The sequence below is a fragment of the Sphingobium sp. RS1 genome, assembly GCF_056156825.1.
Map to the genome: position 1 here is coordinate 115,344 of NZ_JBLZXE010000005.1, position 50,295 is coordinate 165,638.

The window sequence follows — 50,295 nt, forward strand, 5'->3', positions numbered from 1 at the left end:
GCGGGTTCGGCACGCCGCCGCACTCTCTGCGGCCCGGCTATGAATATGCCTATAACGGCGTCACGATCACCGATCCGCAACAGGCGGGCGTGCGTCTGGGGCGCGGCACCTATTTCTGGGATGGCGCCGCGGGGTGCTGGTTCTGGGCTGATCCGCAAAATGATGTGGTCTTCGTCTGCATGGTTCAACTGCTGACGGATGCCGATCGGCTGTCGTTGCAGTTCCGCAGCCGCGACGTGGTGGCCGACATCCTGGCCGCGATCGACCGGCACGACACCGCCCCGTCCTTATCCATCCATGGCGGGGGCAGGCAATGAGCGGTACTTCGACGGGCGGTCGCGCCCTGGAACTTATCACTCTGGGCCGTTCAGGCATCGACCTTTATGGCGAACAGGTCGGCGGGCGGCTGGAGGATATGGGTTCCTTTGCCAAATATGTCGGGGGCAGTCCCACCAACAGCGCCATCGGCGCAGCGCGGCTGGGGCTTCATACGGGCATTATCACGCGTGTCGGGTCCGACCATATGGGGCGCTTCATTATTGAGCAACTGGCGGCGGAGGGGGTCGATGTCACCGGTGTCATCAGCGATCCAGATCGGCTGACCGCGCTCGTCATCCTGGGCATTCGCGATGCGGATCGTTTCCCGCTCATCTTCTACCGTGAAAATTGCGCCGACATGGCGCTGTGCGAAGAGGATATCGATCCCGATTTCGTCGCCTCCGCCGGCGCGCTTTTGATCAACGGCACGCATCTTTCGCAGCCGGGCGTCCGCGCCGCCACATTGAAAGCGGTGCAGGCGATCAGGGCGGCTGGCGGCCGTGTCATCTTCGACATCGATTACCGCCCAGTGCTGTGGGGGCTGGCGTCGAAGGACAATGGGGAAGACCGTTTCGTTTCGAGCGATTGGGTGACGCAGGACTTGCAGGAAATCCTGCCCCTGTGCGACCTCATCGTCGGGACGGAGGAGGAAATCCACATTCTGGGCGGCACCACCGACACCATCGCGGCCCTGCGCGAAATCCGCGCGGGCAGCGACGCGCTGCTGGTGTGCAAGCGCGGATCGGACGGATGCGTCGCCTTGCCGGGCGCGATACCGGACCATCTGGACCAGGGCATTGTCGGCAAGGGCTTTCCCATCGAAGTGTTCAACGTTTTGGGCGCAGGGGACGCGTTCATGGCCGGGTTCCTGCGCGGCTGGCTGCGTGATGAAAGCATCGAGCAATGCTGCACCTATGGCAACGCCTGCGGTGCCATCGTCGTGTCGCGGCACGGCTGCGCCCCAGCCCAGCCGAGCTGGGAGGAACTGCGAGTGTTTCTTTCGCGCAGCGATTGGCCCGCGCGCCTGCGCGACAGCGCCGCGCTGGAACATACGCATTGGGCGACCAATCGCTTGGCGGAACATGGCGACCTGACCGTGCTGGCGATCGACCATCGCGCCCAGTTTGACGAACTTGTCGAGGAACTGGGCACCAACAACTTGCATCGCGTATCGCGGTTCAAGGAATTGGCGTTGCAAGCCATGGCTGAGGTTGCCGGTGGCGATGCCGGTTTCGGGCTACTCGCCGACGGCCGCTATGGACGGACCGCGCTGGAAATGGCTGCCGACACGACCTGTTGGATCGGTCGGCCGATCGAATTGCCCGGATCGCGACCCTTGCGGTTCGAAGGCGGGCGCGAAGCCGCCACGATCTTGGCCGACTGGCCGCTCGACCATGTGGTCAAATGTCTGGTTTTCTATCATCCCGATGATCCGGCGGAGCTTCGCGCCGATCAGGACCGGCAGATCCTCAACCTGTTCGAGGCATGTCGGCACAGGCGGCACGAATTATTGCTGGAGGTCATCGCCTCCAGGAGCGGCCCGGTCGAAACTGACACGGTGGCCAAGGTGATCGAGCATATATATGATCTGGGCGTGTATCCCGACTGGTGGAAGCTGGAGCCAGCGGTCGAACCGGCGACCTGGGCAGCCATCGAACGGGTAATCGCGGCGCGCGATCCCTACTGCCGCGGTATATTGCTGCTGGGGCTGGCATCGGAAGAGGACGCCTTACTGACCAGCTTTTCCGCCGCAGTTGAGCACCCGCTGGTCAAGGGTTTCGCTGTCGGCCGAACGATATGGGTGGAGCCCGCCATGCGCTGGTTCAAGGATGAGATCGACGATGAAGAGGCCGTCGCGCAGATGGCCGCGAGCTTCAACATGCTGGCACAGGCATGGCGCGACGCAAGGCGGACACAGGCGCTATGAGCGGAGAAACCGTCAGGCTGACCATGGCGCAGGCGCTCATTCGCTGGATGGCGGCGCAGCGCGTCGAGATCGGCGGGGTCGAGCAACCTTTTTTCGCTGGGGTCTGGGCGATCTTCGGCCATGGCAATGTCGCAGGCGTCGGGGAGGCGCTGGCGGAAATCGACGAAGCCCTTCCGACATATCGCGCCCATAATGAGCAGGGAATGGCGCATGCCGCCATCGCCTTCGCCAAGGCAAATCGCCGCCAGCGGGCAATGGCCTGCACGACGTCGATCGGGCCGGGCGCCACCAATATGGTGACCGCCGCCGCGCTCGCCCACGTCAACCGTTTGCCGGTGCTGTTCCTGCCCGGTGACGTCTACGCCAGCCGCCTGCCCGATCCTGTACTTCAGCAGATTGAGGATTTCGGCGATGGGACGGTCAGCGCCAGCGACTGTTTCCGCCCGGTCAGCCGCTATTTCGACCGCATTACCCGGCCCGAACAGATATTGGATGCCGCCCCGCGCGCCATGGCGGTGATGACTGACCCGGCCCGTTGCGGTCCCGTCACCCTGTCCCTGTGCCAGGATGTGCAGGCGGAGGCTTTCGATTGCCCGGTCAGCTTCCTGGAACCGCGCCTGTGGCGGCAGCGACGACCCCGCCCCGACGAAACGGAACTGAACGCGCTGGTACAGGCGGTGCGTGCCGCGCAGCGGCCACTGATCGTGACCGGCGGCGGTGTCCTCTATTCCCGCGCCGAAGATGCGTTAGCCGCGCTGGCGGAGACCACAGGCATTCCCGTTGCGGAAACGCAGGCGGGGAAGGGTGCGCTCATCGCCAGTCACGGCCAGTTGCTTGGCGCGATCGGCGTCACCGGGACCAGCGCCGCCAATCGCGCCGCGCTCGATGCGGACCTCATCATCGGCATCGGCACCCGGCTGCAGGATTTCACCACGGGGTCACGCACGCTGTTCCAGGGCGATCTGTTCCAGGTCAATGTCGCGCCGCATGACGCGCACAAGCACGGCGCGAAGAGCGTCGTGGGCGACGCGCGCGTCGTGATCGAGGCTCTGACCAATGCGCTGGCGGGCTGGCGCGTTCCACAGGCGTGGGAACGGGAGAATGGTGTCGCCATGGCGGACTGGAGCGAGGCGGGCGACGTGGCGATGGCTCCGTGCGACGGCCTTCCTTCCGACGCGGCGGTGATCGGCGCGGTGTTACGGAATGCGCCCGATGACGCCGTTGTTGTCTGCGCGGCCGGTGGCCTGCCCGGTGAACTGCACAAGCTATGGCGCGTGAAGAAGCCAGGCGGCTACCATGTCGAGTACGGCTTTTCCTGCATGGGATATGAGATTGCCGGCGGCCTGGGCGTGAAGATGGCAAATCCCACGCGGGAGACATTCGTCCTTGTCGGTGACGGCAGCTATCTGATGCTGAATTCAGAGCTGGCGACCTCGGTCATGTTGGGTTTCAAGCTCATCGTCGTGCTGCTCGACAATGGCGGCTATGGCTGCATCAATCGGTTGCAACAGGCGACAGGCGGGCGGCCTTTCAACAACCTGCTGGCCGATGCGCGGCAGGAAGCGCTCCCCACGGTCGATTTCGCCGCCCACGCCCGTAGTCTGGGCGCCTGTGCGGAAAAAGTGTCCGGCATCGCTTCGCTTGAAGAGGCGCTCGCCCGAGCCGCCTTATCATCGACCAGCTACGTCATCGTTCTCGATACCGATCCCGCGATAACTACCAAGTCGGGCGGGCATTGGTGGGACGTCGCGGTGCCGCAGGTGTCGGCCCGCGATGAAGTCGCTGCGGCCCTCATTCGATATGAAGATATGAAGAAGAGGCGGAAGCCATGACGATACGCTGGGGTGTAAGCCCGATTGCCTGGGCCAATGACGACATGCCCGAACTAGGCGGCGACATCACGCTGGATGAACTGCTGAGCGACGTCAGCCAGATCGGCTTTGAAGGGGTGGAGCTTGGCTGCAAGTTCCCGCGCGATCCTGCCACCTTGAAACCGATCATGGCCACCCACGGGCTGGATATCGTCGGCGGCTGGTATTCGTCGAACCTTCTCACGCGCGACGCCGATGCCGAAATCGCCGCCATGGCAGACCATCTCGCGTTGCTGGAGGCGATGGGATCGAGCGTCTTCATTCTCGCCGAAACGTCGAACGCGGTACATGGCGACCGGTCCTGTCCCCTCGATGTCCATCCCCGGATCGACGATCAGGCCTGGGAGCGCTTCGGCGCGCGGTTGAACGCGGTGGCGGCGCATGTAAACAGGCGCGGGCTGCGTTTTGCCTACCATCACCATCTCGGCACCGTTGTCGAGACTGCCGAAGAGTTGCGGCGCTTCTTCGATGTCACCGACGAGCATGTCGGTTTGACGCTCGACACCGGCCATGCCCTTTGCGGCGGTATCGATCCGCTGAAGATCATCGGTGAACGGCCCGAGCGCGTGAACCATGTCCATTGCAAGGATGTACGCCGTGGGCGGTACAACAGGCTGCGTGCTGGCGGCGCAAGCTTCCTCGACGGCGTGGTCGGTGGGATGTTCACTGCCCCTGGCGACGGCGCCTATGATTATGCGTCATTCCTGGGCGCGCTGGCCCGCATCGGCTACATCGGCTGGATCGTGGTTGAGGCAGAGCAGGATCCAGCGATCGCCAATCCCCGCGTGTACCAGCAGCTGGGCCTCGAGACACTCCGAAGCCTCGCCGCCGAGGTGGGGCTGGCGGCATGAGCCTCAAGGTCCGCAGCCACGATCCTGACGCGCACGGCGTGATGCTAGACGTCACACCGGAAAGCGCGGGCTGGCGTTATGTCGGATTCAAGGTGCTCCGTCTGGCGGCGGGGCAGGTCCATGAGGGTGGAGAGGCAGGCCGGGAAGCGTGCCTCGTCATCCTGTCCGGCGTGATTGATGTTAAGGCCGGCGAAGAGCGTTTCGCCGAGCTGGGCGGTCGGACAGACGTTTTTGCGGGACCCGCGACGTCGGTTTATGTTCCTGCCGGGACATCCTACCGCATTGAGGCCGCCAATGCCACGGAAGTGGCGATCTGCACTGCGCCCGGTGGCGGTGATCGGCGTCCGCGCGTCATCGCGCCCGAAGATGTGGGGCTGGAAACGCGCGGACATGGCACGAACCAGCGCTTCGTACGCAACATACTGGATGACAAGGCGGACGCGCACAGCCTGTTGGTGGTGGAAGTCATCACCCCTGGCGGACATTGGTCCAGCTATCCTCCCCACAAGCATGATCGCGATGCGTGGCCGGAAGAAACCTTCCTGGAGGAAACCTATTATCATCGCCTTTCGCCGCCGCAGGGTTTTGCCTTCCAACGCGTCTATACCGATGACCGGTCGATTGACGAGACGATGGCGGTGGAGGATGGCGATGTGGTCAAAGTGCCGCGCGGATACCACCCGGTCGGGGCGCCGCATGGCTATGATCTTTATTATCTGAACGTGATGGCCGGTCCCCGTCGCAACTGGGTGTTTGCCAATGATCCCGCACATGACTGGATCGCGCGCGGCATATCTGCAAACCCGGATATAGGAGAATAAGGCGTGCCCCTGAATCCAGTGCAGGAACTTCATGACCCTGAAGGACCTATCCCGACCGACCCGGTAAGGATGGGTGACTGTCGAATGAAGGTGGATTGCGCCCTCTGCGTCTGAAGCCTGTCCAGCCCCGTCCATGGGATGCTGCACCTTCTCCATGGCGGCGGCTGGGCAACGATGAGCGTCGAAATCGTCGCTCGACCCACTGAATATATCAAGACCTGCTCATGAAGAGCCGGAACAGCATCTAATCTTGCCGGGAGAAGCCGAAATGCGAAATATTCCCCACTTCATCGGCGGACGCGCGGTCAGTTCCGTATCCGCCCGCACCGGGGACGTATATGATCCTAACAATGGTAAGGTGCAGGCCCGCGTCGGCCTGGGCACGGCCGAAGAGCTGCAACAGGCCGTCGATGCAGCAGTGGCGGCGCAGCCGGCATGGGCGGCCGTAAATCCGCAGCGCCGGGCGCGTGTCATGTTTGACTTCAAGCGGCTGGTCGAACGCGACATGGACGATCTTGCCCATCTGCTGGCATCGGAACATGGCAAGGTCATCGCCGACGCCAGGGGTGATATCCAGCGGGGTCTCGACGTTGTGGAGTTTGCCTGCGGCATCCCGCATTTGTTGAAGGGCGACTATACCGAAGGCGCCGGTCCCGGCATCGACGTCTATTCCATGCGCCAGCCGATCGGCATCGGCGCGGGTATCACGCCCTTCAATTTTCCGGCCATGATCCCGCTGTGGATGAGCGCGGTGGCGATGGCGTGCGGTAACGCCTTCATCCTCAAGCCGTCAGAGCGTGACCCATCCACCTCCATCCGCCTGGCAGAGCTGCTGACGGAGGCGGGGCTGCCCGACGGCATTTTCCAGGTGGTTCAGGGCGACAAGGAAATGGTCGACGCCATTTTGGACCATCCGGCGATTTCGGCGGTCAGCTTCGTCGGCTCGTCGGACATCGCTCATTATGTCTATAATCGCGGCGTCGCGGCTGGAAAGCGCGTGCAGGCCATGGGCGGCGCGAAAAATCACGGCATCGTCATGCCCGACGCCGATCTGGACCAGACCGTCGCCGACCTGTGCGGTGCGGCCTTCGGATCTGCGGGCGAACGCTGCATGGCGCTGCCGGTGGTGGTGCCGGTCGGGCAGGATACGGCCGAACGGCTCAAGGCAAAGCTCATCCCCGCCATTGAGGCGCTGCGCGTCGGCGTCTCGACCGATGCGGATGCGCATTACGGCCCGGTGGTGACAGCCCAGCACAAGGCCCGCATCGAACAGTGGATACAGACCGGTGTCGAGGAAGGGGCCGAACTGGTCATCGACGGACGCGGCTTTTCCCTTCAGGGGTATGAAGACGGCTTTTTCGTCGGCCCGACGCTGTTCGACCATGTGACGTCCGACATGAGCGCTTATCGGGAAGAGATTTTCGGACCCGTGCTCCAGATGGTGCGCGCCGACAGTTTCGAGGATGCCCTCGCTCTGCCTTCAAAGCATCAATATGGCAACGGCGTCGCCATCTTCACCCGCAACGGTCAAGCCGCTCGCGAATTTGCCGCTCGGGTGAATGTCGGCATGGTCGGCATCAACGTACCCATACCGGTGCCGGTCGCCTATCACAGCTTCGGCGGTTGGAAGCGTTCGGGGTTCGGCGATCACAATCAGCATGGGGAAGAGGGCGTTCGGTTCTGGACAAAGGTGAAAACGGTGACCCAGCGCTGGCATGGCCCGTCGGCTTCTCCTGAGGGAACGGCTCTTTCGGACGCCTTCCTGATCCCGACCATGAAATGACGATCCTCGATCGGTTCCAACACCGGTCGGCATAACCCGACGAGGGCTTGATGACGCTTAGTGAATTCAGCCATGTTATCGGCGCATCGCATCCTCCCCTTCGGGAGGACACGATCGGAGAAGCGCTGGAACTCGCAGCGCAGCGCTGGCCCGATGACGACGCGCTCGTCGCGCGTCATGGCAATGTCCGCTATTCCTGGTCGGAACTGAAGGCGGTGACGGACGCCTTCGCGGCGGGGCTGCTGGCTTTGGGCATAGGGCGGGGCGACCGGGTGGGCATCTGGGCGCCCAATTGTGCCCAGTGGACCATTGCTCAGCTGGCGACCGCCCGCGCAGGCATGATATTAGTCAACATCAACCCCGCCTATCGCATAGGTGAGCTTGAATATACGCTGGCAAAGGTGGATGTGAAGGCGCTGATCTGCGCGGCATCGTTCAAGACCAGCGATTATGTTGCCATGGCAGAGGCGTTAGTTACCCGCTTTGGCGAAGGGCCGGGCGAGATCGTCTCGGATCGCCTCCCGGCGCTCCGCTATTTGATAAAGATCGATGGTGATCGGCGTCCGGGATGGCTTGATTTTGACGATGTCGCCGCGTCGCGGACACCGACATCAGAAGCGGAACTTGCAAGCGTCGCCGTGACGCTGCAGGCGAGCGATCCTATCAATATCCAGTTTACCAGCGGCACCACCGGATCGCCCAAGGGCGTAACCCTCTCGCACCGCAATGTCCTCAATAATGCATCCATGTGCGGTACAGCAATGGGTGCGGTCGCGGGTGATCGGATATGCATAGCCGTGCCGCTCTATCATTGTTTCGGCATGGTGATGAGCAACCTCATGAGCGTCGTCCATGGCGTCACCATGATCTACCCCTCGCCCGGCTTCGATCCGCTGGCGGTGCTGGAAACCGTCGAAGCGGAGCGCTGCACGATATTGCATGGCGTCCCGACGATGTTCATCGCCGAACTGGAGCATCCCGAATTTCCCCGCTTCGATTTGTCAACGCTGCGGACCGGACTGATGGCTGGGTCTCCCTGCCCTGAAGAATTGATGCGCAAGGTGATGACACGCATGCACATGCGCGACATCGGCATCGCCTACGGGATGACCGAAACCAGCCCGGTAAGCTTCCAGACGTCGCTGGACGATCCCATCGAAGTCCGCGTGGGCACGATCGGCCGCATCCAGCCCCATCTGGAGGCCAAGGTCGTCAATCCCGAAACCGGAACCACCGTCATGCGTGGTGAGCCAGGCGAATTGTGCATCCGCGGATATTCAGTGATGCTCGGCTATTGGGGGGACCTGGAAAAAACGGCGGAGGTGGTGCGCCACGGGTGGATGCACAGCGGCGACATCGCCATCATCGACGGCGAGGGATATGCGCGGATCGTCGGTCGAATCAAGGATATGATCATCCGCGGCGGGGAGAATATCTATCCTCGCGAACTGGAAGAGTTGATCTATCTCCATCCGTCCGTTCTGGACGTGCAGGTGGTCGGCGTCCCTGACGCCAAGTTTGGGGAAGAAGTGGTGGCCTGCGTCAAGCTGCGCCCCGGCGAACCGGAGGATGCGGATGCGATCATCGCCTTCTGCCGTGGCCGCGTCGCACATTATAAGGTGCCGCGCTACGTTTGCTTCATGGACAGCTTCCCCATGACGGTATCGGGAAAGGTGCAGAAATTTCAGTTGCGTGAGATGATGGAAGCCGAACTGGCGAAGGCCGACGGCTGACAGGCGAGGGCGCATTTCCGCCCCGTCCGAACGACATTGTCGATTTTAGGAAAGGTATTCCCATGTTTCAGATCGCCCTGATAGGCGCGGGCCGGATCGGCAAGATCCACGCCGCCAACATCGCGGCTAACGGTCGCCTGTCGCTATCGCGAGTCGTTGATCCCTTTGGCGGGGCCGAGGAGCTGGCCCGTCTCTATGGCGCCCGCGTGTCATCGATCGAGGATGTCTGGTCCGATCCGGCGATCAGCGGGGTCGTGATCGCGAGCGCGACCGACACCCATCTGAACTATACGCTGGAATCGATCCGCGCGGACAAGCATGTCTTTTGCGAAAAGCCGCTGGATCAGGATGCCGGTCGCGCCGCCCAGGTCGAACAGGCGCTGATTGGCAGTGACCGCCACGTGCTGCTGGGGTTTAATCGGCGGTTCGATCCCAGCTTTGCCAGCCTGCAGCGGCGGCTGAAGCAGGGCGAGATTGGCGAGCTTGAGACGCTCCACATCATCAGCCACGATCCCGCGCCCCCGCCGGTTTCTTACGTCGCTGTGTCGGGCGGCATTTTCAAGGACATGGCAATCCACGATTTTGACATGGCCAGCTGGCTGCTGGGCGAGGAGATTGAAAGCGTATTCGCCTCCGCTTCCGTGTTGATCGATCCTGAAATAGGGGCCGCGGGCGACTTCGACACCGCCAAGATCATGCTGCGCACCGCCAGCGGCAAGCTGTGCGTCATCTCCAACAGCCGCCGCAGCGGTTACGGCTACGACCAGCGGATCGAGGCGTTCGGGTCGAAGGGGCTGATCCGGGCCGAAAACAAGTTGGAGACCAGCGTGCAGACGTGGACCCAGAATGGAGCCATGGGGGACTGCTTCCAGAACTTCTTCCTCGATCGTTACGCCGACGCCTACGCTAGCGAAGTGGAGCATTTCGCGGACATCATCGAGGGCAAATCACGTCCTTTGGCCGATGAGCGGGACGGCGTCAGGGCGCTGATATTGGCGGAAGCTGCCGACCGGTCTGCACGAGATGGGTCGGTTGTCATGCTGCGCTGTCCAGATTGATCCTGTCCCGGAAGCTGCGGGACGTCAGCGGAAATTAACGCATGATCCGATTGGGCTGAATCGGATCAGGCGCTAATTGTTTTTAGTTTTACGCATTCTTCGGGTCGTCAAATGACGAGATCTGACGGGAAAATGACTTGGCCGACCCTCAGCGCACGCCCCGGATGAAGAATGCGCTGATCCCTGCGGCAAGGGCGGTCACAGCGCCGAACAGATAGAGCGCGCCATAACCGAAGGCTAGGATCAGGCCGCCTGCAATGGCCGGGGAAACCAATTGTGGGGCGGCCGTCGCCACTGCCAATATCCCCATGTCGCGGCCCGCCGCCTCTTCCTCCGGCAGGACGAACGACATAAGTGCCAGGTCGATCGCCATGTAGGTTCCGAAGAAAATGCCGCTCAGCACCGAATAGACCAGCATGCCGTGCCAGTTGGGTGCGATGACGGGGACGATCAGCGACAGGCCTAGCCCGATCGCCGAAACGCCAACGATCAGCTTATGCCTCTGCAGCCGGTCGGCCAGCCAGCCCGCCACGAAGATTGCGCCGATCCAGGCCACCATGTTGACGGTGCTCAATATGCTTATCGCGACTTTCGCGCTGTGCTGCGGCAAGGCGGCTGCCCCGATCTCGTCCTGCACGAAGTAGAAGAGATAGCCGCTGACGGAAAAATAGGCGACGAACAACAGCGCGCGCGACAGGAAGGCGAACGTGAAGTCTCGTGACCGGAAGCTTGAGAAGAAGTCGGCGATACGCCGTGAAAGCTTTATTTTCTCTGCCACGGGGGGAAGTTTTTCAGCCCTGAAGGGGCCTTCGGGCGCAAAGATCAGGAAGCCGGCAGTCAGCACCACGAACGCAGTCGCGATGGCCGCATAGCTGGTTGTCGTGTCTGCGCGTGCCGCGACGTTCACGCCAAAGATGATGCCGATCGGCACGCTGAGGCCGATCATCGCCGACGCGATGCCGCGTTTTTCGCGCGAAATACGGTCCGGCAGCACAGCTGTGAGAGCACCTTGATAGAAATTCATGGTGAACCAAAGCGTGACATAGATCAGAGCGAAAGGAAGCAATGCGTTCGCTTGGCTCATGAACATCATCAGGACGACTGACAGTAGCGCCATTGCGGCAAGCCAAGGCGTCCGCCGTCCCCAGCGGCTGCGTGTTCGATCCGATACGGCACCGCCCATTGGCAGCGAGATCACGGCGGATACGGCGCTGAGTGTCGTCAACAAACCCAGATTCGCCACCTTGTTGACGGGGTCGAGCGCATCCATCTGCGCAGGGATGAGTATCTGCTGAAGGCCTTGGAAGGTGGCGTACATGCCGACGGTAGGCAGAATCAGCAGGGTGATAAGGCGACCGGTGCCAACCTTTCCTGTTGCGGAAATAGGATGGGTGAGCGGCATGCCTTCGGTCGTCGCCTCGTTCACAAGATATCCACTCCTTTATCGATCCGTTGTCTCGTATCGCGTGCGCGATACGGCGCGCATTCGCGTCCCGCATCGGCAAACTCGTTGCCAATCGCTATCAGGGACTGGCCGCGGGATTTTGATATAGAATTATCATTCCGTCAATAGCCTTGATAGAAGAGCTCCATTACGGCAGGACGTTTTAGCCGTTTAAAGGCGTCCCCAACCACGCCGATGCGTTTCTGAGGCGGGATCATCTGCCACCACGGGCTAAGCCCCGCGGGAGCTCATCCCGGCGACTGGCGATCTTTAAATAGAAATATCATTCCATAATATATATTGACAAAATTACCGTCCTGAACTTAGCTATACTTTATGCACACGCAGGATGGTAGGTGTGGTCGTTCCAATGGATATCTCGGTCCGTGTGCCGTTTTGTAAAAGGGCACCAGCGTTGGTGATGTCCGCCGCTAGGAAATCCGAGGCGGCCATCGGATCTGATATATGGAGGGCGAGGCTAGGGCGGAGTCCCTGCTGAGCCTGCCGCAACATCTGGAAGATCGATCCAAGGACGGCACCGCAGGTTGGCGTGTGCCGCAAAAAGCAGATAAACAGGAGAAGAAATGCTCGGCGGAATGCAGGATTGGCCCCTTCGCCTTACGAGGCTCTTCGATCATGCAGCCCGTGAGCATGGCCCCCGCGAGATCGTCAGCTATCAAGCCGATGGCAGCATCACCCGCAGCACATGGGCGGGCGTCGTCGGCGATGCGCGGCGGTTCGCGCAGAAGCTCGATCGGATGGGTATAGAACCTGGGGATCGGGTGGCGACGCTCGGTGCCAACCATGTTCGCCACTTGGTTGCCTGGTTTGGCACGATCGGCATGGGTGGAGTGATGCACACCATTAACCCGCGCCTGTTCGACGATCAGATCGTCTACATCGCCAACCATGCCGAGGATCGCGTGCTGCTTTACGATGCGGCGTTCGCGCCGCTTGTCGAGCGGCTGAAACCAAGGCTGAGTTCGATTGAGCATTTCATTGTGTTTGAGCAAGAATTCGACACTCTGCTGGCGACCGAAAGCGGCGATTATCATTGGTATGAGGGCGACGAGCGCGAACCGGCGATGCTCTGCTACACCAGCGGCACGACCGGTAATCCGAAGGGCGTGCTTTACGAGCATCGATCGACCCTGCTGCACACGATGACTCAGGTTCAGCCGGACGTATTCAACTTCTCGGCACGGACGGTGACCCTGCCGATTACCCCTATGTTTCACGCCAGCGCGTGGGGCCTGCCTTTCTCTGCCGCCGCAGTCGGCGCAAAGCTTGTTCTTTCGATGGTCAACGATGCCGCGGTCCTCCATAAGCTGATCATCGAAGAGGGCGTCACCCATAGTTGCGCAGTGCCGACGGTCTGGCTTTCGATGCTGCAGCATATCGAGGGTGAGCAACGCGATCTTGGCAAGCTTGCGATGATCTCCTGTGGTGGCTCCGCCGCGCCGCGCGCGATGATCGAACAATATATGGACCGGGGCGTCCAGTTCGGCCATCTTTGGGGAATGACTGAGCTGTCGCCGATCGGCACCGTCTGCGCGTTACCGGCCGATTGGGATGACCGCGATTACGACGCGCGGCTGGACTTTATCTCAAAACAGGGGCGTTCCCCCTTTGGTATCGAGCTTAGGCTGGTGGATGACGAGGGGAGGGCGGTTGCCCGCGACGGCAAGACTTCCGGTCGGCTTCAGGTTCGGGGGCCGTGGACGGTGGCGCGCTACTTCAAGGATGAAAGCGGACCCTGCATCGATGCCGAGAGTTGGTTCGACACGGGCGACATCGCCGTGCTGCATCCTGGGGGCGAGCTTCAGCTTACCGACCGCGCGAAGGACGTCATCAAGTCGGGTGGCGAGTGGATCAGTTCGGTCGAACTGGAGAATGCTGCGATGGGCTGTCCTGGCGTGGCCGAGGCCGCAGCGATCGGGGTGGCGCATCCAAAGTGGGACGAGCGGCCATTGCTACTGGTGGTTCGGAAGCCGGATGCGAAGGTGAGCGCCACCGAAATCCAGACTTATCTGGCGGGGAAGCTCGCCAAATGGTGGCTGCCTGACGATATCCTGTTTGTCGACGCGCTTCCGCATACCGGGACCGGCAAGCTGTTGAAAACGAAGCTCCGGGAGCAGTATCGGGACTATAAGCTGCCGGGTGTTTAGTCCGAGTCCGCCAAGCTGGCTTATCATGCAGGCCGCCTCAACCCGGCATCTCCCTGGTGCCGGTTCAAAGCGCTCTGTGGTTGAAACGCCGTTGAGTCAGACGCTTGGTCAGGCGTTGATCAAAGCTTCCCGCAATGCCGCGATCTTTGCCCGTTTAAACCCCTCGACGATCGGAACCTCAATTCCCAAAAGGTCGGGCACCAGATCGAAACCGTGGAACGCTCCCGGCACGACCACTAACTCGGTCATGACTCCCGCCTGCGTCAGCCGCGTCGCATAGGCGATGTTCTCCTCGACAAACAGGTCGATGCCGCCGGTGCCGATCCAGGTCGGCGGCAAGCCCGCCAGATTTTCGACCCGTGCCGGGACGGCAGGCGGAACAACACGCCCACCCGGTGCCTGGCCCAGAAAGGACGCCCAGGCGAAGCGATTTTTCGGGGCGGTCCAAAATAGCCTCCCGATATGGGCCGGGGGGATGCGCGTGCTGCCGGTACGATCATCCAGTTCAGGATAAACCAGGCATTGGAAGGCCAGCGGCACCTCTCCACGGTCGCGGGCGGTAATCGCAAGCAGCGCGGCATGGCCTCCGCCTGCGCTCTCCCCCATGACCGCGATTTTGCTGCGGTCGACGCCGAGCGACGATGCATTGGCGTACAGCCATTTCAGCCCGGCATAATTGTCCTCGATCGATCCTGACCAGATGGTTTCGGGTGCAAGGCGATAGTCGACCGTTACGATCGCGCAATCGAGTTCCCGCGCAATGCCCTGCAACCGACGGATTTCGTTTTTGGCGTTGCCCAGAACGAAGCCCCCGCCGTGCGTGTGCAGGATGCCGGGGCGACCAAGACCGGGCTTTGCGTTGATGACGTAAATCCTGACGTCCGGACTACCAGCCCGGCCAGCGATCCAGCGTTCGACAAAAGCTACGTCCGGTAGCGGCGTCTGCGCGCGCGACATTGCATCTGCGCTCGACCGAGCCTGTGCCAGCGTCGCCGCCGTCAGCGGCGGATCCTTGTCCAGCAACGGTTGCGCCTGTTGAACCGCCGCTCTCAGCTGTGGATGAACCACCGACATAAGATCATCAGTTGCCTGGGGCCGCGCCGCCGCTGCTGCAACGGTATCGACCCCAGCGAACGCTGCCGCCGCCGCAACGCCCATCCCAAACTGTCTCCGCGTCGTCCCCATCGCAGCTATCTCCCGAATAAAATGTTTCAAGGATCACTTGGCATCCTTTTGCGTGAGGAATCCCTGCATGCGGAGCCACGCTGTGAATTGATCGATCATGAGGGTGGTGGTAGTGCCCGGAACGCCAAGGCCGAAACCGTGATTGCCCTTCTGGTATCCGTGAATTTCGACAGGCCGCTTGGCGTCCAGATAGGCCTGTACGATCGGGAAACCCTTGGATGAGAACAGATTGTCGTCAAGCGCGATTGCGTCGAACATCGGCGGCGCGTCGGCGGGCACCACTTCCGCGTCTTGCGGTCCATAGACATACCCGATGAACGCAGGACGCGACGCGGCATCGGCATCGAGGCCCACCCGGCGAACGGTCATGGCTCCTGCCGAAAACCCGATCATGCCGACATGGTCAGGGTCGATACCGTACTTCGCGGCGTTGGCGCGAACCCACGCCACGGCGGCTTTGCCGTCAGTAGGGGCGAGGCTGATATTGACGACCTCATTGTCATAGGGATTGGCGATGATCCCGGCGACCTTCTGAGATATGAACCTGCGCGCCTCGGCCAAGTCCGTGGGCGTGGGCAGGAGCCTGTATTTGAGAATGAACGCGGCAATGCCACGGTCGGCCAGCGCGCGGGCCACGTCCCATCCTTCATTCTTGATCGCCAATGCCATGAACGCACCGCCCGGTGCCACGATCACCGCAGCGCCTGTCGCCTTGTCTGGATCGGGCAGAACCGGCGTCATCGTCGGGCATGTGACGTTGCGAACCACAAGGCCCGCCTCTTCGAAGTTGTTCCACACCTCCGCTTTAGCGCTGCACTTCAATGCATTGCCGTAGAGACGCACCGATGGCGGTTCTGTCGTCGCGGCCGATGGAGGCTGGGCCAAAGCTGCGGCGGGCGTTGCCAATATCGAAACCGACAACAGGCCCGCGAGATGCAATAATTTCATCATATTCTCCTGATTCCTCCGCGTGCCGCCTTGGGGTGACGGCGCCGCATTCGACGGGCCTTTATTTCCCAAACCTGGTCCGCAACCAAGCGACCATGATCTCGCCGCTCGCTTGCGTGGGATAGTTCGAGTTTCCCCACCCATGTTCGAGCGTGGGATATTCGACATAGCGAATTTCAACACCGACCCGTTCGGCACGACGGGCGAACGCTCTCACGGGTCCCGCCAGAACGAGGTGGTCGCGATTGCCCTGGAAGATCAGGGTCGGTGGAGCGCGAGCGGAGAGATGAGAAGCGGAATCGATCGCGCGATAGCGATCGGGAAATTGGCGAGGGGTGCCGCCGACATAATATTGACCAACCAATCGGCCCAGCGCCGTATCGGTTGCTCCGTGGATCATATCAACCGCAGGGAAATGGGCGATGACGGCGCGCACCTTGGGAAGATCGGCGGAACTGTTACAGGTCGGCGTCATCGTTCCATTGGCGATCATGTAAGCTGCGTTGATGGCGAGGTTGCCTCCTGCGGAATCGCCCAGGGTCACGACCCGATCTGGATCAAGGCCGACCGAACGCCCTTCAATCGCGATCCACGTAAGGGCGCACCCGACGTCGCCGACCGCCTTGTCCCAGGTGTGAAATGTCGGGGTGGCGAGCCGGTAGTCGATATCCATCACCGCGAAACCCTGATCGACCAGATATTGAGTATGTGCGTTCGCCCCCCTCTTCCCCAATACGAAGCCACCTCCGTGGATTCTAACTACAACCGGTTTTGGGCCCGGCAATTTGTGCGATGGAAGGTAGAGATCAGCCGCCAAGGCGACCCCGTCAGGCCGCCCATAGATCACTGTCCGACCCGGGCGATCGTCTGCGCTGGGGTAAGGAAACATGGACCGCAATGGCGACGTCGATGCACCCGAATCCGCCACGGCGGATATCAGCCACAGCGCAGTTATGATGCATGCCAGAAGGCCGATCGCGGAGAGGCGAAACAATATTCGCCAGGTCCCTCGATATGTCGCCGAGCGAGAAGCGGCGGTGAACGCGATTAAGCAGGCAGCGACCGCAATGGCTATGTTCCACAGGCCAAACTGGTCCCGGACCGCCGAAAGCAGCAATATGGCAGCCTGCGAGTCTCGGGTTTGCAGCAACCAGCCAACAGCATCTACCGGAATGATGGCGAGGGTCTGTGTCAGCACTGTGTAGGCAACCGTCACAGCGACGATGCCAATCGCCAGCCACATCCCGGCAACTGAAAACCAGCCTTGCGGAGCCGAAATGGCGTAGGACCTGTCAATCTTCCTCAAAGCCGCTCCCCTTTGGGACTTCGTTAAAAAGGCGGTCTTCATGCTGGCGGAGTAACCGGCTCGGTTAAAACCATGAAGGCCGCGAGCGGTAACGTTCGCGATCTTCGGTCTAACATTTGGAACCGCTTCAGAATTTGAAGGTCACGTTGGCTCCGATCGTACCGAAGGCTTCGTTTCAGGATCTAAATCCATAGGCTCAACACTATTCTGCGCCAGCTTTGGAATAGATAGGCTCATAAATGGATATCCTATTCCATACAATATAAACCAGGAAAATAAATTTCGATAGATCAGATTGATCCATGTGCGACTGCCTGGAGCAGGGCGTCAGCTTCTTGCCGACGGTTGAGGCTGCCAGGAGACGGAGGCTGTCACGCAGCCATGCCGCCCGCCCTGGCAATCCGGCCGAATAGGGCGGCGCTGGGCTTGGGTGTGCGTTTGAAGGTAGTGCGATCGACCGCAACGAGTCCATATTTCGGCCCGTAGCCGAGCATCCACTCGAAATTGTCGAGGAGCGACCAGTGGATATAGCCTTCGACCGGCACGCCGTCGCGCATCGCCGCCTCGACCGAGGCGATCGCCTCCGGAATGAACTTCTGCCTTTCGGCATCATCGCTGGCGTCGATGCCGTTTTCGGTGATCAGCACGGGCTTACCCGTGGCCTGATGCGCGTAGCGTATGGTGTTGCCGATCGCGGTGGGGAACCATTCCTTGCCGTTGGGGCGCTTTGGCATGTCGGCGGGAACATCTACCGGGCCGTCCTTACCGATATATTGCCGCCCATAGGTCTGCACGCCGATGAAATCATCGTCCCGCGCCAGCGCGAAAAATGGTTCGTAGACGATCTGGCGTTTGCGCTTGAGCAGATTGCCCGGTCCCACGCCGACATCGTCGGTGATGGCGAGGCTAAGGCCCACCGGCAAATCGCCGCGCACCGCCTTGATCGCCGCGCGGGCCGTCTTGTGACCTGTGATCACCCCGGGCATCATCGGCTCTGGATCGCCGAAGTTGAGCACATCGAACCGATCCGATCCGCTGGCCTTGGCAGCCGCCGCGATCATCGCCTGCATCTTGGCCCGGGAAGCGCCACCCAATTGCAACGCCGACAGGTTTCCTCCAAGCGAGAGGTTGGGTTCGTTCAGCGTCACGGCATGGCTGATGCCATCTGCCATCGCCCGGGCCACACGATCGCAATAGCGCCCGAACAGTGCTGCCGCGTCGGTCTGAGTCCATCCGCCCGAGGCAGCAAACCAGCGCGGTGTGGTGAAGTGATTGAAGGTGACGACCGGAGCTAGCTCCAGTTCGCGGCAATGGTCGATCATCTCCTTATAGAAATCGAGATAGGCGATGCTGAACTGACCCTTGTCCGGTTCGATCCGCGACCATTCGACAGAGAAGCGATAGCAGTTGAGGCCGATTGCCTTTGCAATGGCCATATCCTCGCGCCAGCGATGCAGGCTGTCGTCGGCATCGCCCGATGGTTCGGCGAAGATGGTCGGCGTCATATGTTCCAGCAGCCAGATGTCGGTCGCGGGTGCGTTTCCTTCGATCTGATAGCCGGCGGTGGCGGCGCCCCACAAAAAACGGCCATTGCTGACCCGCCGGGCACCCGCTGGCACGGCGAGCGTGGCAGCGGCGCCGGTAGCGAACCCAAGCGCTTGGCGTCGATCGATCGTCGTCATGTTCAATAAACCTCCACAACAGAACTACGGGTCACCCGCCGTCAATTTGGCAGCTAACAAACTGTCGAAAATCATGCCTGCACCCCACATGATCGAAGAGCTGCCTCAATCGGAGTGCCCAATCCTGGATTCTCCGAGCACCTCTTCTGCCTTCCACGGCCTTTATAGCGCGGCAGCGTGCATTAACTTACATTAGGTTGCTTACCCGCGCGCATGCCGTTTCCGCGCCACCAAGGCGGGAAGTTCCGACATTTTCTTCGGATCCATACAAAGAGCCTACTTCGTTGAGGCCCGCCGACCATCGCCTGATTTGATTGATCGCCCGGCTGCTGGAGTGTCTGGGCATGCCGCGGCGCCAAAGTTGGCCCTACCTATTTCTTTACGAACAGGTTCTTATCACCACTACCCTCCTTGATGACTACGCCGTCATCGACAAACGAGCGAACCATAGCCCACGGTGCGCAATATCGGTGTGTTTACAAGGACTACCTGCTGGCTGGGATCGATCAATCTCCGGCAAACCTATAGGATTAGCCTTTTAATAAATGGCACTTATATGTTGTCAACATCATCTATGGAAAATAAATTCCATATTGCGTTTCCGACACGTGATTGGGCTAAACGCTAAAGACGCATGTGCGGGCATCTACACCGCGGTAGAGCGCGAACCGTTCAGCTATGGGCCTTATGTCCTAGTTTCCATCCACAAGCTGACTTCCGATCTCCCGGAGCAGCGGTGGCGGTTCGCAGAGCATGGCTTCCGCGTCCTGTGCCGCCGCCCAGCCCAAAGTACGCGTCATGTCAAATCCGGTGAGTTTAGGCCGCACCACGCCGTCCGCACGGTAGCTCTTGGGCATCACGGTAATGCCTAAGCCCGCGCGGACCATTTGTATGACCCGCTCGTCATTAGTCGATCGCAGAGCGAAATGCGGTCGAACGCCACGTTCCGTGAAAAAGCGACTAGTATCGGATAACGCCTCGCAATGGCGGCGCACGATCATCACGTCATTCGCTAGCTGATCCGCACTGATTTCAGTTAGCCCGGCGAGCGGATGTTCCGCCGACAGCGCCAATCCATAGCCTTCGGTAAAGATGGGTTGCTCGAGAAAGCGGTCGCCGCCGCGATCGACCAAAGTGAGCGCCATGTCGATACGCCCCTTGGCGAGGTGACCGTTCAGTTCCCGTTCGGTGCCGAACAGCAGTTCAAACCTGTGCTGCCGTTCCGGACGTGTCCGCGCCACCGATGCGGCGATGATATCGCCCGCTATGCTGGAAAGGATGCCGAGGCGCAGGGCGAGCAGCGCCTCGGCCATGTCCATGGATTGCATCGCCAGGTTGAACTCGCGCTCTATCCGCCGCGCATGAGCCAGAAAGCGGGTGCCGCCGCTGGTCAGTTCCACTCGCTGATTCGAGCGCACGAACAAAGCAATGCCCAGCGTCCGCTCCAGCTTGGCGATGCCGATGGAAAGCGTCGGCTGCGACACATTGCAATGGCCTGCCGCGCGTGAAAAATTGCCGTGGTCGACGACGGCCAGGAAATAGCGCAGAAGATAGCGGTCGAGCATAAATTATCCCGGCTAGGTGCATGCGGCACTTGCGACTGAAGCATGTGTATAGATATTATCAATGATATTGTTAGGGAAAGTTCAATTTTCCCTTAAGGATGCGGCGCGCTAGAATGCGGATCGACAGGAGAGCTTCCATGACCGATTTCGACTTCGCGCTTGGCGACAATGCCGACATGATCCGGGAGAGCGCGGCGCGTTTTTCCGCCGACAAGATTGCTCCGTTGGCAGCCGAGATCGACGAAAAGGACTGGTTCCCCCGCGACGAATTATGGACCGCGATGGGCGATCTTGGCCTGCACGGCATCACCGTTGAGGAGGAATTTGGCGGCCTTGGTCTTGGTTATCTGGAGCATGTCGTCGCACAGGAAGAAGTGGCCCGCGCATCGGCCTCGATCGGCCTTTCCTATGGTGCGCACTCCAACCTTTGCGTCAACCAGTTGCGGCGCTGGGGCAATGAAGCGCAGAAGGCGAAATATCTGCCGAAGCTAATCTCTGGCGAGCATGTCGGTAGCCTCGCCATGTCGGAGGCGGGCGCCGGGTCCGACGTCGTGGCGATGAAGCTCAAGGCCGAGAAGAAGGGCGACCGTTATGTCCTTAACGGCACGAAATTCTGGATCACCAATGCGGCCTATGCGGATACGCTGGTGGTTTATGCCAAGACCGGTGAAGGATCAAAGGGCATCACCACCTTCATCGTTGAAAAGGGGATGAAGGGCTTTTCGATCGGGCAGAAGATCGCGAAAGTCGGCATGCGCGGCTCTCCGACATCGGAACTGGTGTTCGAGGATTGCGAGGTGCCGGAAGACAATATCATGGGCCCGCTGAACGGCGGCGTCGGTGTGCTGATGTCGGGCCTCGACTATGAGCGCACGGTGCTGTCGGGTATCCAGCTCGGCATCATGCAAGCCTGCCTTGACGTGGTGCTGCCCTATGTCCGGGAGCGCAAGCAGTTCGGCAAGCCGATCGGGGCGTTTCAACTGATGCAGGCGAAGATCGCCGACATGTATGTCGCGCTCAACAGCGCGCGCGCCTATGTCTATGCGGTAGCTAAGGCGTGCGACGCGGGCAAGACCACGCGTTTCGATGCGGCGGGGGCCATCCTGCTAGCGTCGGAAAATGCGATGAAGACCGCGCTGGAGGCGGTGCAGGCACTAGGCGGGGCGGGCTATTCCAAGGACTGGCCGGTCGAGCGTTACATGCGTGACGCCAAGCTGTTGGACATCGGCGCGGGCACCAATGAGATCCGTCGCATGCTGATTGGCCGGGAGCTGATCGGGGCATGAGTGCGCCGGTTCTGGAAACCAAGCTATCGCGGGAGAGCGATGAGTTTCGCGCCAATGCTGTGCATAATCACGCCCTGGCTGAGGCGTTGCGCGAGAAGGTCGCCGTCGCCGCGCAGGGGGGATCGGAGCGCGCGCGCGCCAAGCACACGGCACGCGGCAAGCTGCTGCCCCGCGACCGGGTCGAGCGGCTGCTTGATCCCGGTTCGCCGTTCCTGGAAGTGGGCCAGCTCGCCGCGAACGGGCTCTATCATGACGAGGTGCCCGGCGCGGGCGTCATCGCGGGCATTGGCCGGGTGTCCGGCCGCCAGGTGATGATTCTGTGTAACGATGCGACGGTGAAGGGCGGGACCTATTACCCGATCAGTGTCAAGAAGCATCTGCGCGCGCAGGAGATCGCACTCGAAAACCGTCTGCCCTGCGTCTATCTGGTCGACAGCGGCGGCGCGAACCTGCCCAATCAGGCGGAAGTATTTCCCGACAAAGAGCATTTCGGCCGCATTTTCTACAATCAGGCGAATCTGTCCGCGCGCGGCATTCCGCAGATCGCCTGTGTCATGGGAAGCTGCACGGCGGGCGGCGCTTATGTGCCCGCCATGTCGGACGAGACGGTGATCGTGCGTAATCAGGGGACGATTTTCCTCGCCGGTCCGCCGCTGGTACAGGCTGCGACGGGGGAGGTCATTTCGGCTGAGGATCTGGGCGGCGGCGACCTACATGGCCGCAAGTCCGGCGTGGTCGATCATGTCGCGGAGAATGACGATCATGCGCTCAGCATCGTGCGGGATATCGTCTCGACGCTTCAGCCGGACCTGAAGCCGGACGTCAATTTGCGCGATGTGAAGCCGCCCAAATTTGATCCGCGCGATCTCTATGGCGTCATCCCCCAGGATGTTCGCGCGCCCTATGATGTGCGCGAGGTGATCGCGCGCATCGTGGACGGCAGCGAGTTCCATGAGTTCAAGGCGCTTTACGGCACCACGCTCGTCTGTGGCTTCGCGCACATTTGGGGCATGCCGGTCGCAATTTTGGCGAATAACGGCGTGCTGTTCAGCGAAAGCGCGGTCAAGGGCGCGCATTTCATCGAACTGGCCTGCCAGCGGCGTATTCCGCTGTTGTTCCTCCAGAACATCTCCGGTTTCATGGTCGGCGGCAAATATGAGGCGGAAGGCATCGCCAAAAATGGCGCGAAGCTGGTGACGGCGGTGGCGACGGCGCAGGTGCCCAAGGTCACCGTGCTGATTGGCGGCAGCTTTGGCGCGGGTAATTATGGCATGTGCGGTCGCGCCTACCAGCCGCGCTTCCTGTTCACCTGGCCCAATGCCCGGATTTCGGTGATGGGCGGCGAACAAGCTGCGTCGGTCCTCGCCACCGTCCATCGTGATGCGGCCAAGTGGTCGCCCGAAGATGCCGAAGCCTTCAAGGTGCCGATCCGCGAAAAATATGAGCATGAAGGCAACCCCTATTATGCCACCGCGCGCCTGTGGGATGATGGCATCATCGACCCGGCGCAAACCCGCGACGTGCTAGGCCTCGCCTTCGCTGCAACGCTGAACGCGCCGATCGCCGACCGGCCAGAGTTCGGCATCTTCAGGATGTGAGGGCCATGATCCAATCTCTCCTCATTGCCAATCGTGGCGAAATCGCTTGTCGGATCATTCGAACCGCCCGGCGTCTGGGCATCCGCACCGTCGCGGTTTACTCCGATGCTGATGCGCAGGCGCTGCACGTCCGCTCAGCTGACGAGGCGGTGCATATCGGGCCGTCGCCGGTGCGCGAGTCCTATCTGCTAGGCGACAAGATCATAGCCGCAGCCAAGCAGACCGGCGCGCAGGCGGTCCATCCCGGCTACGGCTTTCTTTCGGAAAATGCCGAGTTCGCGCAGGCCGTCACAGACGCTGGCCTGATCTGGGTCGGTCCCAATCCCTCCTCCATCACGGCCATGGGCCTGAAGGACGCAGCCAAAAGGCTGATGAGCCAAGCGGGCGTGCCTACCACGCCCGGCTATCTGGGCGATGACCAATCACCGGAGCGCTTGAAGTCGGAGGCCGACGCGATCGGTTATCCTGTCCTCATAAAGGCGGTTGCTGGCGGCGGCGGCAAGGGAATGCGCAAGGTCGATAGCGCTGCCGACTTTGCCGACGCGCTGCTCTCCTGCCAGCGCGAAGCAGCGTCGAGCTTTGGCAATGACCAGGTGCTGCTGGAAAAATGGGTTACCAACCCGCGCCATATCGAGGTGCAGGTGTTTGGCGACAGCCATGGCAATGTCGTCCATCTGTTCGAGCGCGACTGTTCGCTCCAGCGCCGTCACCAGAAGGTGATCGAGGAAGCGCCCGCGCCCGGGATGGATGCGGAGACGCGCGCTGCGGTCTGCCGGGCGGCGGTCAACGCGGCAAGGGCGGTCGATTATGTCGGCGCAGGCACGATCGAATTCATCGCCGATGGATCGGAAGGGCTAAAGGCCGACCGCATCTGGTTCATGGAGATGAACACCCGGCTGCAGGTCGAGCATCCCGTGACCGAAGAGATCACCGGGCAGGACCTGGTCGAATGGCAATTACGTGTCGCTTCGGGCGAAAAGCTGCCGAAGAGCCAGGATGAACTGTCGATCAACGGCTGGGCGATGGAAGCGCGCCTTTATGCCGAAGACCCGGCCAAGGGCTTTCTGCCATCGATCGGCAGGCTCGATACGTTTGAGTTGGGCGATGAGAGTGTCCGCATCGATACCGGCGTCGAGCAGGGTGCGGAAATATCGCCTTTCTATGACCCGATGATCGCCAAGGTCATCGCTCATGGCCCCACTCGGGACGCCGCCCGCTCGGCCCTGACGCAGGCCCTCGATGAAAGCGCAGTCTGGCCGCTCAAGACCAATGCAGGCTTTTTGGTGAAAGCGTTGGAGCATCCCGATTTCATCGCCGCGCGGCTCGATACGGGACTGATCGGCCGCGAAGGCGAAGCGCTGATGCCGCCCGCCCGGCCAAGCGATGACGCGCTGGCGGATGCCGCAGCTAGCCTGACGCGGGGCGGCGGTTTGGCGGGCTTTCGCCTCAATGCGCCGGTGCGGAGCGAAGGCACCTTCCTGCTCGATGGGGAGGCGGTGACGATCAGCTATGATCCGCGCCAAGGCGGCGAGGGCGCGGACGATGTGCTGGTGGCGCAGGGCGGCCAGGTATGGTGTCTCACGCCGTGGCGCGCGGCTGGCGCTGCGGGCGCGGATGCGTCGGACGGTGCGATCCTTTCGCCCATGCCGGGCCGCGTCATTGCCGTTGCCGTGGCGGCGGGTGAAGCCGTCACCAAGGGACAGAAGCTGCTGACGCTGGAGGCCATGAAGATGGAGCATAGCCTGACCGCGCCGTTTGACGGCACCGTCGCACAACTCAATGCTCGCGAGGGCGGACAGGTAAGCGAAGGGACGTTGCTGGTGAAGATCGAGAAGGGGGAGGGGGCCTGATGGCGGGCAAGTTCTTCAACCAATGGTCGGTTGGCGAGACGCTGCGCCACGAAATCCGGCGCACGGTGACGGAGACGGATAATCTTCTATTTTCCACGATGACGCACAATCCGCAGCCGCTGCACATCGACCTGGAAGCCGCGAAGGCGAGCGAGTTCGGGCAGATCCTCGTCAACGGCACCTTCACATTCGCGCTGATGATCGGCCTGTCGGTCGGCGACACCACGCTCGGCACGCTTGTCGCCAATCTCGGCTATGACAAGCTGCTGATGCCCAAGCCCGTATTCATCGGCGATACGCTGCGCGCGGAAACCGAGGTGACGGACCTCAAGCCCAGCAAGTCGCGTCCGGGCGCAGGCATAGTCACTTTCGCACATCGCTTGATCAACCAGCGCGACGAGGTCGTATGTCAGTGCTTGCGCATGACGTTGATCAAAGGCAGCGAGGCTTGAACCTACGCTCGCTGCTCTTCGTCCCTGCCGATCGGCCCGAGCGTTTCGCGAAGGCTGCCTCGAGCGGCGCCGATGCGCTGATCCTCGATCTGGAGGATTTTGTCGCGCCAGCAAAGAAGGAAGTGGGTCGCACTTCGATCAACGACTTGACCGATACCGATCTCGCGCCGTGCTGCCTGGGCGTCCTGACGGGATCGCTCTGCCAAAGGCGGAAGCAGCGCCAAGTGTTACTGCGTTGATCGACAAGATAGGAGATGCTCCCGGTTGCAGCAATATTGCCGATTGCTTCCGAGACGCCTGCGGCGGTCTTTCAACTCAGCAGCTATGGCGCGGTCCGGCAGCATTTTGTTGGTCTGACCTGGGGTGCTGAGAACCTGCCCGCACCTATCGGCGCTGTTGGTAGCCGCCATCCAAATGGTTCCTACCGCTCCTTACGAGATGGTGAGGGCTGTGTCTCTTTTTGCCGCGCATGCTGCCGGGATAGCCGCGATCGAGGCCGTTTATCCCACGGTCAAGGATGAAGCAGGTCTGGCCACCTATGCCGCTCGCGCGGCTCATGACGGCTTTACAGGGATGATGGCGCTCCATCCTTTGCAGGTTCCGATTATCAATGCCGCCTTCACGCCGACTGCAGCGCAGATTGAACAGGCACGCGCGATCGTGGCAGCCTTTCATCAAGCGCCAAATGCGGGTGTGCTTATGTTGGAAGGAAAAATGATTGATGCTCCAAATTTTTGCAAGCACGCAAGATATTGGCGCGGGCGGGCGTCGACAAATGAATGAATGCCGCACCGACTGGACCCGCGACGAGATCGCCGCACTGTTCGACCTGCCCTTCAACGACCTGATGTTTGAGGCGCAGTCGATCCATCGCGCGAACTTCCCGCGCAATGAGGTGCAGCTGTCTACGCTGCTGTCGATCAAAACCGGCGGTTGCCCGGAGGATTGCGGCTATTGCAGCCAGTCAACCGAAGCGGAAAGCTGGCTCAAGGCCACCAAGCTGATGGATGTGCAGGCCGTGCTGCAGGCGGCGGCGCAGGCGAAGGACCATGGTTCGGGCCGTTTCTGCATGGGTGCCGCATGGCGCAACCCCAAGGAACGGGACATGCCCAAGCTCATCGAGATGGTGAAGGGCGTGCGCCAGATGGGCATCGAAACCTGCATGACGCTGGGCATGCTGTCGTCGGATCAGGCGAAGCAGCTCGCCGATGCCGGGCTCGACTATTACAACCACAATATCGACACCTCGCCGGAAAATTACGCCAACGTCATCACGACCCGAACCTTCGAGGACCGGATCGAGACGCTGGAGAATGTCCGCGACGCAGGGATCAACGTCTGCTGCGGCGGGATCGTCGGCATGGGCGAGACGCGCTCGGACCGTATCGGTTTCCTGCATGCGCTCGGCACGATGCCGCATCCTGAGAGCGTGCCGATCAACGCGCTGGTGCCGGTGGCCGGAACCGTGCTGGGCGACATGCTGAAGGACACGCCGCTCGCCAAGATCGATGAGGTGGAATTCGTCCGAACGGTCGCCGTGGCGCGGATCGTTATGCCGCATTCGATGGTGCGGCTCTCGGCGGGCCGTGAGAGCATGAGCGAAGCCTGTCAGGCGCTCTGCTTCATGGCGGGCGCGAACAGCATCTTTACTGGCGACAAGCTGCTGACGGCCGCTAACGCCGGGGATGACAAGGATAGTGCGCTGCTTTCGAAGCTCGGACTGACCGCGATGAAAGGGTGAGTGGACGGATACGGCACCCTATCAAGGTCGTAATTCCACGTTCAGGGAGCGCGGCTCGCATTGGTTAATCGTAACCGGTGTTCTGGCGCCACCTTGTCTGATTTGGTGGCTCAGGCAGAGATGCGAGGATGGACGACGCCATCCTTACGACCGCATTGGACACCCACACTGGAGTGGCTCCAAAGCCAGTTCGACGGGTTGAAGTTCTCAGCGGGATGGCCGGACGACGGCGTGCCTGGACGCTGGAGCAGAAGCTGGCGCTGGTTGCGGAGATGGAGCGTTGCGACAATGTCGCTGCCTTTGCACGCGAGCGGGATGTCAGCACTGCGCTGCTATACACATGGCGGCGGGAGCTGCGTTACGCGGTAGAGGCCAGCAAGATTCCGCCCCGTCACGAGCCGATGTTCGTGCCCGTGGTTGGCGAGACATCGCCGCCGGGTTCGCACGATGGGGTTGTAGAGGTCGAGGTCAGTGGTGCCGTTGTCCGGATCGGGCAAGCGGCCCGGACCGATCTGGTGGTAGCCGTTATCCAAGCTCTGCAGGGCCCAGGAATTGATGGTGATCGATGATCGGGATAGGGCCTGGTACGCGGGTGATGGTGGCGACGCGCCCGGTAGATTTTCGCAAGGGTGCAGATTCGCTTGCGGCGCTGGTTGGTGCTGAGTACGGCGGTGATCCTTATTCGGGCGTGATCTACGTGTTCCGGGCGAAGCGCGCCGACCGGATCAAGCTGGTCTGGTGGGACGGCACCGGCCTGTGCCTGATGGCCAAGAGGCTGGAGTCCGGCGGTTTCAAGTGGCCCGGCATCCAGGACGGCGTGATGCGTCTTACGGCGGCGCAACTGGGCGCTCTGCTGGAAGGTCTGGACTGGCGCCGAGTGCATGGCGGGCGGCGCCCGATTGCTCCGCAGATTGCCGGTTGACGGGGCTTTCGTCTGCTGATTCACTGCCCTCATGCTTATGGAAGCGGACCTTCCCAACGACGTCGAAGCGCTCCGTGCGCTCGTCCTCGAACAGGCCCGCGAGCTTGATGCTCTCAAGGTTTTCCAGGCCGAGGTCGAGCGCCTGAAGGCCATCATCGATGCCTTGCAACGCCACCGTTTCGGCCGCCGTTCCGAACAGCTCGATCCCGACCAGTTCGAGCTCTCCCTGGAAGAAGTCGAGACAGCATTAGCTCAGGCCGAGCAGGCCCGCGACAAGGCGAAGCGGACACCGGCGGATCGGCCGCGCAAGACCAACCGCGGATCACTGCCTTCCCATCTCGAACGGATCGAACAGGTTGTCGATCTCGAGGACAAGGTTTGCCCTTGCTGCGAGGGTTCACTCCACCAGATCGGCGAGGATGTGGCCGAGCGTCTCGATGTCGTGCCCACCACCTTTCGCGTGCTCGTCACGCGCCGTCCGCGCTACGGCTGCCGTTCGTGCGAGAGTGCCATTGTGCAGGCCCCGGCGCCGGCACGGATCGTCGAGGGCGGCATTCCTACCGAAGCGCTGATCGCGCAGGTGCTGGTCGCCAAGTACGCTGATCACCTGCCGTTGTACCGACAGGCACAGATTTACGCCCGCCAAGGCATCCAGCTTGATCGCTCGACGCTGGCCGACTGGGTGGGACGGGCGGCTTGGTACCTGCGCCCACTGCGCGACCATATCCTGGAGCGATTGCGGCGATCCGAGCGGCTGTTCGCCGACGAGACCACCGCACCAGTGCTTGATCCCGGTCGAGGGCGGACCAAAACCGGGCAATTATGGGCCTATGCTTGCGATGATCGCCCGTGGAGCGGCGATGATCCGCCGATGGTTGCCTATGTCTATGCTGCCGATCGCAAGAGCGAGCGGGCGGAAACGCACCTGGGCGACTTCGTCGGCATCCTGCAGGTCGATGGCTATGGTGGCTACGCCGCGCTCGCCCGGCGGCGCAACCAGATCCACCTCGCCTTTTGCTGGGCCCATGTGCGCCGCAAATTCTACGAACTGGCCGACAGCTCGCCAGTCGCCACCGAAGTGCTGCGCCGGATCGCCCAGCTCTATGCCATTGAGGACGAGGTACGAGGGCTGCCTGCCGAACAGCGCCGGTTGATCCGCAGTGGACGCAGTCGCATCATCGTCGATGACCTCCACCAATACCTCGGTGCGCGGAACCGCCAGGTAAGCGCCAAGAGCAAGCTCGGCGAGGCAATCCGATACGCGCTCACCCGTTGGGATGGCCTCTCCCGCTTCCTCGATGATGGCCGCATCGATCTCGATAGCAACACCGTCGAACGCTCAATCCGACCCCTCGCGCTCAATCGGAAGAATGCCCTGTTCGCCGGCTCCGATGAAGGCGGCGACAACTGGGCGGTCATCGCCACGCTCATCGAGAACTGCAAGATATCCGGTATCAATCCGCACACCTGGCTGACCGAAACGCTCGGTAAGCTGGCTGCGGGTCATCCGGCCAGCGCCGTCGGCGAACTCATGCCATGGACCGCCGTGGCCTGAGAACACCGGTTACGGTTAATCAGCGTAGCTTTCGCTCTCACCGAACGTGATTGCACGCATTCAGCGACTGAATGTCCAGCAATTACTTTGGCTGAAGCGTGGGCTGCATAGCTATGAAATTTCCCCCGACAATGTGGGCAAGGGCTCAGCGGCGGTCGTGACATGCGCTCAATGATGACCTGGCGGACAGCTGGCGGCCCGGTTGTGGCGGTGGCCCTCAGACTCTCTTTTTCTGCTCCATCTGAGCGGCCTTGTCGTCTGCAGAAAGGCACAGGCAACTGTCATGAGTGCGTGTGGATAGTCCGGTCCAAGAGCGCCCCTCGAAATGGTCGAGGCCCAGTTCAGCGCGCGATACGACTGCGGCCCACCGGCGGCGCCATGAGCGAGCGCTATTCCCCACGGCCCTGATCATGAGAGCACGACGGCGATGCAGTCGGCTTGCGCAAGGAGAGCCATAGTTATCCGCCGCTTGGATCAACATCACGCTGCCAGGCGGCCACTCACGGTGTGGCACAGCGGCGGCGGCGGAGTATATCCGCCACCTCAAGCGGGTGCGGTTTAGCCACTGTTGCGCAGAGCTGTGGCGATGGCGTTGATCGACAGTTCGAGGGCTTCTTTGATGCGCGGATCATCCTCACCGGTGCGGTGGCGCCTCATCAGTTCGACCTGAAGCGAATTAAGGGGCTCGATGTAGGGCAGACGAAGGCGGATCGAGCTGTCGAGCTTAGGGTTCTTTTCCAACAGGCGCGACTGACGCGTTGCGGTGAGTAGGCCGTCATGCGTCATGTCCCACCCCTTACGGATACGATCGAAGATCGCCGTGCCTCGCGCCTGATCCTCGATCAACGACAAGTAGTGCGCGGCGATACCCATATCGGATTTCGCCAGCACCATCTCCAGGTTAGCGAGCGCCGATTGCATGAAGGACCAGTGCTGCGACATGTCGGCCAGCAGCACCTTGTCCTCGAATGCGGCTAGCGCATGACCCACGCCATACCAGCCGGGCAGCATCACCCGCGCCTGTGCCCAGCTGAACACCCAAGGAATGGCGCGCAGATCCTCGATCCGCGTGCTCTTCGTACGGCTGGCCGGGCGCGAGCCGATCTTGAGGCCGGAAATCTCTTGGATCGGGGTCAATTGGCGGAAAAACTCCTTGAACCCTGCAGTCCCGTAAACAAGGTTCCGATAAGCGGCGAAAGCAGTCTTCGACAGCTCGTCCATGGCGTTGGCAAAACGCGCCGCGTCGCGGTCTGAAATGGCTTCCGGCTCGAGACTGGCGAGCAGAGTGGCACTGGTCATCGCTTCGAGATTGCTTGTGGCTACATCGCGCGAGCCGAATTTGGCGGCGATCACTTCGCCCTGTTCGGTAATGCGGATTCGGCCCCGCACTGTCCCCTTGGGCTGCGCCTGAATCGCCGCGAAGGAAGAGCCGCCGCCCCGTCCCACCGCTCCGCCGCGCCCGTGGAAAAGCTGCATGGCGGTTCTCGCTTGCGCAAAGACCGGGGCCAGCGCGCGGCTCGCCTGATACAGCCCCCAGGTCGAGGTGATGTAGCCGCCATCTTTGTTGCTGTCGGAATAGCCGATCATCACTTCCTGATGACCGCGTTCCTGCGCCAAGCCCGCAATTTCGGGCAGGCCGAAATAAGCGCTCATGATCTTTGGCGCAGCTTCAAGGTCGGCGATGGTTTCAAACAGCGGCACTGCCATGATCGCGGCCTGCGGCGGCGCGCCATCTGCTCCGGCGCGCCAGAGGCCCGCTTCTTTGAGGAGGATGTTGACTTCCAGCAGATCCGAAACGCTCTCCGCCTTGGAGATGATATAGTGGGTAATGCATTGCGGGCCGTAGGCGCGATGGGCGTCGGCGGCGGCGTGCACGATGGCGAGCTCGGATGCGGTTTGCTCCGAATATTCCGAGGAATTCGTGCCGAGCGGCCGATTGCTCGCCAGTTCGCGGCGCAACAATGCCATGCGCGCATGTTCGTCGAGCGCAGCATAGTCCGGCTCGACCCCTGCAACCTTCAGCAGTTCGGCGACGACCCTCTCATGAACGTCGCTATTCTGCCGGAGGTCGAGCGCGGCAAGGTGGAAGCCGAAGGTCTCGACCGCACGGATCAGGCGGTCGAGCGCACCGCCGGTGGGCAGCGCCCCGTCTCCTGCGCTCGCCAGACCCTGCGCCACGATGATAAGGTCACTGCGCAGATCGGCGGGGGCGGCATAAGCCTTCGCGTTTAGAGGCGAGGGGCGGGAAGGGGGCTTTCCCACGAGCACGCAATAGGTGGCGGCTAGCCGAGCATAAATGCCGGAGATGGCGCGGCGATAGGGTTCGTCCTGTCGACTCGGTGACGGGTCGCCACTGGCCGCGGCTAGACCGAGCAGGGCCTGCGACACATGGGCCAATTCGGTCGATAGGGAAAGTTCGGCACCCAACGCGTGAAGCGCCTCCAGATAATAGCCAAGTGCACCATCGCAGCCCTTGGCGAGGGCGAGGCGCAGTTGCGGCGCCTGCACGAAGGGATTACCGTCGCGGTCTCCGCCGATCCAGGTGCCCACGCGTAAGAAGCTGTGTGGGCGGGCTCCCAGCAACCGCTCCCACCGCGCATAAAGGGCGGGCAAGGTCGGCAGGAACACATCCAGCAAATAGGCGAGGACATTATCGATCTCGTCCGCGACGAACAGCTTTTCCCGGCGCAACGGACGTGTCTGCCACAGCAAAGCGATCTGGCGGAAGATAGCCTCATCCAGAGTTTCACCGTCATCGGTGTCACTGCGGCCCGCATCCTTTAGCAGCATGAGCTCAGCGATGCGGTTCTTGTGGTCAATCATGCTCTTGCGCCGCACCTCGGTCGGGTGGGCGGTCAGCACCGGCACAACTAGGGCGCGAGAGAGCAGGTCCAGGATCGCGCCCCGGTCGATGCCGTGTGACTCGAGCTTTTCCACGGCAGAGGCCACATCGGCCCCCGGTTCAGCCGCAACGCCCTGCCGATCCTCCGCCAGATTGGCGAGCATCGAAAACAGCATGAAGCCGCGCACGAAGGACAGAGTGTTGTCGAGGCTCAGCGCCCCCACTCCGCTGTCCACCACATCCGCCCCATGGATACCGCGCGCGCGGTCGACCGAGGCCGAACGGATATATTCGATCTGCTGGTAAAGTTTTTCCCCGCCATAAGCCCGGATAACATCACCCAACAGCCGGCCGAGATACCGGACATCAGGGTTTTGCGAGATCGGCAATGCTGGAACTGAATGAGGCGTCATTTATTAAATCCTCGGCTTCAGCGGAAAAGTCGATCTCCGAAGGGAGGCGATTTTATTGGCTATCTTTTTGCTAACCGCCGCTTGCGCAACGGCCCGACGAACAATCGGAGCGCGATAGGGCGACACCGAGACATAATCGAGGACAGTCTGCTCGCGGAACGCGATCGAGGCGAGATCGTGAAACAAGGTCTTTTTATTCAGTGACGAGCTCCTTCCAAACGTGGGCGGTCTTCGAGTGTCGAGCGTGTATCCATGATCTTCCTTCGTGATTTCGAAGGCTTCCTCCAGCGCGCCATGGCACAGCCCAAGCACCACGTCGGAGTACATCTCGATGAAACGGTGATCGCTGCCCAAGGGGAAAAAACGCTCGTCACCTGACGCGGCGGCGAGCCCGAGAGCGGTTTCGTCTTTGAGGCCAAGGTTGAGGACGGTGTCCATCATGTTGGCATGGAAGTGCGCGCGCACGAGCGGACGGAGACGAGCAGCGGATCGGCTGCGTTGCCACAATTTTTGCCGGTTACGTCTTCAATACGGACGATGCCGTTGGCAACATCCGCATTCGGGCTCTCCGGAAGGACGCTCCCATCCTGATAATAGCGGGTGCGCATTGCGATCGTGATGGTGAAGCCCGGCGGCACCGGCAGGCCGATAGCCGGCATGCCATCGACATTGGTGCCCTTGCCACCAAGGAAGTTCTTGTCACCCTTGCCGCCGTCATCCACGCCGGCCCCGAAGTGAGAGACATAACGCACCGCGGTGGTGCTCATGTTGGCCGTACCCTACATACGTAATGAGCCGTGGTCTTAGCGGCGACTTCCTCCGCCGTCACGCCCGGCGCGAGCTCAATGAGCTTGAACGGGCTATCATGATCGGGCCGCTGGAAAACGCACAGGTCGGTGACAATCATGTCGACCACATTCTTGCCGGTCAGCGGCAGGGTGCAGGCCGGGATGAACTTGGGGCTGCCATCCTTGGACGTATGCTCCATCACGACGATGATCTTCTTGACGCCCGCGACCAGATCCATCGCGCCGCCCATGCCCTTGATCATCTTGCCGGGGATCATCCAGTTGGCGATGTCGCCATTTTCGGCAACCTCCATCGCACCCAGCACGGTCAGGTCGATATGCCCACCCCGGATCATAGCGAAGCTGTCCGCGCTGGAGAAATAGGCGCTGTTCGGCAGTTCGCTGATCGTTTGCTTGCCCGCGTTGATCAGGTCCGCATCCTCCTCGCCCTCATAAGGGAAAGGCCCGATGCCCAGCATGCCGTTTTCCGACTGAAGCGTCACCTCGACGCCCGCGGGGATATGGTTAGCCACCAGCGTCGGAATGCCGATGCCGAGGTTGACGTAAAAGCCGTCCTTCAGTTCCTTGGCCGCCCGCGCAGCCATCTCGTCACGAGTCCAGCCTTTGGTTTCTTGGGCCATTATACGGTCTCCCTCTGGCGAACGGTGCGGAATTCGATCTTCTTGTCGTAAGGCGCCCCGACGATCATGCGCTTCACATAAATGCCGGGCAGGTGGATCGCGTCGGGGTCGAGGCTGCCGACCGGCACGACTTCCTCCACTTCAGCCACGCAGATTTTCGCGGCGGTCGCCATCGGCGCATTGAAGTTGCGCGATGTCTTGCGGAAAATGAGATTGCCGCTCTCGTCCGCCTTCCATCCCTTGATGATAGCGACATCGGCAAAGATGCCGCGTTCCAGGATATAATCCTGCCCGTCGAAATTCTTCACTTCCTTGCCCTCGGCCACCGCCGTGCCAACGCCCGTCTTGGTGTAGAAGCCCGGAATGCCAGCGCCGCCAGCACGGCAGCGCTCGGCCAGAGTGCCCTGGGGGCAGAACTCCACCTCCAACTCGCCGCTCAGATATTGCCGCTCGAACTCCTTGTTCTCGCCGACATAGGAGCTGATCATCTTCTTGACCTGCCGCGTGCGCAGCAGCTTGCCCAATCCTTCGCCGTCGATCCCGGCGTTATTGGAGGCGATGGTGAGGTCCTTGACCCCCGAATCACGGATCGCGTCGATCAGCCGCTCGGGAATTCCGCAAAGTCCAAAGCCGCCTGCACAAAGATGCATGCCGTCGAAGAGAAGGCCCTCCAACGCAGACGCAGCATCGGGGTAGAGCTTCTTGACCATCGCTATCTCCTCGAGTCCAATTCTTTTTGACGCGAGAGATTGATCACTTCCAATGATTTGTTTTTTTAATTAATCATCATCAATGCCTATAAATCGTATCAGCATGTACCATATTGAAACCCTGCTCTGGATCGAACGGCTCGGCACCTTTGCCGCTGCTGGCGAGCGGCTGAATACAACCCAGCCCACTATTTCGGCCCGGGTCCGCGAATTGGAGGCGCATTTAGGTGCGTCCCTTTTCCGTCGTGAGGGCAGAAGCATGACCTTGACACCGTCAGGTCGACAGCTTGTTCGCGATTGCCGAATGCTTTGGGGTGACATGCACACTGCCTTGCTGCGCTGCGGAGGTTATGGAGAAGCGAGCGGTGTTGTTCGCATCGGAACGGGCGAGATCGTTGCAGCAAGTTGCCTTCCCGCCTTTCTCTCCGCATTGAAGGCAGACATGCCTTTGGTCAGTCTTGAGCTTGAAATAGACCTCACTGCAAACCTCATTCAACAACTGCTCAAGGGTACGACCGATATCGCTTTTGCGGCCGGGCCGATCGCCCATCCGTCGCTGCAAGTATGCCCGATCGGAGCAGTGGAACTGGTCTGGCTCGCTAGCCCTGAAGTAGCTGCGTCCTTTTGTGCAGCTTCGCCAGATCGTCTCGTTCCTGTCTGGTCTCTGGCCAGCCATTCACCGATCCACGGCCGCATGCGGGAGGCCATCGCGGCATCACGCATCGAGCAGCAGTCGCTCAACCTTTGCAACAACGCCAGAATGATGGTTGACATTGCGAAGGCGGGTGGAGGTATCGGCATTTTTCCTGAACCGATGGTGTGCGCGGATATGACCCGAGGCGATCTTGTAGAACTGGACGGGATGCCAGCGCTCGCACCTGTGGAGTTCCACGTTGCTATGCGCTCCTCTGACCATGAGCCCTTGACCACAAAGATTTTCGAACGAGCAAGCCAACTGCGCCTGGATCAACAAAGCAGGTGATCAGGGCGTGGCTGATGTGCTAGCGCGCCATGGTGTCTAAGAGCCTGTCTTCTTCCGACGTGGATCACGAGCGGCCGAACCGCCGCCGGGAAATATTGGAGATTGCCGCGCAGCTGTTCGCGCGCAAGGGCTATAGGGGCACGTCGATGCGGGAAATCGGCGAACAGGCGGGTGTTCTGGGCGGATCACTCTATCATCATATCAAATCGAAGGACGCGCTGTTCGTTGAACTGCATAATGGGGCATTAGACGCGGCTCAGGACAAGATCGCTGAGGCTGTTGGCGCACAACATGATCCCTGGGCGAAACTTGAAGCAGCCTGCGGGGCCTTTCTCGAAATCCAATTGGCGCCTGATTCTTTGACGCTGCCAATGATGAATGACTTTCGCGAAGTGCCCGAGGTGGTTCGCGAACAGCTAATTGCTCGGCGCGACCGGTTCGAAAAACTGTTCCGGGATCTAGTGGAAGGATTGCCATTGCCACCAGGAATAGATCGATCAATCTATCGCAATCTATTGCTGTCGCAGCTGAACTCGGTTTCGGAGTGGTATCGTCGCGGCAGGTTGAATTCTGCCCAAATTGCTGCCCAGATCGTCACGATATTCCGCCACGCATAGCTGATGGCATCAAACATCGAACCTCGCATTGTTGACTGTAACAGATGTTTGGTATAGACACAGGTGAAAATCTGGGGGATTTCCGATGTACAGTTATATTCCGCCGATCGATGATTACCGCTTCCTCCTGAACATGCTCGACTTCGATGCGGAGATGGCCGGGATCGGCAAGGATGTGGATGCCGACCTCGCCGCAGCGGTGCTGGAGGAGGCTGGACGCATGTGCGCCGACCGTCTGCATCCGCTAAACCGCGAGGGGGACGAGCAGGGCAGCAAGCTGGTCGACGGAACGGTCCAAACGCCGTATGGATTTGCTGAAGCCTGGCGCGATTTCGCGCGGACCGGCTGGACCTCCGTGTCAGCGGCGCCCGAATATGGCGGGCAGGGTCTACCCTTCATCCTTCAGCTCTGGCTGGACGAGATGGTATCGGCCACTAACCTCTCTTTCGGACTGTTCCCCGGCCTGACACGCGGCGCGTGCGAGGCGATTATGGCGCATGCCTGCGATGAGCTCAAATCCACCTATCTGCCGCGGATGGTCAGCGGTGAATGGACGGGCGCGATGGCGCTAACCGAAAGCGGCGCGGGCACCGACCTCGCTCTGCTCAAGACCAAGGCAGAACCGCTGGGTGACGGCAGCTATGCAGTAACGGGCACGAAGATGTTCATCTCTTCGGGCGACCATGATTTCGGCGGCAATATCGTTCATCTAGTCCTCGCCCGCTTGCCTGACGCACCGGAGGGCGTGAAGGGGATCAGTCTCTTCCTAGTGCCTAAATATTTGCCCGATGCCCACGGCGACTTCACGCGGCCGAACGGCCTGTCGGTCGGGGCGCTGGAAAAGAAGATGGGCATCCATGCCCAGCCGACCTGCGTCATGAACTATGACGGCGCGACCGGCTGGCTGGTCGGCGCGCATCATCGAGGTCTGGCCGCCATGTTCACGATGATGAATGCAGAACGTCTGATGGTCGGCATCCAGGGACTGGGCATCGCTGGGGGTGCCTATGGGCAGGCTGTCGCCTATGCCAAGGAACGCTTGCAGGGCCGCAGCGCCGATGGTGCGCGCGGGCCGGTACCGATCATCGAGCATGCCGATGTGCGGCGGATGCTGCTCAACATCCGTGCCTTTGTCGAAGCGGGGCGGGCGCTCGCCGGCTGGACGGCATTGCAGCTGGGCCGTGCCCATGCTCACCCGGACGCAACCGAGAGGGCCAAGGCCGATGCGCTGGTCGCTCTGCTGACCCCCGTGGTGAAGGCGGCGTTCACCGACTTTGGTTTCGAAAGCGCGGTGCAAGCGCAGCAGGTATTCGGCGGCCATGGCTACATTCGCGAATGGGGTATGGAGCAATATGTCCGCGATGCCCGCATCGCCCAAATCTATGAGGGCACCAACGGGGTGCAGGCGATGGATCTGGTCGGGCGCAAGCTGGCCTTGGCCGACGGGGCGGTGGTCGAGGGCCTTTTCGCCTCCATCGCCGCGGATCTGGAGACAGCGGGCGACCTCGTCATCGCGGACAGGACGCGTGAGGCGCTGTCGCTGCTGCGCGGCGTGACGGTGTCGCTGCGGGGGGCGGGACTAGATGCGGCAGGAGCGGCAGCGGTCGATTATCTCCGGATGTTCGCACTAGTTGCCATGGGATGGATGTGGACCCGCATGGCTGCGGCCGCCACTGACGACAGCGCGTTGCATCAGGGCAAGCGCGCCGTCGCCGACTTCTATGCTTTGAGGGTGCTGCCACAGGCCCAGGGCCTGGCCGCGACTATTGCCGGCGGCGAAGCGCCGATCATGGCAATGGGCTCCGACGCCTTCTGATCGAAAGGGAAATCATGTCTGTCGAGATGAGCCGTGTCGGCGCGACCATGGTGCTGCGCCTCAACAACGGTCCGGTCAATGCTTTGTCGGTCGGCAACGGCTTTGTGGAGGAGATCGGCGCCGCGCTCCGCTTGGCAGCGAACGATCCGGCCTGCCGCGCGATCGTCTTGGCAGGCGCAGGGCGGCTGTTCTGCGGCGGCGCGGACATCAGCGACTTCGAAGGTGATCCCGGGCGGATTGGGGAACTGCGGGAAATGATCGCACTGGTCGAGGCCAGCCAGAAGCCGGTCATCATGGCGATCCATGGCATGGCGCTGGGCGGCGGGCTGGAACTCGCGATGGCCGGCCATTACCGCATCGCGCAGGCCGGAACGCGGCTGGGCCTGCCCGAAGTGACGCTGGGGCTGTTGCCCGGCGCGGGAGGTACGCAGCGGCTGCCGCGGCTGATCGGCGCTGGCGCAGCGCTCGACATGATGCTTTCGGGCAAGCCGCTGATGGCGCAGCAGGCGCTGAAACTGCGACTAATCGATCAGCTCGTGGACGGCGATGTGGTGGAAGCTGCGCTAGAGACCGCACGCGTTGCCTTGCCTCCAATGCGACGAACTAGCGACCTCGCGATCCCTATCGACGCCGCGAAAGCGGTGGAGACCCGCCGCGCAAAGCTGCGCCCTGGCCTCAATATGGCGCCCGGCTACATCCTCGAATGCGTGGCTGGGCTGTCGGACGACCTCGCTGCAGGGTTGGCACGGGAAGCGGCGCTTTTTAGCGAATTGGTGCAATCGCCTGCCTCACGCGGCTTGCGCCACGCCTTCTTCGGGGAGCGGGCGGTCAGCAGAGTTCCGGGCCTTTCGTCGGATGCGCAACCGCGGGCGATCCAGCGGGTCGGCGTTGTCGGCGGCGGGCTGATGGGGACGGGCATTACCATCGCTCTGCTTAATGCGGGGCTGCCCGTGACTATGGTCGAACTCCGCTCCGAAGCGCTCGCCAAGGCGGAGGCGGCCATCCGTAAGACGCTGACCCGCGAGGTGGAGAAGGGGCGGATCGGCGCCGACGTGGCGGAAGCGCGCATCGCCGCCTTCACCCCTGCGCCCACGCTCAATGCGCTCTGCGAGGTCGATCTCGTCATCGAGGCCGCGTTCGAGGATATGGCGGTCAAGCAGCAGATATTCACCGGCCTAGACCCGATCGTCCGGCCTGATACGATCCTAGCGAGCAACACATCGACCTTAGACCTCGACGCCATCGCGGCCCTGACGCATAATCCCTCGCGCGTCGTAGGCCTGCACTTCTTCTCGCCCGCTAATATCATGCGCCTCCTGGAGATCGTGCGCGGGCGCGAGACGGCGCCCGATGTGCTGGCGACTGCCATGGCGCTCGGCAAGCGCATGGGCAAGGTCTGCGTCGTATCTGGCGTATGCGATGGCTTCATCGGCAACCGTATGTTCGAGGAATATCTGCGGCAGGTCTGGTTCATGCTTGAAGAAGGCGTGCTGCCGCATCAGATCGACGCCGCGCTGGAACAATGGGGCATGGCCATGGGACCGTGCCGGACGATGGATCTGGCAGGCCAGGACATAGATTGGGCGATCCGCAAGCGCCGCGCGGTGGAGCAGCCCCATAGGCCCTATTCTGGCGTCATAGACAAAATTTGCGAGCTAGGCCGCTTCGGGCAGAAGACGGGGAAGGGCATCTACGCCTATCCCGACGGGCGGACGGCGGAGCCTGATCCCGAAGTAATCAAACTGATCGAGGATTATTCGGCCGAGATCGGTCTGACCCGTCGTGCCATCAGCAACGAGGAAATCGTCGAGCGCTGTCTGCTAACCCTCATCAACGAAGGCGCGCGGATTGTGGGCGAAAGGATCGCCAGTCGGCCGGTTGACGTCGATATGACCTTTCTGCACGGCTACGGCTTTTCTCCCGCAAGGGGCGGGCCGATGTTCCAAGGCGACCTGATCGGCTTGCCCGTGCTGCTGGATCGGCTGCGCAGCTATGCTGCGGGCCGCAATAGCTGGGCCTGGACGCCCGCTCCCCTGATCGAGCAGCTGGCGGCCGAAGGGCGCCGGTTCGAAGACCTTAACGCTTAGAGAGAGTCACAAACATGACGGACGTTTTTCTGCTGTCGGCGGCACGAACCGCCATTGGTAGCTTCGGCGGGTCGCTGAAGGATCAAAAGCCGGGTGAATTGGCCGCTCATGTCGCCAAGGCGGCGATCGAGCGGGCGGGCGTGGATGCGGCTCAAATTGGCAACGTCGTGCTGGGAAACGTCGTACATTGCGAACCGCGAGATGCCTATGCCGCGCGCATCGCTGCCATCGGGGCGGGCGTGCCGCAGGAATGCCCTGCGCTAACCGTCAATCGCCTATGCGGATCGGGCTTGCAGGCGATCATCTCTGCCGCGCAGTCGATCATGCTGGGGGACTGCGAAATCGCCGTCGGCGCCGGCGCGGAGGTGATGAGCCGCGCGCCCTATTTCCTGCCCGCTGCGCGCTGGGGCCAGAAGATGGGCGATGCGGTAGCGCAGGATGGCCTGATCGGCGCGCTGACCGATCCCTTCCAAGCGATCCATATGGGCGTGACGGCGGAGAATGTGGCCGCCCGCTACGGCATTTCACGGGAGGAGCAGGATGAACTGGCATTCGTGAGCCAGAAGCGCGCGGCCAACGCCATGGCGCAGGCCTATTTCAAGGATCAGATTGTGCCGGTCGATGTGCTGGTGCGTCGCAAACTCGTGCCGTTCAACACCGATGAGTTTGTCCGGGCCGACGCGGCAGTGGACGACTTCGGCAAGCTGAAGCCCGTTTTCCAGAAGGAAGGCACCGTCACGGCAGGAAATGCGTCTGGCATCAATGACGGCGCGTCGGCGGTCGTTCTGGCGAGTGCGGCGGCGGTGAGCGCCAGTGGTCTCAAGCCTTTGGCGCGGCTGGTGTCCTACGGCCACGCAGGTGTCGATCCCGCTTATATGGGCATCGGGCCGGTGCCTGCCACACGCAGGGCGTTGGAAAAGGCAGGACTGACCATCGCCGATCTCGACGTTATTGAGTCTAACGAGGCTTTCGCCGCGCAGGCTTGTGCTGTGTCAAAGGAACTGGGCTTTGATCCAGCAAAGGTGAACCCTAATGGCAGCGGCATTTCGCTGGGTCATCCGATCGGCGCGACCGGCGCGATTATCACTACCAAGCTGGTCCATGAACTGCGCCGTGTCGGCGCACGCTACGGGCTGGCGACGATGTGCATCGGCGGCGGCCAGGGGATCGCAGCGATTTGGGAGCGTGTCTGACTCCTGGTTCTGAGCGGATGGTCTTCAATGCGCTCAGAAGTCGGACTTCCAATGGGCGCAGAATAGATTTGTAACGGTCTTGTGCCGGTCACCTATCTCATTCTGCCACCTTGGCTTCGACCACGAGCGGGCTGATGCCGCGCAGAGATGAGTTCCGCCTTCAGGGTTTGAAGAACGTCTCAACAAAGGCGTTGTCGTAGCAATTACCCTTGCCGCTCATTGATGGACGCAGGCCGTAGGCCTGCAGCTTCTTTTGATAGGCGTAGGAGCAATATTGGGCGGATTCAACCGGTCGTCGCAACACCAAGAAATTGGAGGTTGTGAACATGGCAGGCCGTCGAGCATCAGAACGCTGCACCCGAGAGAGGTTGCGCTCCCCGGGGCGCCCACCTGCCTGGCAGCGTGAGCACCATTTCCGCTTCTGGCAAGCGATCGCTCGAGGGCGTAGCAGTGAAGATGCTGCTGCGGATGCCGGTATTTCGACACCGCTGGGGCCACGTTGGTTTCGGAGTTCGGGAGGTATGCCGCCAACACATTTGGCGCCATCGGCGCCAGCACTCAGTGGTCGATTTCTGAGCTTCCAGGAGCGAGAGGAAATTGCTCTCGAACTTGCGCGAGGTTTCGGGATCCGCGCCATTGCCCGCAAACTTGGACGTTCAGCCAGTACTATCTCGCGCGAAGTGCGGCGCAATGCCGCCACGCGTGGCGGCAATCTGGAATATCGCCCGATCGCCGCACAGTGGCACGCTCACCGCGCCGGCCGTCGCCCGCGCCCCGGGAAGCTGGCCAGCAATCCGGCATTGCGCATGTACGTGGAAGAACGCCTTACCGGTCAGATCACGGATGCTGATGGTATCGGCTTTGCCGGGCCGCAGGTGATATGGAAGAAGCGCCGTGCGGTACATCGACAAAGTCGACGATGGTCGGTGGCCTGGAGCCCCGAGCAGATCGCTCATCGGCTACGGATTGATTACCCTGAGGATCCCGCCATGCGCATCAGTCATGAGGCCATCTATCAGTCCCTCTATATTCAGGGGCGAGGCGCCTTGCGTCAGGTGTTGACGGCATGTCTGCGCTCGGGTCGGGCTCTACGAACGCCGCGTGAACGCGCACGAGGGCGCGGAAAATCCTTCATCGGTGACGCCATCATGATCAGCGAGCGTCCTGCGGAAGTCGAGGATCGGGCAGTTCCCGGGCATTGGGAAGGCGATCTCATCCTCGGACTGCATAGCTCGGCGATCGGCACCCTGGTCGAACGAAGTTCCAGATTCACCATGCTGCTGCATTTGCCGCGAGAGGACGGATATCAACATGGACAAGGCATCAGGAACCGCCAACCGCTGGCCGGCCATGGGGCAGAAGCTGTCCGCAAAGCCATCGTCCAATCCATGCGCGAACTACCGGAGAAGCTCCGGCAATCGCTGACTTGGGACCAGGGAGCAGAGATGGCCCAGCACGCAAAGCTCAAGATCGACAGCTGCTTGGAAATCTACTTCTGCGACCCGCAAAGCCCGTGGCAACGCGGATCGAATGAGAATACCAACGGCTTGCTACGACAGTACTGCCCTAAGGGCACCGACCTTAGCCGGCACTCCATAGGCGATCTCGACGCCGTTGCTCACGCGCTGAACACGCGTCCACGGAAAACGCTTGGCTGGAGAACCCCCGCAGAAGTCCTCGACCAGTTCCTGGTCGCACAGTATGAAGCCGGTGTTGCGACGACCGGTTGAATCCGCCTTGGCTGCCCCGATCGGAGTGGAAAAAGCAGCCCTCCGGAGGCTGGCGCAGGCGCACCGCCATATCTAATGCCCTGATCGCCAAGTCATTCTTCATCCTGTCGCTGACAGCCCAACCTACGACGTGGCGGTAATGCAGGCCGAGAATGACGGCAGGTAGCATCGAGCAGGCCCCAACAATCCGGCTGATCCACGCAGCGGATTACCTTCTCGCGCGTTCGAAGCAGACACTTCAGATAATGATTTTCATCAAATGGGCGATAGCGCGCTGAGACAACAGCCGTCATTTGCCGTGGCATGACGTCCCAGACTGTGTGCAGATCAGCCTGGGACGCCCGTCCTGAGGACCAGCAATCGACTTGATAGCCGCTGCCCCCTCCGAAAGTGATCATTTTAGCGCGTCAATAAACGAACTTCACACAAAACCACCTTGCAATGGATTGCAGCATACGGCATCTGCAATGGATTGCAAGCGCGGGCCATGTGTGTGTCTTTACAGCTTTGACGCGCTCAGGAGGGAAGATGCCGATCGGAATGTCAGGGAATGGCAATGCCATCAACCATCCTCAAACGATGGGGACCCATCTTTCCAAGGAATGGATCGCTCACGCCCGCGACCAGAAATTTAGCCGTCTGCCCCTCATACAACATATGCCGCCCGCCCGGGTGATCGAAGGTCTCGACCTGTGGGACATGTGGCAGCTAACCCGGCCGGATGGCAGCCCTGTCATTGCTGATGAACGCGAATATTGGTTCTTTCTGGCAACTGCGATGCTGGACGATCCGGAAGACCGCCACGACATCGCCCGCATTCGCTTTACAAGTCGTGGTACGGACGGGTGGCGGGATCACGGCTGGTTATTGCCCGATGGATGGTCGCCTGGCAGTCGGGAATGGTCCGGTTGCTCAGTACTTGCGGAAGATGGCCGGACCGTCACTTTGTATTTCACGGCAACAGGCCAGCGGGACGGGCCCCACAGCTTCGAGCAGCGGCTCTTTGAAACGCATGCCGAATTTGAATTCGACGGCGACATGCCTGTCTTCCGCAATTGGTCTAAGCCGGTTCAATCCGTCGCGGCCGATGGCCACTGGTACAAGATTGCCGACCAGATCGTCGCGCCTGCCCATGGCATCTGGGGCTTTCGTGATCCATGCTTTTTCCGGGATCCGGCAGATGGGGCTGAGTATCTGCTGTTCACCGGTTCGGCTGGATGGACGGACAACAGGCTGGATGGCGTTATCGGCCTGGCGACCCGCACCATGGACGGCTGGACTCTGCAGCCGCCGCTGATCGAAGCGGTTGGCGTGAACAGTGAGATGGAACGACCGCATGTGATCGTCCGCGACGGACTATATTATTGCTTCTGGTCCAGCCACGGCCGCCGCCATGCAGCTGACGTGGGGGCTCCTACTGGCCTTTACGGCATGGTGGCAGAGCGTTTCGCTGGTCCATGGCGTCCACTGAACGGGACCGGCCTGGTCGCTGCCAATCCTGTCGATTCACCACTTCAGGCTTATTGTTGGTGGGTGTCGAGCGAAGGAAACGTGATCAGCTTTATCGACTATCCAGGAGCGAAGGGAACGGAGCCCCCGCAGGCGCGGAAGGAGCGTCGCGCCATGTTCGGCGGTACGGTCGCGCCGGTGTTCTCGCTCATCTTCGACGGTGACGTCGTGCAACCGCAGCCCGCCTGCGAATGGGAGTGAAGATGGACGTAGGAGCAAAGCCGCTATACGGCTGCATCGAAGCGGGCGGCACGAAATTCATTTGCGCGCTGGCGAATGGCGAAGGCCAGTGGCTGACGCGTACGCGCATAGAAACGACCCACCCGGCAGATACGATCGGGCGCATGGTTGACTTCCTACGGCAGGCGCAACAGCAATATGGGCGCCTGGCCAGCTTGGGCGTTGCCAGCTTCGGTCCGATCGAGCTTGATCAATCACGGCCCAACTGGGGTTCCTTGACGGATACGCCCAAAGCCGGATGGAGCCGAGTATCGCTGGTCGAGCCTCTGCGCGAGGCATTTGCGGTGCCCATCGAAATCGACACCGACGTCAACGCTGCCGCCTTGGCTGAAGTCGAGGCAGGGGGTGAAGCCTGCGGACAGGGTTTGATCTATGTGACGGTGGGAACGGGCATAGGTGGCGGCGCGGTGTTTGATGGGCGCGCTCTTCACGGACTGCGGCACCCGGAGATGGGTCACTTGCTGCCTCCCCGTCATCCGATGGACACGGATTTCCCGGGTTGTTGCCCCTATCATGGCGCCTGTGTGGAAGGATTGGCGAGTGGTCCCGCCATCATCGCCCGTTGGGGCCGCTCCTTGTCACAGCTGGATGAGAATCACCCCGCGCATGACATTGTGGCGTGGTATCTCGGCCATCTGGTGGCCTCCATGCTGGCAATGCTTTCTCCCGGTCGCATCGTGTTTGGCGGCGGAGTGATGGGTACGCCCGGGCTTCTGGACCGCGTCCGTGTCCATGCCGAACATTTAGCGGCTGGTTATCTCGCTGAGCGTGGCACGGTAGGCCAGATCATACAACCACCTCAACTGGAAGCCGATGTCGGACTGAGAGGCGCGCTGCTATTGGCCAAGGCAGCTCTTGATCGCGCCCAACCTGAATCGTCGCCCAAAAGCCTAGCGAGCTAAGATCAGATGGGGTGATTGGGGCCGACCCTGAATCGCTTGGGTGGCTGCTCCTCGCAAAATGGTAAGACGTGGTCCGTGTTGAGCGGCCACAACCATAAGGAGGAGCAACCATGCGCTACTATGCCGGACTGGATGTTTCGTTGGAAGAGACAGCGATCTGTATCGTCGATGAGGTAGGCAAGATCGAACGCGAACTTCGCGCGTCGAGCGACCCCGCTGCCTTAATCGATGCCTTCGCCGCACTCGACTTACCGATCGAGCGTATTGGTCTTGAGGCCTGTTCACTGGCATCCTGGCTGCATCAGGGGATGGCCCGAGCCGGGCTTCCGGTGCTGTGTATCGAAACTCGCGCGGCTAAGGCCGCAATGGGCGCAATGCCCAATAAGAGTGATCGTAATGATGCTCGCGGCCTGGCTCAAATCATCCGCACAGGATGGTATCGGGCAGTACATGTGAAGAGCCCGCCGTGCCGCTCTGCCCGCGCGCTGCTTGGTGCTCGGCGGATGGTGCTGAACAAGCAGCGCGACATTGAGAACGAGGTCCGTGCGGTCTTACGCGAGGCAGGGCTAAAGCTCGGCACGCCTGGTCGGAAAATGTTCGCACCGCGCGCCAGAGAGCTCGCCTCGGCGGATGCTGGCATCACAGACATTGTCGAACCATTACTGGCTATCCTAGCGACGATGGCCATTGAACTTGCACGTCTGACAAAGCGGGTTCTGGATGCCGTTCGTGTCGAACCTGTCTGTCGCCGGCTGATGACGGTACCTGGAGTTGGACCGCTTACTGCGCTGACTTTTCGCGCGACGGTTGATCAGCCTGAACGCTTCCGGCGGTCACGCGACGTCGGGGCGCATTTCGGTCTTACGCCGCGCCGCTACCAATCAGGCGAAACGGACATTCAGGGCCGCATAAGTCGATGTGGGGACGAACTCGCTCGCACCGCTCTCTACGAAGCCGCGCATACATTGCTGACGCGCTGCACGAAATGGTCGACACTGAAAGCGTGGGGCATGCGCATCGCGCAACGCCGCGGATTGGCAAAGGCACGCGTCGCCGTCGCACGAAAGCTCGCCGTCATTTTACATCGCATGTGGACCGATCAAACCGACTTCCGCTGGGGTAAAGCGTCGGCGGTCGCGGCTGTGTGAGGAGATAAATCAGTTTCCGCCCAAGCCGGGTGGGAAGCGATCGTTCCCATGGGGACGATGGGCGAGCCGACTTCGCAGTGAGTCCAGAACCTCAGCATGTCTGAAGGTCGAGGCTCAGATTGAAGCGCCTCGTTCTTCTAACCCCATTATGCGGCGACCAAGCGTCGATCGCGGAGAGAAGCAAGTGATCCATGGGAGCGGTCACGATACTGAGGATGCAGCTTGACCCAAAGGCCCCAATCAGAGAAGGACTCATTGATTAATCCAGAAGATGACGGTTGCAGCGATGCAGATGGCTGACATGAAGGTGTGAGCGCAGCGATCGTAGCGGGTATGGATGCGCCGCCAGTCCTTGAGCCTGCCGAACATATTCTCGATCTTGTGACGCTGGCGATATAGCATAGCGTCGTGCGGGATCGGGACCTTCCGGTTCCGCTTTGACGGGATGCAGGCCGTGATGTTGCGTTCGGCGAGGGCCTTGCGGAACCAGTCGGCGTCATAGCCTCGATCGCCGAGCAGGGCTTTGGCACGGGGCAAAGCGTCGAGCATCAGGGCTGCTCCCTTGTAGTCGCTCATCTGGCCCTCGCTTAGCAGCATGACCAGTGGCCTGCCCTTGCCGTCGCACACGGCGTGGAGCTTCGAGTTCAGGCCGCCTTTGGTGCGTCCGATACGTCTGGGAACAGCCCCTTTTTTAACAGACTGGCAGCTGTCCGGTGCGCCTTCAGATGCGTCGCATCAATCATCAACTGGTCTGGCTTGCCGCCTTGCGCCGAAAGGGCGGAGAAAATCTTGTTGAACACACCGAGACGGCTCCACCGGATGAAACGATTATAGATCGTCTTGGGCGGACCATAGTCGGCGGGCGCATCGCGCCATCGCAAGCCGTTCCTGATGACGAAGATGATACCGCTGATGATCCGACGATCATCCACCCGCGGCACGCCGTGAGAAAGAGGGAAATAGGGCTCGATCCGGCGCATCTGCGCCTCCGACAGCCAAATCACATCACTCATGGCAACGTCTCCTCACGCAGCCATTGAATCAATCAATCTTCCGCTCGGCAAGAGATTTAATAGGTCCTGACCCTAGGCCGAGATGCGTACGATCAATTCAGGAGCGAGGCGCACCGATTCACACGCCTCGCCCTTCATCCGCTTGAACAACAAGTCGCACATCAGCGCGGAGCCGCGTTCCAGATCCTGGCGGATCGTCGTCAGCGGCGGGTTGCTTTGCGCCGCGATCGGCACGTCGTCGAAACCGATGACCGACAGATCTTGCGGGACGGATCGGTCCAGCGCGGCTGCGGCTCGGATCACGCCCATCGCCACGACGTCGGACCCAGCAAACACGCCATCCACATCGGGATGCTCCCGGAAAAGCGTTTCCGCAGCGGCAAACGCGTCCTGGGAAGTGAGATGTGCTGGGATCAGGACGGGAGGCTGCGGAGTATCGGACGACGCTGACGACAGGAAACCTTCATAGCGCGCAGCAAATTCAGGAACGCCGATATTGCCCAGGAAGGCAAGCTTTCGGCGCCCTTGTGCCATCAGCCGTGCCGCCGCGATGCGGCCACCCTCCACATTGTCGACCCCCACCGACAAATAACTTTGTTCAGGGCTATATTGGCCCCACACCACCATCGGCTCATAGGTCAAGCCGACCTCCTGCAACACGGCGGCCTGATCCGATTGACCCACCACCAGCACGCCATCGACCCGGCTGCTGTCGATAATCTGGCGCAACCAGTTGTCATGTTCCGGTTCGATGCGTTTAAAGAGCAGATCATAGCCCCGCTGCGACACCGCGTCGGCAAGATAGGCCAGCATCGCCATGAAGAACGGGTCGCTTAAATGCTGTCCCTTTTCATGGCCCAGCGGCAGGACGAGCGCGATCGTGTGCGACTGGCGCGTGCGCAGCATGCGCGCGGCCGGGTTCACGGAAAAGCCGACCTCCTTTGCCAAAGCCTGGATGCGCCTGCGCGTCTTCAAGGCGATAAGGCTATTGTCCGCCAAAGCACGGGAAACTGTTGCAGCGGATACGCCCGCCAGCTTCGCCATTTCCTGCAAGGTACGGGCTTGCAGCACGCCTGTTTCGGATGACGAGGCAGGCGTGTCGCTAGTTATCTTCGCGGATGGACGTTTGGTCTGAGGCACCAGATGAGAAAGCCCTTCTTGCAAACGATGGCAATGCTTTTCTTACTCAGTTTGCCTCAGGTCGTGTGAAGCAGGCTCCGAAATTGCTCTAAAACCTCGTCTGATGCCACGGCTGCGGCGGGGATGATGCGCCTTAAATGGGTGAAGCCATGGATCAGGTTCGAGAACTCGATCACTTCGGCGCGGCCTCCCGCCTGACGCAGCCGTTCCGCATATGCGATCGCCTCATCGCGCAGGGGATCGACCGACAGGACGACGATGAGGGCAGGGGGCAGGCCGGACAGATCCTGCGCTCCGAGCGGCGAGAGCCGCCAGTCGTTCGGGTCGCTGTCGCCGATATAGGCATCCGCCGTCGCCCGCAAAGTGTCGGCCTGCAGGCTGGGGTCGGCATTCGCCACGCGGGAGGGAAATGCCCAACCTTCGGCACGCAGGTCGACTGAGGGGTAGAGCAAAAGCTGCG

At 61.2% G+C, this 50,295-nt stretch carries 38 protein-coding genes and 4 pseudogenes (1 of these 42 cut by a window edge); 27 read left to right on the forward strand and 15 right to left on the reverse strand.

The annotated features are described in order from the left end of the window. The 8 genes from ACNHGR_RS24615 to iolG form a co-directional block, all read left to right on the forward strand. Nucleotides 1–317, forward strand: partial view of a serine hydrolase domain-containing protein gene (locus ACNHGR_RS24615; protein WP_475289639.1) — the 3' end only. 1,024 nt of this gene lie to the left of the window's left edge; the window shows 317 of its 1,341 coding nt (coding positions 1,025–1,341); its start codon lies off the left edge, out of view; the stop codon is at nucleotides 315–317. Next, nucleotides 314–2,245 carry a bifunctional 5-dehydro-2-deoxygluconokinase/5-dehydro-2-deoxyphosphogluconate aldolase gene (locus tag ACNHGR_RS24620; RefSeq protein ID WP_449470472.1) on the forward strand — a complete coding sequence of 644 codons (1,932 nt, stop codon included), beginning with the start codon at nucleotides 314–316 and terminating at the stop codon, nucleotides 2,243–2,245. Before ACNHGR_RS24615 ends, ACNHGR_RS24620 begins: the two co-directional genes overlap by 4 nt. Then, a complete protein-coding gene (gene iolD, locus ACNHGR_RS24625) occupies nucleotides 2,242–4,077 on the forward strand; it encodes a 3D-(3,5/4)-trihydroxycyclohexane-1,2-dione acylhydrolase (decyclizing) (protein ID WP_475289641.1) in 1,836 nt (611 codons plus the stop codon). Before ACNHGR_RS24620 ends, iolD begins: the two co-directional genes overlap by 4 nt. Then, nucleotides 4,074–4,967 carry a myo-inosose-2 dehydratase gene (iolE, locus tag ACNHGR_RS24630; protein WP_449470470.1) on the forward strand — a complete coding sequence of 298 codons (894 nt, stop codon included), beginning with the start codon at nucleotides 4,074–4,076 and terminating at the stop codon, nucleotides 4,965–4,967. Before iolD ends, iolE begins: the two co-directional genes overlap by 4 nt. Then, on the forward strand, nucleotides 4,964–5,788 hold the full coding sequence (gene iolB, locus ACNHGR_RS24635; RefSeq protein WP_449470469.1) for a 5-deoxy-glucuronate isomerase: 825 nt from the start codon (nucleotides 4,964–4,966) through the stop codon (nucleotides 5,786–5,788). Before iolE ends, iolB begins: the two co-directional genes overlap by 4 nt. 268 nt (nucleotides 5,789–6,056) lie before the next feature. Next, nucleotides 6,057–7,571 carry a CoA-acylating methylmalonate-semialdehyde dehydrogenase gene (locus tag ACNHGR_RS24640; protein WP_475289644.1) on the forward strand — a complete coding sequence of 505 codons (1,515 nt, stop codon included), beginning with the start codon at nucleotides 6,057–6,059 and terminating at the stop codon, nucleotides 7,569–7,571. A gap of 50 nt (nucleotides 7,572–7,621) precedes the next feature. Next, the gene (locus ACNHGR_RS24645; RefSeq protein WP_449470467.1) at nucleotides 7,622–9,304 is read left to right on the forward strand and encodes an AMP-binding protein; all 1,683 of its coding nucleotides are present in this window, start codon (nucleotides 7,622–7,624) and stop codon (nucleotides 9,302–9,304) included. Between the two features lie 62 nt (nucleotides 9,305–9,366). Then, on the forward strand, nucleotides 9,367–10,362 hold the full coding sequence (gene iolG / locus ACNHGR_RS24650) for an inositol 2-dehydrogenase (protein ID WP_449470466.1): 996 nt from the start codon (nucleotides 9,367–9,369) through the stop codon (nucleotides 10,360–10,362). 148 nt (nucleotides 10,363–10,510) lie between these two features. On the opposite strand, the gene ACNHGR_RS24655 is transcribed toward iolG, so the two are convergent. Then, a complete protein-coding gene (locus tag ACNHGR_RS24655; RefSeq protein WP_449470465.1) occupies nucleotides 10,511–11,788 on the reverse strand; it encodes an MFS transporter in 1,278 nt (425 codons plus the stop codon). A 602-nt stretch (nucleotides 11,789–12,390) separates the two neighbouring features. Here ACNHGR_RS24655 and ACNHGR_RS24660 point away from each other — a divergent pair. Beyond that, nucleotides 12,391–13,974: a long-chain fatty acid--CoA ligase gene (locus tag ACNHGR_RS24660; protein ID WP_449470463.1), complete on the forward strand. Its 1,584-nt coding sequence runs from the start codon at nucleotides 12,391–12,393 to the stop codon at nucleotides 13,972–13,974. Between the two features lie 108 nt (nucleotides 13,975–14,082). Here the strand turns inward: ACNHGR_RS24660 and ACNHGR_RS24665 are convergent, their stop codons facing one another. From ACNHGR_RS24665 to ACNHGR_RS24685, 5 genes are all read right to left on the reverse strand, one after another. Then, nucleotides 14,083–15,132, reverse strand: coding sequence for an alpha/beta hydrolase (locus tag ACNHGR_RS24665; protein WP_449470461.1), 1,050 nt, complete (start codon nucleotides 15,130–15,132; stop codon nucleotides 14,083–14,085). 60 nt (nucleotides 15,133–15,192) lie between these two features. Then, complete coding sequence (locus tag ACNHGR_RS24670; RefSeq protein WP_475289647.1) at nucleotides 15,193–16,107, reverse strand: alpha/beta hydrolase; 915 nt, start codon at nucleotides 16,105–16,107, stop codon at nucleotides 15,193–15,195. 61 nt (nucleotides 16,108–16,168) lie between these two features. After that, nucleotides 16,169–17,413 (reverse strand): alpha/beta hydrolase, encoded by a 1,245-nt coding sequence (locus ACNHGR_RS24675; protein ID WP_475289649.1) that lies wholly within the window; start codon nucleotides 17,411–17,413, stop codon nucleotides 16,169–16,171. A gap of 371 nt (nucleotides 17,414–17,784) precedes the next feature. Beyond that, nucleotides 17,785–19,095, reverse strand: a complete 1,311-nt coding sequence (locus tag ACNHGR_RS24680; RefSeq protein ID WP_475289651.1) for a family 1 glycosylhydrolase — start codon at nucleotides 19,093–19,095, stop codon at nucleotides 17,785–17,787. Between the two features lie 692 nt (nucleotides 19,096–19,787). Continuing rightward, a complete protein-coding gene (locus ACNHGR_RS24685) occupies nucleotides 19,788–20,660 on the reverse strand; it encodes a LysR family transcriptional regulator (protein ID WP_475289653.1) in 873 nt (290 codons plus the stop codon). Between the two features lie 137 nt (nucleotides 20,661–20,797). On the opposite strand from ACNHGR_RS24685, the gene ACNHGR_RS24690 reads away from it, so the two are divergent. The 9 genes and pseudogenes from ACNHGR_RS24690 to tnpC all read left to right on the forward strand — a co-directional run bounded on the left by ACNHGR_RS24690 (nucleotide 20,798) and on the right by tnpC (nucleotide 30,064). Continuing rightward, the gene (locus ACNHGR_RS24690; RefSeq protein WP_449470452.1) at nucleotides 20,798–21,946 is read left to right on the forward strand and encodes an isovaleryl-CoA dehydrogenase; all 1,149 of its coding nucleotides are present in this window, start codon (nucleotides 20,798–20,800) and stop codon (nucleotides 21,944–21,946) included. Next, complete coding sequence (locus ACNHGR_RS24695) at nucleotides 21,943–23,544, forward strand: carboxyl transferase domain-containing protein (protein WP_449470451.1); 1,602 nt, start codon at nucleotides 21,943–21,945, stop codon at nucleotides 23,542–23,544. Before ACNHGR_RS24690 ends, ACNHGR_RS24695 begins: the two co-directional genes overlap by 4 nt. A 5-nt stretch (nucleotides 23,545–23,549) precedes the next feature. Next, nucleotides 23,550–25,394 (forward strand): acetyl/propionyl/methylcrotonyl-CoA carboxylase subunit alpha, encoded by a 1,845-nt coding sequence (locus ACNHGR_RS24700; RefSeq protein WP_475289656.1) that lies wholly within the window; start codon nucleotides 23,550–23,552, stop codon nucleotides 25,392–25,394. Beyond that, nucleotides 25,394–25,846: a MaoC family dehydratase gene (locus ACNHGR_RS24705; protein ID WP_449470448.1), complete on the forward strand. Its 453-nt coding sequence runs from the start codon at nucleotides 25,394–25,396 to the stop codon at nucleotides 25,844–25,846. Before ACNHGR_RS24700 ends, ACNHGR_RS24705 begins: the two co-directional genes overlap by 1 nt. Further along, nucleotides 25,843–26,625, forward strand: a pseudogene (locus ACNHGR_RS24710) (HpcH/HpaI aldolase/citrate lyase family protein). Before ACNHGR_RS24705 ends, ACNHGR_RS24710 begins: the two are co-directional and overlap by 4 nt. Continuing rightward, on the forward strand, nucleotides 26,622–27,587 hold the full coding sequence (bioB, locus tag ACNHGR_RS24715; protein ID WP_449470446.1) for a biotin synthase BioB: 966 nt from the start codon (nucleotides 26,622–26,624) through the stop codon (nucleotides 27,585–27,587). Before ACNHGR_RS24710 ends, bioB begins: the two are co-directional and overlap by 4 nt. Before the next feature lie 128 nt (nucleotides 27,588–27,715). Continuing rightward, nucleotides 27,716–28,156 (forward strand): transposase, encoded by a 441-nt coding sequence (locus tag ACNHGR_RS24720; protein ID WP_449470445.1) that lies wholly within the window; start codon nucleotides 27,716–27,718, stop codon nucleotides 28,154–28,156. Beyond that, nucleotides 28,153–28,509: an IS66 family insertion sequence element accessory protein TnpB gene (tnpB, locus tag ACNHGR_RS24725; protein WP_449470443.1), complete on the forward strand. Its 357-nt coding sequence runs from the start codon at nucleotides 28,153–28,155 to the stop codon at nucleotides 28,507–28,509. Before ACNHGR_RS24720 ends, tnpB begins: the two co-directional genes overlap by 4 nt. Before the next feature lie 31 nt (nucleotides 28,510–28,540). Continuing rightward, nucleotides 28,541–30,064, forward strand: a complete 1,524-nt coding sequence (tnpC, locus tag ACNHGR_RS24730) for an IS66 family transposase (RefSeq protein ID WP_438860449.1) — start codon at nucleotides 28,541–28,543, stop codon at nucleotides 30,062–30,064. A gap of 558 nt (nucleotides 30,065–30,622) precedes the next feature. On the opposite strand, the gene ppc is transcribed toward tnpC, so the two are convergent. The 4 genes and pseudogenes from ppc to ACNHGR_RS24750 form a co-directional block, all read right to left on the reverse strand. Further along, the gene (ppc, locus tag ACNHGR_RS24735) at nucleotides 30,623–33,319 is read right to left on the reverse strand and encodes a phosphoenolpyruvate carboxylase (RefSeq protein WP_449470441.1); all 2,697 of its coding nucleotides are present in this window, start codon (nucleotides 33,317–33,319) and stop codon (nucleotides 30,623–30,625) included. 196 nt (nucleotides 33,320–33,515) lie between these two features. Continuing rightward, nucleotides 33,516–34,086 (reverse strand): annotated as a pseudogene (locus ACNHGR_RS24740) (pyruvate, phosphate dikinase); the annotation flags it as partial. Then, nucleotides 34,083–34,748 (reverse strand): CoA transferase subunit B, encoded by a 666-nt coding sequence (locus ACNHGR_RS24745; protein ID WP_475289659.1) that lies wholly within the window; start codon nucleotides 34,746–34,748, stop codon nucleotides 34,083–34,085. The pseudogene ACNHGR_RS24740 and the gene ACNHGR_RS24745, both read right to left, overlap by 4 nt. Next, entirely contained in the window at nucleotides 34,748–35,458 is a 711-nt protein-coding gene (locus ACNHGR_RS24750; RefSeq protein WP_475289661.1) for a CoA transferase subunit A, read from the reverse strand. The genes ACNHGR_RS24745 and ACNHGR_RS24750 overlap by 1 nt, the downstream gene beginning before the upstream one ends. An 82-nt stretch (nucleotides 35,459–35,540) precedes the next feature. Here ACNHGR_RS24750 and ACNHGR_RS24755 point away from each other — a divergent pair, with 82 nt between their 5' ends. From ACNHGR_RS24755 to bktB, 5 genes are all read left to right on the forward strand, one after another. Continuing rightward, nucleotides 35,541–36,440, forward strand: a complete 900-nt coding sequence (locus tag ACNHGR_RS24755; protein ID WP_475289662.1) for a LysR family transcriptional regulator — start codon at nucleotides 35,541–35,543, stop codon at nucleotides 36,438–36,440. A 29-nt stretch (nucleotides 36,441–36,469) separates the two neighbouring features. Further along, nucleotides 36,470–37,057 (forward strand): TetR/AcrR family transcriptional regulator, encoded by a 588-nt coding sequence (locus ACNHGR_RS24760; protein WP_475289664.1) that lies wholly within the window; start codon nucleotides 36,470–36,472, stop codon nucleotides 37,055–37,057. Nucleotides 37,058–37,142: 85 nt separating this feature from the next. Next, nucleotides 37,143–38,873, forward strand: coding sequence for an acyl-CoA dehydrogenase (locus ACNHGR_RS24765; protein ID WP_475289666.1), 1,731 nt, complete (start codon nucleotides 37,143–37,145; stop codon nucleotides 38,871–38,873). 14 nt (nucleotides 38,874–38,887) lie between these two features. After that, complete coding sequence (locus tag ACNHGR_RS24770; RefSeq protein ID WP_475289668.1) at nucleotides 38,888–40,960, forward strand: 3-hydroxyacyl-CoA dehydrogenase NAD-binding domain-containing protein; 2,073 nt, start codon at nucleotides 38,888–38,890, stop codon at nucleotides 40,958–40,960. A 14-nt stretch (nucleotides 40,961–40,974) separates the two neighbouring features. After that, nucleotides 40,975–42,153, forward strand: coding sequence for a beta-ketothiolase BktB (bktB, locus tag ACNHGR_RS24775; RefSeq protein WP_475289669.1), 1,179 nt, complete (start codon nucleotides 40,975–40,977; stop codon nucleotides 42,151–42,153). A 146-nt stretch (nucleotides 42,154–42,299) separates the two neighbouring features. Here bktB and ACNHGR_RS24780 read toward each other — a convergent pair. Next, nucleotides 42,300–42,433, reverse strand: a pseudogene (locus tag ACNHGR_RS24780) (IS3 family transposase); the annotation flags it as partial. Between the two features lie 46 nt (nucleotides 42,434–42,479). On the opposite strand from ACNHGR_RS24780, the gene ACNHGR_RS24785 reads away from it, so the two are divergent. After that, on the forward strand, nucleotides 42,480–43,883 hold the full coding sequence (locus tag ACNHGR_RS24785) for an IS30 family transposase (RefSeq protein ID WP_475289671.1): 1,404 nt from the start codon (nucleotides 42,480–42,482) through the stop codon (nucleotides 43,881–43,883). A gap of 7 nt (nucleotides 43,884–43,890) precedes the next feature. Here the strand turns inward: ACNHGR_RS24785 and ACNHGR_RS24790 are convergent. Beyond that, nucleotides 43,891–44,043, reverse strand: a pseudogene (locus ACNHGR_RS24790) (DDE-type integrase/transposase/recombinase); the annotation flags it as partial. Between the two features lie 368 nt (nucleotides 44,044–44,411). On the opposite strand from ACNHGR_RS24790, the gene ACNHGR_RS24795 reads away from it, so the two are divergent. The 3 genes from ACNHGR_RS24795 (at nucleotide 44,412) to ACNHGR_RS24805 (ending at nucleotide 47,682) form a co-directional block, all read left to right on the forward strand. Beyond that, nucleotides 44,412–45,593 carry a glycoside hydrolase family 68 protein gene (locus ACNHGR_RS24795; RefSeq protein ID WP_449470394.1) on the forward strand — a complete coding sequence of 394 codons (1,182 nt, stop codon included), beginning with the start codon at nucleotides 44,412–44,414 and terminating at the stop codon, nucleotides 45,591–45,593. A gap of 2 nt (nucleotides 45,594–45,595) precedes the next feature. After that, nucleotides 45,596–46,534 carry an ROK family protein gene (locus tag ACNHGR_RS24800; RefSeq protein WP_475289673.1) on the forward strand — a complete coding sequence of 313 codons (939 nt, stop codon included), beginning with the start codon at nucleotides 45,596–45,598 and terminating at the stop codon, nucleotides 46,532–46,534. 110 nt (nucleotides 46,535–46,644) lie between these two features. Further along, on the forward strand, nucleotides 46,645–47,682 hold the full coding sequence (locus ACNHGR_RS24805) for an IS110 family RNA-guided transposase (protein WP_449469137.1): 1,038 nt from the start codon (nucleotides 46,645–46,647) through the stop codon (nucleotides 47,680–47,682). 252 nt (nucleotides 47,683–47,934) lie between these two features. Here the strand turns inward: ACNHGR_RS24805 and ACNHGR_RS24810 are convergent. The 3 genes from ACNHGR_RS24810 to ACNHGR_RS24820 form a co-directional block, all read right to left on the reverse strand. Continuing rightward, nucleotides 47,935–48,695, reverse strand: a protein-coding gene (locus tag ACNHGR_RS24810; RefSeq protein WP_449470398.1) for an IS5 family transposase whose coding sequence is annotated in 2 segments (ribosomal slippage) — nucleotides 47,935–48,362 and nucleotides 48,362–48,695 — 762 coding nt in all. Because the reading frame shifts where the segments join, the coding sequence is not laid out codon by codon here. 72 nt (nucleotides 48,696–48,767) lie between these two features. Continuing rightward, the gene (locus ACNHGR_RS24815) at nucleotides 48,768–49,859 is read right to left on the reverse strand and encodes a LacI family DNA-binding transcriptional regulator (RefSeq protein WP_475289675.1); all 1,092 of its coding nucleotides are present in this window, start codon (nucleotides 49,857–49,859) and stop codon (nucleotides 48,768–48,770) included. Between the two features lie 32 nt (nucleotides 49,860–49,891). After that, a partial coding sequence (locus tag ACNHGR_RS24820; protein WP_475289676.1) for an alpha/beta hydrolase fold domain-containing protein occupies nucleotides 49,892–50,295 on the reverse strand: 404 nt, incomplete at its 5' end.

Bases quoted from the DNA above. Each gene is read 5' to 3' on its own strand.
- ACNHGR_RS24620 (WP_449470472.1), top strand. From the start codon at position 314: ATGAGCGGTACTTCGACGGGCGGTCGCGCCCTGGAACTTATCACTCTG.
- iolD (WP_475289641.1), top strand. From the start codon at position 2,242: ATGAGCGGAGAAACCGTCAGGCTGACCATGGCGCAGGCGCTCATTCGC.
- iolE (WP_449470470.1), top strand. From the start codon at position 4,074: ATGACGATACGCTGGGGTGTAAGCCCGATTGCCTGGGCCAATGACGAC.
- iolB (WP_449470469.1), top strand. From the start codon at position 4,964: ATGAGCCTCAAGGTCCGCAGCCACGATCCTGACGCGCACGGCGTGATG.
- ACNHGR_RS24640 (WP_475289644.1), top strand. From the start codon at position 6,057: ATGCGAAATATTCCCCACTTCATCGGCGGACGCGCGGTCAGTTCCGTA.
- ACNHGR_RS24645 (WP_449470467.1), top strand. From the start codon at position 7,622: ATGACGCTTAGTGAATTCAGCCATGTTATCGGCGCATCGCATCCTCCC.
- iolG (WP_449470466.1), top strand. From the start codon at position 9,367: ATGTTTCAGATCGCCCTGATAGGCGCGGGCCGGATCGGCAAGATCCAC.
- ACNHGR_RS24660 (WP_449470463.1), top strand. From the start codon at position 12,391: ATGCTCGGCGGAATGCAGGATTGGCCCCTTCGCCTTACGAGGCTCTTC.
- ACNHGR_RS24665 (WP_449470461.1), bottom strand. From the start codon at position 15,132: ATGGGCGTTGCGGCGGCGGCAGCGTTCGCTGGGGTCGATACCGTTGCA.
- ACNHGR_RS24670 (WP_475289647.1), bottom strand. From the start codon at position 16,107: ATGAAATTATTGCATCTCGCGGGCCTGTTGTCGGTTTCGATATTGGCA.
- ACNHGR_RS24680 (WP_475289651.1), bottom strand. From the start codon at position 19,095: ATGACGACGATCGATCGACGCCAAGCGCTTGGGTTCGCTACCGGCGCC.
- ACNHGR_RS24685 (WP_475289653.1), bottom strand. From the start codon at position 20,660: ATGCTCGACCGCTATCTTCTGCGCTATTTCCTGGCCGTCGTCGACCAC.
- ACNHGR_RS24690 (WP_449470452.1), top strand. From the start codon at position 20,798: ATGACCGATTTCGACTTCGCGCTTGGCGACAATGCCGACATGATCCGG.
- ACNHGR_RS24695 (WP_449470451.1), top strand. From the start codon at position 21,943: ATGAGTGCGCCGGTTCTGGAAACCAAGCTATCGCGGGAGAGCGATGAG.
- ACNHGR_RS24700 (WP_475289656.1), top strand. From the start codon at position 23,550: ATGATCCAATCTCTCCTCATTGCCAATCGTGGCGAAATCGCTTGTCGG.
- ACNHGR_RS24705 (WP_449470448.1), top strand. From the start codon at position 25,394: ATGGCGGGCAAGTTCTTCAACCAATGGTCGGTTGGCGAGACGCTGCGC.
- bioB (WP_449470446.1), top strand. From the start codon at position 26,622: ATGAATGAATGCCGCACCGACTGGACCCGCGACGAGATCGCCGCACTG.
- ACNHGR_RS24720 (WP_449470445.1), top strand. From the start codon at position 27,716: ATGGACGACGCCATCCTTACGACCGCATTGGACACCCACACTGGAGTG.
- tnpB (WP_449470443.1), top strand. From the start codon at position 28,153: ATGATCGGGATAGGGCCTGGTACGCGGGTGATGGTGGCGACGCGCCCG.
- tnpC (WP_438860449.1), top strand. From the start codon at position 28,541: ATGCTTATGGAAGCGGACCTTCCCAACGACGTCGAAGCGCTCCGTGCG.
- ppc (WP_449470441.1), bottom strand. From the start codon at position 33,319: ATGACGCCTCATTCAGTTCCAGCATTGCCGATCTCGCAAAACCCTGAT.
- ACNHGR_RS24745 (WP_475289659.1), bottom strand. From the start codon at position 34,748: ATGGCCCAAGAAACCAAAGGCTGGACTCGTGACGAGATGGCTGCGCGG.
- ACNHGR_RS24750 (WP_475289661.1), bottom strand. From the start codon at position 35,458: ATGGTCAAGAAGCTCTACCCCGATGCTGCGTCTGCGTTGGAGGGCCTT.
- ACNHGR_RS24755 (WP_475289662.1), top strand. From the start codon at position 35,541: ATGCCTATAAATCGTATCAGCATGTACCATATTGAAACCCTGCTCTGG.
- ACNHGR_RS24760 (WP_475289664.1), top strand. From the start codon at position 36,470: ATGGTGTCTAAGAGCCTGTCTTCTTCCGACGTGGATCACGAGCGGCCG.
- ACNHGR_RS24765 (WP_475289666.1), top strand. From the start codon at position 37,143: ATGTACAGTTATATTCCGCCGATCGATGATTACCGCTTCCTCCTGAAC.
- ACNHGR_RS24770 (WP_475289668.1), top strand. From the start codon at position 38,888: ATGTCTGTCGAGATGAGCCGTGTCGGCGCGACCATGGTGCTGCGCCTC.
- bktB (WP_475289669.1), top strand. From the start codon at position 40,975: ATGACGGACGTTTTTCTGCTGTCGGCGGCACGAACCGCCATTGGTAGC.
- ACNHGR_RS24785 (WP_475289671.1), top strand. From the start codon at position 42,480: ATGGCAGGCCGTCGAGCATCAGAACGCTGCACCCGAGAGAGGTTGCGC.
- ACNHGR_RS24795 (WP_449470394.1), top strand. From the start codon at position 44,412: ATGCCGATCGGAATGTCAGGGAATGGCAATGCCATCAACCATCCTCAA.
- ACNHGR_RS24800 (WP_475289673.1), top strand. From the start codon at position 45,596: ATGGACGTAGGAGCAAAGCCGCTATACGGCTGCATCGAAGCGGGCGGC.
- ACNHGR_RS24805 (WP_449469137.1), top strand. From the start codon at position 46,645: ATGCGCTACTATGCCGGACTGGATGTTTCGTTGGAAGAGACAGCGATC.